Here is a 55,966-nt window from a genome sequence, read left to right as displayed (position 1 = left end):
CCGCTACGGCGTGTCGATCTTCACGGAGCGCGGCTCAGAAGGCATCACCATGGGGGCCACCGGCGCGCTTTATGCCTGGGGCTTCAAGTACGAAAACGAACCCGGCTCCTACGACATGGAAGGCGCGGTGAACTCGCCCGAGGCCGTCGAGGCGCTCGAGTTCTACAAGGAACTCTACGAGTGCTGCACGCCGCCGGGCTATACCGACAGCTACATGGGCGAAAGCCTGGATGCCTTCAAATCCGGCCAGGTGGCCATGGCGATGAACTGGTTCGCCTTCTTCCCGGGCCTTTATGCCGATCCCGATATCGGCGGCGACAAGATCGATTTCTTCGTCAACCCGCCGCAGAATGTGGCCGCCTCGACGCTGGGTGGGCAGGGGATTTCGGTGGTCGCCTATTCCGACAAGCAGGACGCCGCGCTTGAATATATCAAGTGGTTCGCCCAGCCCGATGTGCAGGCGAAATGGTGGGAGCTTGGCGGCTACTCGGCGCACAACTCCGTGCTGAACGACCCGGGCTTCCCCGACAGCCAGCCCTTCGCCGGCGACTTTCTCGTCGCGATGGACGGGGTGCAGGACTTCTGGCAGGAGCCGGCCTATGCCGAACTGCTTCTCGCCATGCAGAAGCGCCTGCACGATTACATCGTGGCCGATCAGGGCACGGCGCAGGAAGCGCTCGACAAGCTGATCGAGGACTGGACGGAAGTCTTCGAAGACGAAGGCAAGCTCTGAGCATCGTCGGGCGGGGTCACCCGCCCGCATGACTGACCTGCGGCAGGGGCGCGTCCGTTGCGCCCCTGCCGGCAGAGGGATCGTGCCATGACCGACAGCATCGCAAACCGCGCCGCCCGTGCGACGCCGACCCCCGTGGCGACCCGCATCCGCGGCCTGTCGGATCGGGCGATCGCCTGGATCTTCGTGGCACCCACGATCTTCCTTCTGCTCGCCATCAACATCTTTCCGCTGATCTGGACGATCCGGCTCAGCTTCACCAATTACCGCGCCAACCGGCCGAACCGCGAAGTCGAATGGATCGGGCTCAGAAACTACGAGCGAATCCTGACGGACAGCGATATCTGGCTGACGATGCAGGCCACGGCGCATTTCCTGTTCTGGACGATCTTCTTCCAGGTGCTGATCGGCTTCACGCTGGCCTGGCTCATCAACCGGAAGTTCAAGGGCAACGATCTCTGGACCACGATCATCGTCCTGCCGATGATGCTGTCGCCGGCGGTGGTCGGCAATTTCTGGACGTTCCTCTACCAGCCGCAGATCGGCCTCTTCAATTACATCGTCACCTGGTTCACCGGGGCAGAGGCGTCGTCGTTCGAAATGATCGGCTCTGTCACGCTAGCCCCCTGGGCCATCGTCATCGTCGACACCTGGATGTGGACGCCTTTTGTCATGCTGATCTGCCTCGCCGGGCTTCGAAGCATCCCCGATTACATCTACGAGGCGGCGGCGATCGACCGCGCCTCGCCCTGGCGGCAATTCTGGACGATCACCGTGCCGATGGTGCTGCCCTTCCTGATGCTCGCCGTCCTCTTCCGCGGGATCGAGAATTTCAAGATGTTCGATCTCGTCGTGCAACTCACCGGCGGGGGGCCGGGATCGATCACGGAACTCACGTCGATAAACCTCAAGCGCGAGGCGTTCGAGAAGTGGCGCACGGGCTATGCATCGGCCTATGCGATCATCCTGTTCGTCACCGTCTTCGGGCTGGCCTCGATCTACGTGAAGGCGCTCAACCGGGTGAAGGAGCGCTGAACATGGGCGGGACGACAGTGAGTATTTTTGCCAAAATGAAGACGGGCATGTTCGCCGAAGCTTCTGGGTGGGGCGCATGAGCAGCTATTCGATCACCGAACCCTCTGCCGCGCAGAAATGGATCGCGGGCACGCTTGTCATACTCTACGCGTTGATCACGATGATCCCGCTCGTCTGGATTGGGATCACAGGGTTCAAGTCTCCCTCCGATGCGATCAGCTATCCGCCCAAGGTGGTGTTCGAGCCAACGCTCGAAGGTTACGTCAATCTTTTCACCACCCGGACGCGTCAGACTCAGGAATTCCTCGAAGCGAACCCGCCGCAGAACTGGGCGGACGAGATCGTGCGAAAGTACGACATGGTGATCGTCGGCCCCTCGAAATTCGGCGAACGCTTCCTGAACTCCGTCATCATCGGCTTCGGCTCGACCTTTCTGTCGGTCTTTCTCGGCACGCTTGCGGCCTACGCTTTCTCGCGCTTCCGAATACCCTTGGCCGATGATCTTCTGTTCTTCATCCTGTCGACGCGGATGATGCCGCCTATCGCGGTGGCGATCCCGATCTTCCTCATGTATCGCGAACTGGGGCTGTCGGATACGCATCTGGGCATGATCCTCCTCTACACGGCGGTGAACATTTCGCTCGCGGTCTGGCTTATGAAATCCTTCATTGACGGGATCCCCCGGGAATACGAAGAGGCGGCACTCATCGACGGCTACACCCGCTTCCAGGCCTTCATGAAGGTTGTCCTGCCGCAGGCCGCCACCGGCATCGCCTCGACCGCGATCTTCTGCCTGATCTTCGCCTGGAACGAATATGCCTTCGCCGTGCTGCTGACTTCGGGCACCGCCCAGACGGCACCTCCCTTCATCCCCACGATCATCGGCATCGGCGGGCTCGACTGGCCGGCGGTGGCGGCGGGTGCGACGCTCTTCCTGATCCCGGTCGTCGTCTTCACCGTATTGCTTCGGAAACACCTCCTCAGGGGCATCACCTTCGGAGCGGTGCGCAAATGACCCGGTTCCTCAACGGCCTTGCCCGCTTCCGCCGCGGCCCCTGGGAGATGGTTGCCTCGATCCTGATCGCGATCGGCGTCTTCATGCTGATGCAGCCCTTCGTGATCTGGGCCTACACCTATTCCTTCATCACGACGCTCGTCGGCACGGTCATGTTCATCGTCGTCAGCCACTTCCCGGAGGATGACTGATGGCCGAGATCGTGATCCGCAACCTCCGCAAGGAATTCGGCGATTTCACCGCGGTGCAATCCTCCTCCTTCACCATCGAGGACGGGGAGTTCTTTATGCTTCTCGGCCCATCGGGCTGCGGCAAGACGACGACGCTCAGGATGATCGCGGGGCTCGAGCTTCCCACTTCGGGCGATATCCTGATCGACGGCGAGGAGGTCAGCCAGAAACCCGCGACCGAGCGCGACATCGCCTTCGTCTTCCAGATGTTCGCGCTCTACCCGCATATGAACGTGCGGCGGAACATCTCGTATCCGCTGGTCAGCCAGGGCCTGCCGCGTGCGCAGGTCAAGGCCAAGGTGGCCGAGGTCGCGCGCATCCTCGGGATCGAGGACATTCTCGAAAAACCCGTGGGTGGCCTCTCGGGCGGCGACCGTCAGCGCGTGGCCCTCGGCCGCGCCATCGTGCGCGAACCCAAGGCCTTCATGATGGACGAGCCTCTGGGCGCCCTCGACGCCGAGTTCCGCGAACACATGGCCGAAGAACTCCGCGCGCTCCACGACCGCATGGGCGCCACCACCGTCTACGTCACCCACGATCAGCTCGAGGCGATGCAGATGGGCGACAAGATCGTGGTGATGAACCACGGCGTGATCGAACAGTTCGGCACCCCGCAGGATATCTACGACAAACCCGCCACCATGTTCGTGGCCGATTTCATCGGCTCGCCGGCAATGAACTTCCTCGACGCGCGCGGTACAGTCGCCCCCGGTGCCGATCACGTGATGCTGGGCGATGTGCGCGCTGCCATCCCCGAGATGCGCGAAGGCGCATCGGGAGAGATCGTCTTCGGCGTCCGCCCCGAACATGTCCGCCTTTCCGATGCGGCCCCCTACAGGGGAGAGGTGCGCGCCGCCGAATACCTCGGTACTACACAGATCGTCACCGTCGACACGCCCGCGGGCGAGATCAAGGCCCGGATCGGCTCAGATCAGCCCGCCCGGCGCGGCGACAAGGTCGGGCTCGAATTCAACGGCAGGACCGTCACGCTGTTCAGCCGCGAAACGGGCAAGGCCCTGCGCTCGGCCATGAACGAGGATGTGTTCCATGGCTGAAGTTGTCCTCAAAGGCGTCACCAAGGCATTCCGCAAGGATATCGCGGTGAACGACATGACGATGGAGGTGCCCGACGGCGCGTTCGTCGTTCTCCTCGGCCCGACAGGCGCGGGCAAGACAACGACGCTCAGGCTGATTTCCGGGCTGGAGAAGCCAGATTCCGGCGATATCCTGATCGCCGGCCGCCCGGTCATCGGAGAAACCCCGGCCCAGCGCAACGTCGCAATGGTCTTCCAGCAATACTCGCTCTACCCGCATATGAGCGTGCGCGACAATCTCGCCTTCCCGCTGCGCTCCCCGATCCTCAAGACCCCGGAGGACGAGATCGCGCGGCGGGTTGCCGAGGTGGCGGAGGTGCTTCGCATCCCTCACAAGCTCGACAACAAGGCGACCGAGCTTTCCGGCGGCGAGATGCAGCGCGTCTCGATCGGCCGCGCCCTTGTTCGGAGCCCAAACATCTACCTGATGGACGAACCGCTCTCCTCCCTCGATGCGAAACTCCGCGCCGAGCTTCGGGTGGAACTGAAACGGATCCAGGCCGATCTCGGCGCCACGCTCCTTTATGTGACCCATGACCAGATCGAAGCCATGACCATGGCCACCCATGTCGGCGTGCTCGACAACGGGCGCCTCGTGCAGTTCGGCACCCCGCGCGAGATCTACGAAAACCCCGTCAGCCTATATGTCGCCTCGCGCCTGGGGATTCCGCGCATCAACGTCCTTCCCGCGGGTCTCTTCGGCGGCGCGCCTGCGGGCGCCAGCAGCATCGGCCTTCGCCCGGAACACATCGCCCAGGGCGGCGGCGGCAAACCTGCCAGCGTCACCCGCATAGAGCATCTCGGCGATCAGACCCGCCTGCACCTGACGCTCGAGGGCCACGACATCATCACGCTCACCGATGTACACACAACGCTCAAAACCGGCGACACCGTCGCCATAGAACCAAAGAACCCACTCTGGTTCGACGGAAGCGGCGCCCGCGTCGCCTGAGGAGGACGTCCCATGAAGCAGTTCATCAACACCAAGGACACGCTCGTCACCGAAGCCATCGACGGCACCCTGCGCACCGCCGGGGGCCGCCTGGCGCGCCTGGACGGATATCCCCATATCAAGGTCGTGGTCCGCACGGACTGGGACAAATCGAAGGTCGCGCTCGTCTCGGGCGGCGGCTCCGGGCACGAGCCCAGCCATGCGGGCTTCGTGGGGCAGGGGATGCTGACGGCGGCTGTCTGCGGCGATGTCTTCGCCTCGCCTTCGGTCGACGCGGTGCTGGCCGGAATCCTCGCGGTGACCGGCGAGGCAGGCTGCCTTCTGATCGTCAAGAACTACACCGGCGACCGGCTGAATTTCGGCCTCGCCGCCGAGCGTGCCCGCGCTTTCGGCCTCAAGGTCAACATGGTGGTGGTCGACGACGATGTCGCGCTCCCGGATCTGCCGCAGGCCCGGGGCGTGGCGGGCACACTGTTCGTCCACAAGATCGCCGGCGCGCTCGCCGATCAGGGCGCCGATCTTGACGCGGTGACCGAGGCCGCGAACCGCGTCATCAAGGGCGTCGTCTCGATCGGCATGTCGCTTGATACCTGCACCGTGCCGGGCTCGCCCAAGGAAGATCGGATCGAAGCTGGGAAGGCCGAGCTTGGTCTCGGTATCCATGGCGAAGCGGGCGTCGAACAGGTCGATTTCAAGGGCGCCCGCGAAGCGATGGAGATGGTGATCGACCGGCTTGCACCGAATATAGGCCCCGGCCCCCATGTTGCGCTTCTCAACAACCTCGGCAGCGCCACGCCCCTCGAAATGGCCGTCCTCGCGGAAGAACTCGCGCGCTCCCGCCTCGGTGACCAGATCCGCTGGCTCGTAGGCCCCGCGCCGATGATGACATCGCTCGACATGCAGGGGTTTTCCGTCTCGCTCCTTCCGGTTTCCAAGGCCGATGAAACGGCGCTCCTCGCCCCCGTGTCGCCCTGGGCCTGGCCCGGCTGCCTGACGGTCGGGGAAGTGAACGTCCTCTCGCTTCCCGACGGCCTTGCCCCGATCAAGCCCACGCCGTCGAAGAACCCCGAAATGGCGGCCTTCATCAAGCAGTGCTGTGCGATCCTGATCGCCGCCGAGGCCGATCTCAACGCGCTCGACGCCAAGTCGGGCGATGGCGATACCGGCTCAACGCTGGCCACCGCTGCCCGCGCCCTTCTGGACGCGCTCGATAACCTGCCGCTCGCCGATCTGACGCAGCTCTACCGCGCTATCGGGCAGGAACTGTCGCAGACCATGGGCGGCTCCTCCGGCGTCCTCCTCGCGATCTTCTTCGCCGCGGCGGGCGATGCTTCGGCCAGCGGTCAGGACGGGGTCGGCGCGCTGAAGGCCGGGCTCGACCGGATCCAGCAGGTAGGCGGCGCCCGCCCGGGCGACCGCACCATGATCGACGCGCTCTTCCCCGCGCTCGAGGCGCTGCCGCAAGGGCTCGACGCTGCCGCCGCCGCCGCCCGCAAGGGCGCCGAGGCCACCGCGGCCATCACCCAGGCCAAGGCCGGCCGCGCCACTTACATTTCGGCGGAAAAGCTTGCGGGCCATAACGATCCCGGCGCCGAAGCGGTCGCCCGCCTCTTCGAACAGATCGCCGCCGGGGCAGAGGCCGTGGGCTAGTGTATCTCGGGCTCGATCTCGGCACCTCGGGGCTGAAAGCGCTCCTCGTCGGCGAGGATCAGGAGGTCATCGCCTCCGAATCCGCACCGCTCGAGGTCAGCCGGCCCCATCCGGGCTGGTCCGAACAGGATCCGGGCGCCTGGATCCGCGCCTGTGACGCCGTTCTCGCGGCCCTGGGACGCGACCGGCTCGCCGCCGTGCGCGGCATCGGCCTGTCGGGCCAGATGCATGGTGCGACCCTTCTCGACACGGCCGACAGGCCGCTCCGCCCCTGCATCCTCTGGAATGACACGCGGGCCCATGCGGAAGCGGCGGCGATGGATGCCGATCCGGCCTTCCGAAAAATCACCGGAAACATCGTCTTCCCCGGCTTCACCGCCCCGAAGGTCGCCTGGGTCGCGGCGCAGGAGCCGGAGACGGCCCGGGCCCTCCGCCGCGTTCTCCTGCCGAAGGATTACCTCCGCCTCTACCTGACAGGCGAGGCGGTATCGGACATGTCCGATGCCGCCGGTACAAGCTGGCTCGACACCGGTGCGCGCGACTGGTCCGATCCGCTCCTCGAAGCCACCTGCCTCACCCGCGATCACATGCCCCGCCTTGTCGAAGGCTCTGATATCTCCGGCGGCATCCGGCCGGCACTTGAAGACAGTTTCGGCCTGCCTGCCGGCACCCCGGTGGCGGGCGGCGGCGGTGACAACGCGGCCTCCGCCATCGGCGTCGGCGTCGTGCGCGCCGGCGAGGCCTTCGTCTCCCTCGGCACCTCGGGTGTTCTCTTCGCGGCCACCGAAGGCTACAGCCCCGATCCCGCAACTGCGGTGCACACCTTCTGCCACGCGCTTCCAGGGCGCTGGCACCAGATGGGCGTGATCCTCGCGGCCACCGACGCGCTGAACTGGTGGGCGCGGATCGCGGGCGACAGCGCCGATACGCTGACCCGGGGCCTAGGGCCCCTCGAAGCGCCCGGAACGGCGACGTTCCTGCCCTATCTCGGCGGCGAACGCACGCCGCTCAACGACGCCGCCATCCGCGGCGCCTTCTCCGGCCTCGAACACGCGACCGACCGGCAGGCGGTCACCCGCGCCGTCCTCGAGGGCGTCACCTTCGCGCTGCGCGACTGCCGCGACGCCCTCGCAGCCACCGGAACCCGGATCGACCGGCTGACAGCGGTGGGGGGCGGCTCCCGTTCGCGCTACTGGTGCGCTGCCATCGCCACGGCCCTCGGCGTGCCAGTCGATCTGCCCGCGGCCGGCGATTTCGGCGCGGCTTTCGGCGCCGCGCGCCTCGGGCTCATGGCCGCGACCGGGGCAGGGGCTGATATCGCCGCACCGCCCGCCATCGCCGAAACGGTCGATCCCGATCCCGTCCTGGGCGATGCGTTCGATACGGCCCACGCCCGCTACGTGGATCTCCGCACGCGGCTCGCGCCCCCATAGGCTTCATGTGGCCGGAAATATCCCGGGGGGCCGACCGGAGGGAGGCGGGGGCAGAGCCCCCTCTCAGGCCCGCAAGGCCGTCTCGATCGCGCCGCCCAGGCGATCGGCAATCAATCCGGCATCGTCCGGTGTCATGATGAAGGGCGGCGCGAGAAGAACGTGGTCGCCGACCCGACCGTCTCGCGTGCCGGGCATCGGGTAACAGATCAGCCCCGCCTCGAGGGCTGCCGCCTTGATCTTCGCGGCAAGCTTCCGGCCCGGCTCGAACGGCGTCTTTTTGTCCCTGTCCTCGACGATCTCGACGCCACGGAACAGGCCCCGGCCTCTCAGGTCACCCACATGGGGATGCTGGCCCAGCCGGTCGTGCAGTGCGGCGGCAAGGGTCTCGCCGCGCTCCCGCACCTGGGGCACCAGCTCCCGTTCGAGGATCTCGCTGACCACCGCAAGCCCTGTCGCGGCCGCCACCGGATGCCCCAGATAGGTATGCCCGTGCTGAAAGAACCCCGATCCAGTCGCCAGCGCATCATAGATCTTGGCTGAGCACATCATCGCGCCCACCGGCTGATACCCCGCGCCAAGGCCCTTTGCGATACACAGGATATCGGGCCGCACCGCATCATGTTCGCAGGCGAAAAGATGCCCCGTCCGGCCCATGCCGCACATCACCTCATCGAGGATCAGAAGAACCCCGTATCGGTCGCAGATTTCGCGAATGCGCGGGAAATACCCCTCGACCGCCGGCACCGCGCCCAGCGTCGCGCCCACGACCGGCTCCGCCATGAAGGCCATAACGGTCTCGGGCCCAAGCCGCAGGATCTCCGCCTCCAGCTCGTCCGCCACACGCTGCCCGTAGGCTTCGAGGCTCTCCGCCTCGCCGCGTTCGGCATATTCATAGCAAGGCGCGATATGGCTCACATCGATCAGAAGCGGCGCGAATTGCTGCCGCCGCCAGGCGTTGCCGCCGGCGGCGAGCGCGCCCAGCGTGTTGCCGTGATAGCTCTGCCGCCGCGCGATCAGGTGCCGCCGTTCGGTTTCACCGATCTCAAGGAAATACTGCCGCGCCAGCTTGATCGCCGCTTCCGTCGCCTCCGAACCGCCGGAAACGAGGTATACGCGCTCGATCCCCTCGGGCGCCTTCGATATCAGAAGATCGGCCAGCGCCTCCGCCGGTTCGCTGGTGAAGAACCCTGTATGTGCGAAGGCCAGCGTGTCGATCTGTGCCTTGGCCGCCTCGCGCACACGGGTATTCGAATGGCCCAGGCAGGATACGGCAGCCCCTCCCGAGGCATCGAAATATCGCTTGCCGGTCTTGTCGATGAGGTAACACCCGTCCCCCGCAACCGCAGTGGGGATGGTGCTGTGACAACTTCTTGGAAAAACGTGGCTCATGCCGCCCATCCTACCTATGCCGGTGCGCTTGGCAAAGTGCCGTCAGCTCAGCGCGTCCGATACACGCTTCATGACGCCCTGCAAGATCTCTTCTGTAGCTTCCGGGCTCTCCGCCTCTGAATAGACCCTGAACTCGGGCGCGTTCCCCGACGGCCGCAGATGGGCGATCCGTCCGCTGCCGAACGTCACCCTCAACCCGTCGGTCCGGTCCACGTCCGCGACTGGCCCAAGCCCTTCGAACAGCCCGCTTGCCCCGGGGTCGAGCGCGGCGACGAATGGCCCGGACACAGCGCTCTCGATGCCCTGCAGGCGATCGGCGGCAGTGAAGCGCGCGGGCAGCCGCGCGACCAGATCGGCAAGGCTCAGGCCCTCCGCCCGCGCCATGGCCAGCGGGGCGACGATCGGCAGCACGCTGTCCCGCGTCATCAGGGCGGGTAGGCTCCGGTCTTCCCGCACCGCTTCGAACCCGGTCAGAAAGCCGCCATTCGGCTCGTAGCCCACGGGCTTGCCGCCTGTCGTCCCCTCGATCCCGGCAATGACGAAAGGTGACCCGATCGCGGTCCGTATCACCTTGAACCGGTCCATCAGATCGACGCAGGAATTCGCGGAAACCGGCGTCACCACCGTATCGGCGTCAAGCCAGAGCGCCGTCAGCGGACCCAGCCGGTCACCCGGCACGATCCGCCCCTCCGCATCGGTCACCATCGGACGGTCCCCGTCACCATCGGTCGAGACGATCGCGTCAAGCCCGTGCGCGCCCGCCCATTCGGCCAGCCGCGCCCGCATCCCGGGCTCGACGGCCTCGGTATCGACGGGGATGAACTGTTCCGACCGTCCAAGCCGCACCACTTCGGCCCCGAGATCGCTCAGGATATCGCCCAAGACCTCCCGTGCCGCCGAGGAATGCTCATAAAGCCCGAGCGTCATGCCCCGAAGCGCATCAGGCCCGAAGAAGGCCCCGTATCGCGCGCGGTAGGCGGGGAGGGCGGCGGCATGGGGCTCAAGCGCCCCGGGCCCGCAGTCGAGCGGGGCGAAACCCGCAGAGATCGCCGTCTCGTCCGCCTTCGTGATCTCGCCATCGGCGGTGTAGAACTTCAGCCCGTTCCGGTCGTCCGGAATATGGCTTCCCGTCACCATGACTGCCGCGGTTCCCTTCGCGGCGGCGGCCATCGCCAGGGCCGGTGTCGGCAACACCCCGCAATCAAGCGCCCTCAACCCCCGCGCCGCGACGGCCCCTGCCACGGCGGCGGCGATTCTCCCCGACGAGGCGCGCAGATCGCGGCCGATCAGGACGGTTCCATCCATTACGGTGGTCGCCAGAAACGCCTCCGTATATCCCGCGCAGAGGGGATCGGTGAGTTCGCTCACCAGCCCCCGAAGCCCGCTTGTGCCGAATTTCGGTGCCATCGCCGCCGCTCCTATGTCTCGACCCGGTGAAAGGTCCCTACGGTTTTCGAGGCGACAAGCGGCGCAACAGCCTGGTCGAACGCCGCGAAGTGGGGCGCGTTCAGATGCGCCTCGAACGCCGCCCGGTCCGCATAGATCTCGTAAAGCAGAACCTGCTCCGGATCCGTCTCGCCCACGCAGACGTCGAACTGCAAACACCCCGGCTCTTCGCGAAGCGAAGTTTCCGCCTGCCGCACCATCTGTTCCATGAATGCGTCCACGGCCCCTTCGACAATCTCGAACGCGACGAGCACGACGTACATCCTGGCCTCCTCCAGCCCCATACTCCTACACATCCCCCGCGCAGCGAAAGGTCAAGCCTCGCATCGCAGAACGGGTTCTGTGCAAAAAGCGCCAATGAAGAAATCGGCCCAAGGGTATATCTATTGAAGCATCACCCGAGCCGGAGATTTCGACACATGAGCTGGAACCCCGCCCTGGATCCCCATTGCCCCACCGGCGACGCGGTCAATGCCGTCGAAACCGTCATTATCCCCCGCGCCCGCGATATCGGCGGCTTCGAAGTGCGCCGAGCACTTCCTGCCCCGCGCCGCCAGATGGTGGGCCCCTTTATCTTCTTCGACCAGATGGGCCCGCCAGAGCTTCTGCCCTCCCGTGGCCTCGACGTGCGCCCGCATCCCCATATCGGGCTTGCGACGATCTCCTATCTCTACCGCGGCCGGATGCACCATCGCGACAGCCTCGGCACCGACAGCTGGATCGAACCTGGCGCGGTGAACTGGATGGTCGCGGGCAACGGCATCACCCATTCCGAACGCACCGACGACGCGACGCAGACCGATCCGATGCCCTTCTTCGGTATCCAAACCTGGGTCGCCCTGCCGAAGGATCACGAAGACCGCGCGCCCGCGTTCCAGCATGCCCCGGCCAGCGCACTTCCCCGGATGGACGGCGAGGGCAAGGAAGTGCGCCTGATCCTCGGCCGCGCCTATGGCGAGACCGCGCCGGTCGCGGTGGCCTCCGAAATGTTCTACGCCGACGCGATCCTCGCTCCGGGAGCGAAGCTCCCTCTGCCGGACGATCACGAGGATCGCGGCGCCTATGTTGTCGAAGGCAGCGTTAACATTGCGGGCCAGATGTACGAGGCCGGCCAGATGATGGTTTTCCGTCCCGGCGACCGGGTCTCCGTCACGGCGGGCGAAACCGGGGCCCGCCTCATGCTTCTCGGCGGTGAAACCCTCGAAGGCCCGCGTTACATCTGGTGGAACTTCGTGGCATCCTCGAAGGAACGCATCGAAGAGGCGAAAGAAGCCTGGCGCCGCGAAGACTGGGGGCAGGGCCGCTTTTCCCTTCCTGTCGGGGACGGTGCAGAGTTCATCCCGCTCCCCGGACGTTGACGCCCCGAAACGGCATCCGATGTCGCGGGCAGGCAAGACCTGGCCGCCCGTCCGCGCCACCCCTAAAGCATGACGCAACCGCGCAATATCCTCGTCCTGATTTCGGACGAACACCGGCGCGATGCGATGGGTGCGGCCGGGCACTCCCATGTAAAGACGCCCCATCTCGATGCGCTCTGCGGCGCTGGCACCCGCTTTCTGAACACCTACACACCCTCTCCGATGTGCGTGCCGGCCCGCGCTGCGCTCGCCACCGGCCGGCCCGTCCATGCCATCGGTCACTGGGACAGCGCAACGCCCTATGCGGGCCAGCCCCGAAGCTGGATGCACGATCTGCGCGACAGCGGTCTGGAGGTTACCTCCATAGGCAAGCTGCACTTTCGCAATGCCACCGACGATACGGGGTTTTCGGAACAGATCCTGCCGATGCATGTCATTGGCAACGGCTGGACGGTCGGCCTCCTCCGCGACGACCCGCCGCCCTATACAGGCGCCGCGGAACTTGCCGCGGATGTCGGCGTGGGACCGAGCGATTACACCGATTACGACCGACGGATCACCGAAGCCGCGACGGCCTGGCTTGCCGCCCCCGAACGTCACGACACGCCGTGGTGCGCTTTCGTCTCCCTCGTCAGCCCGCATTACCCCCTGATAGCGCCTGAGGAGTGCCTCGCCCTCTACGATCCCGACACGCTCGATCCCCCTGTCGGCACGCTGCCCGATCACCCCGAACTCCGCGCCATCGAAGGTTTCTTCAACTACGGCGCCCATTTCGACGACGCCACGGCCCGCGCCGCCCGCGCGGCCTACTACGCCCTCGTCACCTTCATGGATCGCGCGGTGGGCCGGATCCTCGCGGCCCTCGATGCGTCCGGGCAGAGAGACGATACGCTGATCCTCTACACATCGGACCACGGCGAAATGCTGGGGGATCACGGGTTCTGGACCAAGCAGGTGATGTACGAGGCCTCCGCCGGCGTTCCCCTCGTCATCGCCGGCCCGGGTGTCCTGCAAGGCGCGACCTGCGCCACCCCGGCTTCGCTTCTCGATATTGCGCCCACCTTGCGGGCCGCGGCGGGCCTCGAACCCGGCGAAGGGCAAGGGGCCGATCTCCGCACCCTCGCATCGGCACCCTGCGATCCCGACCGCACGGTCTTCTCAGAATACCACGACGGCGGCTCCACCACGGCGGCCTTCATGGTCCGCTGGTCGGAATGGAAATACGTTCACTATCCGGGACAATCCCCGCAGCTCTTCAACCTCGCCGACGATCCTGACGAACTGAGAGATCTCGGCGCCGATCCGTCTCATGCCGCCAACCGATCCGACGGGCTCGCCCGCCTCATGCAGATCTGTGATCCCGACGCCGTCAACACGCGCGCCTTCGCCGACCAGCGCCGCCGGATCGAAGACCTGGGAGGGGCAGAGTCGCTGCGCACCGCGCCCACCTTCAACCACACGCCCACCCCATGACGGCGCTCGACCAGACCGACACGGCGCAGAGCCGCGGGATCCTCCTGCTTATCCTCGCGATGGTCCTGATCTCGATCAACGACATGCTGATCAAGGGGCTGAGCGATCGCTTTCCCCTGCACCAGATCGTTCTCATCCGGTCCATGGTCGCGATCGTGCTGACCATGGTCTTCATCCGCTGGGAAGGCGGGTTCCGCATCCTCCGCACCGATCGCCCCTGGCTCCATGCCTTCCGGGCGCTTCTCCTCGTTGGTGCGAACCTCTTCTATTTCGCGGCCCTCGCCACGCTTCCCCTTGCCGAAGCCAACGCGCTCTTCTTCGTGGCGCCGATCCTGATCACGCTCCTCCAGATCCCGATCCTGCGGGTCCAGGTCGGCCCTCGCCGCATCCTGGCCGTGCTCGCGGGCTTTCTCGGTGTGCTCGTCATTCTCGGGCCGGGGATTGCGGGCGGGGCAGGAAACTTGCCGCTCTGGGCGCTCCTTCTGCCGCTCGCGGCGGCCTCCTGCTATGCGCTCATGCAGGTCCTCACCCGATTGCTTGGCGCGAAAAGCGCCGCCTCGGCCATGGCCTTCTACGTGCAGGGCACGTTCATCCTTGTCGGGCTCGGCTTTGGCTTCATCGCTGGCGATGGCCGCTATGCAGAGGGGCTCGACAACCCAAGCCTCCTCTTCCTCCTGCGGCCCTGGATCTGGCCCGGCCCCTCCGACTGGCTGCTCCTCGTATCGATCGGTCTCTTCATCGCGGTCGTGGGCTACGCCATCGCGCAGGCCTATCGCATCTCCGATCCGGCTACGATCGCGCCCTTCGAATACACCGCGCTTCCGCTCGCCGTGCTCTGGGGGGTGCTGTTCTTCGACGATATCCCGGGCCCCGAGACGCTTCTGGGCATCGTCCTGATCGCGGGCGCGGGCATCTTCGTCGTCCTGCGCGAACGCCGCCTCGGCAACCCGCCGCCAAAGGGCCCGCTGCGCTGAAGGATCACCCGACCGCGCGGCCTCGCCGCGGGAAACGCATGCCGCTCGGCGGACCGCACAAAAACCGCCCCCGGCAGGCGCGATCGCGCTTGACGTCCCAGCATGGCGGCCCTAGAACCCCCGACACACCCGATCACTGATCGGGGTCCAGGCAGTCGGCGGTTGTAGCTCAGTTGGTTAGAGTACCGGCCTGTCACGCCGGGGGTCGCGGGTTCGAGCCCCGTCAACCGCGCCACTGACCTCAGGAATCGAACGGGCCCCGCACTGCGCGGGGCCTTTTCGTGTCCGGCCCTCTCCGAACGGCCATTCCTATCTCTTCCGCCGCCCGCTAGCCTGCCCCTGACGCACCGCCCTGGATCCCGCCCCATGACCCAAGACGACATCGCCCTGATCGAACCGGCCTACGACACAGCCGGGGACGGTGCCCCCGTACTCCTCCTTCACGGCTTCCCCCAGACCCGCGCCATGTGGCGCCGCGTGCTGCCGCATCTCGTGCCGGGCTACACTTGCGTCACCGCCGATCTCCGTGGCTATGGCGCCTCGCCCAAGCCCGCCGCCGATCGGCCCGATACCTACAGCTTCCGCGCCATGGCGGCCGACATGGCGGCACTGATGAGCGGCCTCGGGCACGACCGCTTCCACCTCGTCGGGCACGATCGCGGTGCCCGCGTCGCCTATCGCCTCGCGCGCGATCATCCGGGCCGGCTCCTCAGCCTCACGCTCATGGATATCGTGCCCACCGATCACCTGCTCGACACATGGTCGGCCGAGGTCGGCCGCGCCTATTATCACTGGACGTTCCTTGCCCAGCCCGCGCCGCTCCCCGAATCCATGATCGCGGCCGATCCCGATGCCTTCTACGAAAGCTGCCTTCTCGGCTGGGGCAGCGCCGAGCTTTCCCAGTTCCCCGATCTCGAGGCCTATCGCGCCGCGTGGCGCACCCCCGACGCGATCCGCGCCATGACGGCGGATTACCGCGCCGTCTTCGATGTCGACTGGCCGATGGATCGCGCCGAAGGCCTCCGCACGCTCGATCTGCCAAGCTTCGTTCTCTACGGGGAAGACGGTGCCATGGCGCGCCTCTACGACGTGCCCGCCACCTGGGTCCCGCGCCTCACCTCGATGACGGCGCGCGCCATGCCGGGCGGCCATTTCTTCGTCGATCAGCACCCCGATGACACCGGCGCCGCCTTGCGCGAGTTCCTCGACAGCGTCACGTGAGGCGGCCCTTCATTCTGGCCGCAATACTCCAGTGGGGCCGACCGGAGGCAGGCGGGGGCAGCGCCCCCTCCATACCCTCAGCCTTGCGAAAGCGCCGCCAGCACCCGCGCCCAGCTCCGCGTGCCCTTCTGAAACGCCTCCAGGTCGTACTTCTCGTTCGGTGAGTGCAGCCCGTCATCCTCGCGGCTGAACCCGATCAGCATCGATGGCATCCCCAGGATCCGCTCGAAATGCCCGGCAATCGGGATCGATCCGCCCGACCCCGCGAAGGCGGCCTCGCGCGGCCATTCGTCCGACAGCGCCTTGCGCGCGGCCTCGAAAGCCGGGTCATCCGTCGGCATCACGCTCGCCGTTCCCGTGCTGTGCCCGATGAACTCGACCGTGCAATCGGGGGGCAGCATCCCCTCGACCATCGCGCGAAAACTCTTGCGGATCGCATGGGGATCCTGCGTGCCGACCAGCCGGAAACTCACTTTCGCGCGCGCTTCCGCCGGCAGCACGGTCTTGAAGCCTTCGCCGGTATAGCCGCCGCTGATCCCGTTGATCTCGCAGGTCGGGCGCGCCCAGATCTGTTCCAGCACCGACCGCCCGGCCTCGCCCGCCGGTTCCGACAGCCCGACGGCACCGAGATACCCCTCTCCGTCGAAGCCAAGCGCCTCCCACTGCGCGCGAATCTCTTCGGGAAGTTCGGTTACCCCGTCATAGAAGCCGGGGACGGTGATACGTCCCGTCTCGTCATGAAGCGCGGCAAGGATCTTTGCCAGAACCTGGATCGGGTTTCGCGCCGCCCCGCCATACATCCCCGAATGCAGGTCGCGGTCGGGCCCCCGGATGATCAGTTCCTCACCCATAAGCCCGCGCAGCATCGTCGTGATCGCCGGCGTCTCGGGATCGAACATGCCCGTGTCGCAGATCAGCGCGAGATCCGCGGTCAGCATCTCCCTGTGCCCTTCCATGAACGGCACCAGCGACGGCGATCCGATCTCTTCCTCGCCCTCGAACAGGAACGAGATCCTGCAGGGCAGGGCGCCATGTGCGGCGATCCACGCGCGGCAGGCCTCGACGAAGGTCATCAGCTGCCCCTTGTCGTCGCTCGTGCCGCGACCCCGAATCACGGGGCCGTTCGGGGTGTCTTCCACGGCCGGATCGAACGGGTCCCGCGTCCAGAGGTTCAGGGGATCGACCGGCTGCACGTCGTAATGCCCGTAGAACAGAAGGTGCGGCGCGCCCTCGCCGATCTGGCCGGTGACCATCGGGTGCCGGGGCGTGGCGTGTTTCTCCACCGATGCACCCAGCGATCTCAGATCGTCGACCAGCCAGTCCGCGGCCCGGTCGACATCGCCCGCAAAGGCCGGATCGGTCGAGATCGACGGGATGCGCAAGAGCGCCAGCAACCGCTCCAGCGCCGCATCGCGATCGCTGTCGATCCGCTGCAATACCTGTTCCAAAGCCATCTCGCTGCCTCCTGCCTGTCACCTCTCGCGGCGGACCCTATCAGCCGCCTCCGTCCTGTCCATACAGCACGCAAAACAGGGGCAGGGCGGGCAGATGGTCATAGTCGGACGAATGTGAATTGATCTATGTCAGGGCACCTTATCTCCGCGGTTGTTATCTCGACTCGAAACATATAGAAAAACGTGAATAGGAAGGGAGTCAGACGGTGGACTACACCGCAGAGTTGGATCGGGCGCTCAAGGCGCTGCACGACGAAGGGCGGTATCGCACCTTCATCGATATCGAGCGCCGCAAGGGCAACTTTCCGCATGCGGTCTGGCGCCGTCCCGACGGCACCGAACGGCCTGTCACGGTCTGGTGCGGGAACGATTACCTCGGCATGGGCCAGCACCCGGTTGTCCTCGCGGCAATGCACGAGGCCCTCGATGCCACCGGTGCGGGGTCGGGCGGCACGCGCAACATCTCGGGCACCACGGTCTATCACAAGCGTCTCGAGGCAGAGCTGGCGGATCTGCACTGCAAGGAAGCGGCCCTTCTCTTCACCTCGGCCTATATCGCGAACGACGCGACGCTCTCGACCCTGCCAAAGCTCTTTCCGGGCCTCATCATCTATTCCGACGCGCTCAACCACGCCTCGATGATCGAGGGCATCCGCCGCAACGGCGGGCAGAAGCGAATCTTCCGCCACAACGATCTGGGTCACCTGCGCGAGATGCTCGAAGCCGACGATCCGGCGGCTCCGAAACTCATCGCCTTCGAATCGATCTACTCGATGGATGGCGATTTCGGGCCGATCGAGGCGATCTGCGATCTCGCCGATGAATTCGGCGCGCTCACCTATATCGACGAAGTGCACGCCGTCGGCATGTATGGCCCCCGCGGCGCAGGCGTGGCCGAGCGTGACGGTCTCATGGGCCGGATCGACATCATCAACGGCACCCTAGCCAAGGCTTATGGCGTGATGGGCGGCTATATCGCGGCCAGCGCGAAAATGTGCGATGCCATCCGCTCTTACGCGCCGGGATTCATCTTCACCACCTCGCTGCCGCCCGCGGTCGCGGCGGGGGCGGCGGCCTCAGTCCGCCACCTCAAGTCGGATCAGACCTTGCGCGACCAGCATCAGACCCAGGCGAAGATCCTGAAGACCCGCCTCAAGGGCCTCGGCCTTCCGCTGATCGACCACGGCTCGCATATCGTGCCGGTGATCGTGGGCGATCCGGTTCATACGAAACTTCTGTCGGATATGCTGCTCGAAGATCACGGCATCTACGTCCAGCCGATCAATTTCCCCACAGTGCCCCGTGGGACGGAACGGCTTCGTTTCACCCCGTCGCCGGTTCACGGACCGCGTGAAATCGAGGCTCTCGTGCGTGCGATGGACCAACTTTGGTCCCATTGTGCGCTCAATCGTGCCGACCTTTCCGCCTAACCCCACCACAGGTGCGATTTTTTTGGCGTGTGTTAAGGTGAGGACGTTACGCCTCCGACGATTCTGCTGTATGTCGGAGACAAGCGAGTAAAGGGGCAGAATGCATGAAAAGGCGTGACGGGACGCCGGATGCATCCGCGTTCGAATCCATGAAGGGGTTCGACGACTTTGACGTGCGCCTTGGCGACGTCATGCGCGGGGAGCGTGCGACGCTCGGAAAATCCCTTCTCGATGTACAACGCGACCTTAAAATCAAGGCGACTTACATCGCCGCGATCGAAAACGCCGATCCCTCGGCCTTCGAATCGCCGGGCTTTGTCGCGGGCTACGTCCGTTCCTATGCGCGCTATCTCGGGCTCGATCCTGAATGGGCCTTCCAGACTTTCTGCGAAGAAGGCGCCTTCGAAAGCCAGGCGGGCCTCGTTCAGCCCTCGGGCAAGACCGGGAAAACCGGCAGGGGCGGCAAGGCGAAGGACGGCAAGGCCCCGCAGTCGAAATCGCCGGGGATTCGCGATCCTTTCAAGCAGCCCTCGGTTTCCTACATTCCCTCGGGAGAGGCGCGTTTCTCCAATATCGAGCCTGGCGCGGTCGGCTCGGTCGCGGTGCTTCTCGCCCTCGTCGCGGCCATCGGGTACGGCGGCTGGTCGGTTCTGCAGGAAGTGCAGAAGGTTCAGTTCACGCCGATCGACGAAACCCCGGGTGTCCTGTCACAGCTCGATCCCGTGGCGCCGCTGCCCGATCCGGCGGTGGAAACCGGGGAAGAGGAAAACCCGTCTACCGATATCGCGGCGCTGTCGCCGCCAACGCCCGAGGCTTTCGATCGTCTCTACCGGCCCCAGGCCCTCGACGTTCCGGTACTGGTCGCCCGCGACGGCCCGATCGCCACCATCGAACCGGGCTCGCTCGGCGTCTTTACCGATCCGCCCCGCCCGCCGTCCGAGCGGACTGAACTCGCTGGCGCGGCACCGTCCTTCCTACCCTCCAGCGTGACGGGCGCCAGCCCGCTACCCGAAGAAATCGACACCGCACTCGCGGCCGCAACGCCGGTCCAGGTCAGCGAATCGGGCCCGCCCGAGGTCGCGCTCTTCGCCGTGCGGCCCTCCTGGGTGCGCGTGCGCTCGTCTGACGGCACCGTGATCTTCGAAAAGATCCTCGACGCCGGCGAACGCTTCGTCCTTCCCCAGACGGAAGAGGCCCACAGCCTGCGCGCCGGCAACGCGGGTTCACTCTACTTCACCGTGGGGGATCAGACTTTCGGGCCCGCCGGCGATGGCGCCTCGGTCGTGCGCGACGTCGCCCTGTCCGCCACCGTGCTGCCGCAGACCTACGCGCTCGCCGATCCCGAGGCCGACGCCGATCTCGCCCGCTTCGTGGCGGTGGCCGAGGCCCAGTCCCCAGAACCCGTCCAGTAGCGGCAGAGGTGCGCATTGTCGCGGCGCGGGCCATCCCCTAGATTGGCCTCAACTGACCGAGTGAAGGCCCGACTGACGCGATGACCCACAACCCCGTCCGCCCCTGGCGCAATATCGACAGGCGCGTATCCCGCCGGATCATGGTGGGCAACGTCCCCGTCGGCGGCGATGCCCCGATCTCCGTCCAGACCATGACGAACACCGCCACAACGGATGTGGCCGCCACCATCGCCCAGGTCCAGGCGGCGGCGGAGGCGGGCGCAGATATCGTCCGCGTCTCCACGCCCGACGAGGCATCGACGAAAGCGCTCGCCGAAATCGTCCGCGAAAGCCCCGTGCCGATCGTCGCCGACATCCACTTCCACTACAAACGCGCCATCGAGGCGGCTGAGGCGGGCGCGGCCTGCCTCAGGATCAACCCGGGCAATATCGGTTCCGAAGATCGGGTTCGCGAGGTCATCCGTGCCGCGAAGGATCACGGCTGCGCCATCCGCATTGGCGTCAACGCGGGCAGCCTCGAAAAGCACCTTCTGGAAAAATACGGAGAACCGTGCCCCGAGGCGATGGTCGAAAGCGGCCTCGACCACATCAAAATCCTCGAAGACAACGATTTCTTCGAATTCAAGATCTCCTGCAAGGCGTCCGACGTCTTCCTCGCCGCCGCCGCCTACCAGGCGCTCAGCGAAGCCACCGATGCCCCGATCCATCTTGGCATCACCGAGGCGGGCGGCCTTGTCTCCGGCACGATCAAATCCGCCATCGGCCTCGGCAATCTCCTCTGGATGGGCATCGGCGATACGATCCGGGTCTCGCTCTCTGCCGATCCGGTGGAAGAGGTGAAGGTCGGCTTCGAGATCCTGAAATCCCTCGGCCTCCGCCACCGCGGCGTCAACATCATCTCATGTCCATCCTGCGCGCGGCAGGGCTTCGACGTCATCAAGACGGTCGAAACCCTCGAAAAGCGCCTGGAACACATCAAGACGCCCATGTCGCTCTCGATCATCGGCTGCGTGGTGAACGGGCCGGGCGAGGCCCTGATGACGGATGTCGGCTTCACCGGTGGCGGGGCGGGCTCCGGCATGGTCTATCTCGCCGGCAAGCAAAGCCACAAACTCTCGAATGACGAAATGGTCGAACACATCGTCGAGCAGGTGGAAAAGAAAGCGGCCGAGATCGAGGCCACCCGCGAAGCCGCCGAATAAAGGCCCGAAAATGCGCATCACAGACATCCGGGACGGCGTCGTTCCGATCTCAAGCCCTATCCGCAACGCCTATATCGATTTCTCCAAGATGACGGCCTCGGTGGTCGCGGTCGTCACCGATGTCATTCGCGACGGCAAGCCGGTGGTGGGCTACGGCTTCAACTCGAACGGCCGCTACGCCGCCTCGGGCCTCCTGAACGAACGCTTCATGCCCCGGCTGCGCGAGGCCGATCCCGCCTCCCTCCTCACCGACGCGGGCGATAACCTCGATCCCCGCAAGGTCTGGGCCACGCTGATGGCGAACGAAAAGCCCGGCGGGCATGGCGAACGCTCCGTCGCGGTCGGCGTGATCGACATGGCGATCTGGGATGCGGTCGCCAAGATCGCCGGCGTCCCCCTCTACCGCTACCTCGCCGACACCGAAGGCGACGGCAGCCATGACGACAGCGTCTTCGTCTATGCCGCGGGTGGCTACTACTACCCCAGCAAGGACGACCGGCAGTTGCAGGACGAAATGCGCCGCTACCGCGACATGGGCTACGAGGTCGTGAAAATGAAGATCGGCGGCGCGTCGATCGACGAAGATCGCCGCCGGATCGAGGCGGTGCTCGAAATCGTGGGCGAGGGCAGGTGCCTCGCCGTCGACGCCAACGGTCGCTTCGATCTCGATACCGCCATCGCCTATGCCAAGGCTTTGGCCCCCTACGATCTCTTCTGGTACGAAGAGGCGGGCGATCCGCTCGACTATGCCCTGCAGGCCGAACTCGCCAACCACTACGATGGCCCCATGGCCACGGGCGAAAACCTCTTCAGCCATCAGGATGCCCGCAACCTCCTGCGCCACGGTGGCATGCGCCCCGATCGCGACTGGCTGCAATTCGATTGCGCGCTGTCCTATGGCCTCGTCGAATATCTCCGCACACTGGCGCTTCTGCCCGATTACGGATTCACGACCCGCAACGTGATCCCCCATGGCGGCCACCAGCTTTCGCTTAACATCGCTGCCGGTCTCAAGCTCGGCGGCAACGAAAGCTATCCGGAGGTTTTCGCGCCCTTCGGCGGCTTCGCCGACGAGATTCGGGTCGAAAACGGCCGTGTGGGCCTTCCCGACGCCCCGGGCATCGGGTTCGAACACAAACAGGCGCTCATCGACTGCATGCGCGAGGCGACGGCGACCTGAGCGAGGGCGCTCAGGTCGGCTCGACCGGCCAGCGCGTCGCCAGATCGTCAAGCCCGGCACGGATCAGTTCCCGTAACGCACCCTCGTCGATCGCCTCCAGCCGCGCGATATAAAGGCATGACTTGCCCATCTTGTGCGGCCCGATCCGGCCCATGATCTCCGGAAAGCTCGTGTAACCGGGCATGATGTAAATTGTGATCTGTCGCGGCGCGGCGGCAAAGCCGGTGGCGAGCCACCGCCCGGTCCGCCCCGACTTGTAGGAATAGGCGTATTCCCCGTACCCGATCATCCGGCCCGACCATAACTTCGGCTGAAACCCGGTCACGTCCCGGAACAGCGCATCAAGCGTCACGGCCTCCTCCCGCCGCCGCTCCGGCTCGATCGCAGCGACATAGGCCTCGGCGTCCCTCACATGGGCTTTCATCTTGTCCTCCCCGCCGGGTTCAGCGAACTCTAAGTCCCGAATGACGGTGGAGGAAGCATGGACCTCAAGATGACACCCGACGATCTGCACGCCTTCCTTGCGGCGGAATTCCCGCAGGTCTGCGAGGATTTCTCGGTGGAAAGCCTGGCCCCCGGCCGCATCGTGATCCGCCACCGCGTGGCAGAGAGGCACCTGCGCCCGGGCGGCACCGTTTCGGGCCCCACGATCTTCGCGCTGGCGGATGTCTCGATCTATCTGGCGATCCTGTCCCGGATCGGGCCGGTGGCGCTTGCGGTGACGACGAACTGCGCCATTGATTTCATGCGGAAACCGGCCGCGGGTCGGGATCTTCTGGGAGAGGGGCGCCTTCTGAAGCTCGGGCGGCGCCTCGCGGTGGGGGATGTGCTGATCCGCTCCGAGGGCAGCGACGATATCGTCGCGCGAGCCAGCCTCACCTACGCGATACCCCCGAACGCGAGTTAGGCGGCGGCGTCGCGGATCTCGGCGACGACAAGCCCGACGAACAGCATCGCAAGCGCGCCGCCGGCGACGAGGAACGGCATGCCCGACACGTTCAGCACAAGTGCCGCGCTCACCATGCCAAGGGCCGTGAAAATCAGGAAGAGGGTGGTCGCCATCGGAAACTCCGCACAATCGTCAAAACACATGAAGGAAGTTACCGTGGCGGGGTGGATCGTTCTGCGAACCAGATCACAAAGCCGAAAAAATTCGGATATTCTTGGGGTAAAATAATACCTTATTTTTAAACCCCTGAAATAAAACTATTTATTAAGAAAAACACGCCTTGACCAATCCCGCGCAATGCTTAGAACACTGCAATCCCGTACTCGCCGCAGGATCCCTCCTGCGGCTTGCGCGTTCGAAGAGGACAACCAATGAAGACTTTTACCGCAACGCCTGCGGATATCGACAAGAAATGGATCCTGATCGATGCCGAAGGCGTCGTTCTGGGCCGCCTTGCCGCTATCGTGGCGACCCGCCTTCGCGGCAAGCATAAAGCGACGTTCACCCCGCACATGGATATGGGCGATAACGTGATCGTCATCAACGCCGACAAGGTTCAGCTCACCGGCAACAAGCGCGAGAAGCCGAACTACTGGCACACGGGCTACCCGGGCGGCATCAAAAGCCGCACCACGGGCGAAATCCTCGAGGGTGCGCATCCCGAGCGTGTCGTCACACAGGCCGTGAAGCGGATGCTGCCGGGCAACCGCCTGTCGCGCAAGCAGATGACGAACCTCAGGGTCTATGCCGGTGCGGATCATCCGCACGAGGCGCAGAGCCCCGAAGTGCTCGACGTCAAGTCGATGAATTCCAAAAACACGCGGAGCTGAAGCACGTGGCCGATCAAGTCAATTCCCTCGAAGACCTCAAAGAGGCTGTCGGCGGCGACGCCGCGGCAGAGGCGGTCGCAGAGCCGACCATCAACCGCGAGCCCCAGCGCGACGACCTGGGCCGCTCCTATGCAACCGGCAAGCGGAAGGACGCGGTGGCCCGCGTCTGGATCAAGCCGGGTTCGGGCGTCGTCACCGTGAACGGCAAGCCGATTGACACCTACTTCGCGCGGCCCGTGCTGCAGATGATCCTGCGTCAGCCGTTTGAAGTGGCCGGTGTCGATGGTGAATTCGATGTCATGGCGACCGTCAAGGGCGGCGGCCTTTCGGGCCAGGCCGGCGCGGTCAAGCACGGCATCTCGAAAGCGCTTCAGCTTTACGATCCCTCGCTGCGCGGGGCGCTCAAGGCCGCCGGCTTCCTGACCCGCGACAGCCGCGTCGTGGAACGGAAGAAATACGGCAAGGCCAAGGCGCGGAAGAGCTTCCAGTTCTCCAAGCGCTGATCCGGCATCCCGAGATTACGAAAGGGCCCGCCCGCGCGGCGGGCCTTTTTCTTTGCGGCATCCCCCCGGCACGTTCCGCACCTTGACCGTTATCAATCACTGCCCCGAAAAACCGGCCATCCTCCCGCCCACGAGATTCGTTAACATCTTGAGAGGAGGGTGATCGTGACCGACACCACCGAAACCACCGAAAAAATTGAAGTCGACGGAAACCGGTTGATCGACAAGGTCAAGGAACTGGCCAGCGAAAGCCGTGTGAAGCGCCTGCGCATCATCGAACCCGACGGGGATGTCGCCGTCGACATTCCGCTCACCGTGGGCGCCATCGCCGGCGGCGCCGTCGTCCTCGCAGCCCCGGCGCTTGCCGCCATCGGCGCGATCGCGGCACTGGTCAGCCGGGTCAGGATCGAGATCATCCGCGAGGTCGAGGAAACCCCGGCAGACAGCTGATGACACCGGGCGGAGCGGGAAACCTGTACCGGTCCGCCCAAACCCCCTAGGCTGCCCGGCGACAGCACTTCCTTTGACGAAAGACATCGCCATGCCCCATCCCGCCATCGCCCCTTCCAACGTGGCCGTCATCACAGGTGGCGCCTCCGGCATCGGCCGTGCGGCGGCTTCGCGCTTCGCGCGCGCGGGCATGCGCGTCGCCCTGATCGATCAGAACGACGCCGCACTCGAGGCCGCGCGCGCCGATCTCGCCGCCGAAGGGGCAGGGGATACGCTGGCCCGCCGCGTCGATGTCCGCGACCGCACCGCGCTCGCCGAGCTTGAGGTCGAGATCGCCGAACGCTGGGGCGGCACCGATATCCTTCTGGCAAACGCCGGCATCCAGCCGGGCAGCAGCCTCTTCGGCGATCCGGCGGCCTGGGATGCGACCATCGGCGTCAACCTCTGGGGCATCATCAACACCGTACAGGCCTTCGGCCCGCGCATGGCCTCCCGCGGCCGCCCCGGCGCGATCATCTGTTCGGGGTCGAAACAGGGCATCACCACGCCGCCGGGCGATCCTGCCTACAATGTCTCGAAATCCGGCGTCAAAACCTTCACCGAAGCGGTGGCCTACGAACTTCGCAATACCGACGGCAATCAGGTGACGGCCCATCTCCTGATCCCGGGCTTCGTCTTTACCGGGCTCACGAGCCGCGGCCGCACCGAAAAGCCCGACAGCGCCTGGACGCCGGGCCAGACCGCCGATTTCATGCTCGACAGCCTCGCGGCGGGCGATTTCTACATTCTCTGCCCCGACAACGACGTGCCGCGCGACCTGGATGAAAAGCGCATGGCCTGGGCCATCGGCGACATTATCGAAAACCGGCCCGCCCTGTCGCGCTGGCACCCGGACTGGGCCGATGCCTTCGACCGCTTCGTGGCCGGCGATGGCTAGCGCGCCTTGTCTCCGAAGCCCCGAAAGGATTGGCAGATGCCCCCCGATCGGCTATGACGCCCCCATGACCGGGCACATCGTCCAGATTATCTGCTGCATTATCCGCTGACAGTCGTCGCGCGGGCCGGTCCTCTTTTCCTCAAAGATCGAACTTGCTAAGGCCCGCGGGACGCCTGTCTTCGGCGCAGGCTTCGAAAGGGCAAGGCATGGCTGAGATCCAGCTCTACAACACCGCCGCGCGCGCCAAGGTGCCGCTCGAGCCGCTCGTCACCCCGGGCCACCCGAAGATGTATGTCTGCGGGCCGACGGTCTACGACCGCGCCCATCTCGGCAACGCGCGGCCCGCAATCGTGTTCGATGTGCTCTACCGGCTTCTCCGCCACACCTACGGGGCGGAAAACGTCACCTATGTCCGGAATTTCACGGATGTGGACGACAAGATCAACGCCGAGGCCCGCCGCCGCATGGAAGCGGGCACGCCCGGCACGATGGAAGAGCTGATCCGCGCCCGCTCAGATGAAACCATCGCCTGGTATCTCGAGGATATGGCCGCAGTCGGCGTCTCGGAACCCGACGAAATGCCCCGCGCCACGGAATACATCGGCCAGATGGTCGCCATGATTGCGGCCCTGATCGAGCGCGGCCATGCCTACGAGGCGGAAGGCCACGTGCTCTTCGCCGTCCGCTCCTACGACGCCTACGGCAAACTCTCGGGCCGCTCGGTCGATGACATGATCGCCGGCGCCCGCGTCGAGGTCGCGCCCTACAAAGCCGACCCCATGGATTTCGTCCTCTGGAAACCCTCAAGCGCCGAGGAACCGGGCTGGGACAGCCCCTGGGGCCGGGGCCGCCCGGGCTGGCACATCGAATGCTCCGCCATGGCCGCCGATCTTCTGGGCGAAAGCTTCGATATCCATGGCGGCGGGAACGATCTGATCTTCCCCCACCACGAAAACGAAATCGCCCAGTCGAAATGCATGAACCACGCCTTCGCCCGGATCTGGATGCATAACGAGATGCTCCAGGTCGAAGGGAAGAAGATGTCGAAATCGCTCGGCAATTTCTTCACTGTGCGCGACCTCCTCGATCAGGGCGTCCCGGGCGAGGTGATCCGCTTCGTCATGCTGTCCACGCATTACCGCAAGCCGATGGACTGGACTACCGAAAAGGCGCGCGAGGCGGAAGCGACCCTTCGCAAGTGGCACGGCATCGTAGGCGATACCGCGCCGGGTAACCTGCCCGAGGCGGTCATTGACGCGCTCTCCGACGATCTGAACACCGCAGGCGCGATCGCCGAGCTTCATCGCCTCGCCCGCGACGGCGATGCGGCGGGCCTCGCCGCCGGGCTCGACATCCTCGGCATCGGTCTCCTGCCGCCCGAGTCGGCGGGCGAGATCCCCAATGATGTTCGCACCCTTATCGAAACACTGATCGACGCCCGCCGCACCGCGCGGGCCGAGAAGGATTTCGCCCGCGCCGATGCCTTGCGCGATGGCTTCGCGGCGGCGGGGCTCATCGTGAAGGATACCAGCGAGGGCGCGGAATGGGAGATTGGCCCCGATTTCGACCCCGCCAGGCTCGAGGCGCTCACATGACCCGCGAACGCCTTTACCTCTACGACACCACGCTCCGCGACGGCCAGCAAACCCAGGGCGTCCAGTTCTCCGTTCCGGAAAAGCACCAGATCGCCGCCATGCTCGATGAACTCGGGCTCGACTACATCGAAGGCGGTTGGCCCGGGGCCAATCCCACCGACGACGCCTTCTTTGCCGAGAACCCGAAGACGAAGGCCCGCTTCACCGCCTTCGGCATGACGAAGCGCGCGGGCCGCTCGGCGGATAATGACGATGTGCTGGCGGGCGTGCTGAACGCAGGCACCGGCACCGTCTGCCTCGTCGGCAAGACACATGACTTCCACGTCTCCACCGCCCTCGGTGTCAGCCTTGACGACAATCTCGACAGCATCCGCTCCAGCATCGAGCACACCGTCGCGCAGGGTCGCGAAGCGCTGTTCGACGCCGAACATTTCTTCGACGGCTACAAGGCCAACGCACCCTACGCCCTCGACTGCCTGAAAGCCGCGCTCGGGGCGGGTGCCCGCTGGATCGTCCTCTGCGACACGAACGGCGGCACGCTCCCGGCGGAAATCGGCGACATCACCGCTGCGGTCATCGCCGCGGGCATCCCGGGCGACAGGCTCGGGATCCACACCCATGACGACACCGGCAACGCGGTGGCGGGCAGCCTCGCGGGGGTAGAGGCCGGTGCGCGCCAGATCCAGGGCACGCTCAACGGCCTCGGCGAACGCTGCGGCAATGCCAATCTCACCACCCTGATCCCGACGCTGCTGCTGAAAGAGCCCTATGCAAGCCGCTTCGACACCGGCGTCACGGCCAAGGGCCTGAAATCCCTCACCCGCATCTCGCGGCAGCTCGACGATATCCTGAACCGAGTGCCGCTTCGCAGCGCGCCCTATGTCGGCGCCTCGGCCTTCGCGCACAAGGCGGGGCTTCACGCCAGTGCGATCCAGAAGGATCCGACAACCTACGAACACATCGCGCCGGAAGCAGTGGGCAATGCCCGCATCGTGCCGATGTCGAACCAGGCGGGACAGTCGAACCTGATCCGCCGCCTTTCCGCCATGGGGATCGAGGCGAGGAAGGGCGATCCGGCCCTTGCCCGTATCCTGGAGACGGTGAAGGCGCGCGAGGCGGAAGGCTATTCCTACGACACCGCCCAGGCGTCGTTCGAACTCCTGGCCCGCGAAGAACTCGGTCAGCTTCCTGATTTCTTCGAGGTCAAGCGCTACAAGGTCACCGTCGAACGCCGCAAGAACAAGTACAACAGGATGGTCAGCCTGTCGGAGGCCGTCGTCGTGGTGAAGATCGGCGACCGCAAGATGCTGTCCGTTTCCGAATCTCTCGATGAAACCGGCGCCGACCGGGGCCCGGTCAACGCGCTCGCCAAGGCTTTGGCGAAGGATCTTGGGCCCTACCAGCCCCATATCGACGACATGCGCCTTGTCGACTTCAAGGTGCGCATCACGCAAGGCGGCACCGAGGCCGTCACCCGAGTCGTCATCGACAGCGAAGACGGGCAGGGCCGCCGCTGGGCCACCGTGGGCGTCAGTCCAAACATAGTGGATGCCTCGTTCGAGGCGCTTCTCGACGCAATCACCTGGAAACTCGTGCGCGACGGGGCAGGGGCCGCGTGACCGATTGGGAAGGGTTCTTCCGCCTCCATGACGGGCTCCCCCGCGAAGGGCCGGGGGATCGGGCCACGCTCGACTGGGCGCTCGGCCATGCAAACCTTCCCGCCACGGCACGGATCCTGGATGCGGGTTGCGGCCCTGGCGGCGACATCGCCGGGCTCCTCGCCCACGCCCCCGACGGCCATGTCACCGCCGTCGATAGCCACGCCCCCTTCATCGAAACCGTGAAAGTGCGCTTCTCGGGCGAGCCGCGCGTCACGTCGGTGACCTGCGACATGTCAAAGCCCCCCGGCGCCCCGTTCGATCTGATCTGGTGCGCCGGGGCGCTCTATTTTCTAGGTCTCGCCGAGGGCCTCGCCCGGATGCACGATCTCCTCGCCCCGGGCGGCAGCCTCGCCATCAGCTATCCCTGCCACTTCCGCACGCCGCCCAGCCAAGCGGCAAAGGCGTTCTGGAAGGGCGAAGACCTACCCATCCCGACAGAGGATGACATCCGCGCCGCATTCCAGGCGGCTGGGTTCCTCCCTGTCGCGGCCCGGCCGCTCCCCGATGCCGCCTGGAAGGCTTACTACACCCCGCTTCTGGAACGCGCCGCCCGGCTGGAAACCGAACCATCGCTCGCACCGGCCATCGCCGAAACCCGCGCCGAAGCCGCCGCATGGGCAAAGGCGAAGGAGGAGACGGGCTACCTCCTCGTCATCGGACGCCGCCGATGAGCATCGAGGCCTGCACCGCCCTCGTCGGCACCGGCGACCCCGATCGCTTCGCCGCCGCCATGGCCGCCCCGGTCCCGGCCCGGCGGGTGCTTTTCCCCATCTACGCCTTCAATCTCGAGGTCGCCCGCGCCCCCTGGGTCACGGCAGAACCGATGATTGCCGAAATGCGACTGCAATGGTGGCGCGATGTCCTGACCGAGATCGGCGAAGACGGGCCGGTTCGCCGCCACGAGGTCGCCACCCCGCTGGCAGAGGCGATCGGGCCCGATACGGCCCTGATCCTTGCCGGGGTCGTCGACGGCCGCCTCTGGGACATTCATGACAAGGGCTTCGACGATACGGCCGCCCTCTGGTCCCATCTCGATCGGACGGGCGGCACGCTCATGTGGGCTTCGGCCCACGCCCTCGGCGCCCCCGCCGAAACCGAACAGTTGATCCGCAATCTCGGCACCGCCACGGCACTGGCCAGCTGGTTCCAAGCCATCCCAGCGCTCGAAGCGCGCGGCAAGCATCCCTTGCCCGATGGCCGCCCCGGCGCCGTACAGATGCTCGCCCGCGAAGGCCGCCAGCGGCTCGCCGCCGCCCGCCGCTCCCGTCACGGCATCCCGCGCGCCGCCCGTCCCGCGCTCTACGCGGCCTGGCAGGCCGGTCCGCTCCTCGCCCGCGCCGCCGCCCGTCCCGAAACCGTGGCCGACGGCACACTCGCACTGTCGGAGTTCCGCCGCCGCGCCGGTCTCCTCGCCTGCGGTCTCCTTGGCCGCTGGTAGGGCCCGGGTCGTTTTCACCTTCCAAGCCGCCCGCGAATTGAGTATGCGATCAGACGTGTGCCCGAGTGGCGGAATGGTAGACGCAGGGGATTCAAAATCCCCCGCCGCAAGGCGTGTCGGTTCGAGTCCGACCTCGGGCACCACATCAAACCTGGCCGGGCCGTGCCGACTGGCCCGACACCACTGGCGCCCTCTCTCCAGCATGCTATGCCTGACCCACCCGGCGTCCCCCGGGCAAGGAGTGGCACCATGGATTACACCACCGTCTCCGCCCCCGCCTTCGGCAAATCCCTCTCTGGGATCGGCCTGAACCTCCTCACGCGCGATGTGCCCCGTCTCGTCAGCTTCCTCGAAGAGGTTTTCGCCATGACGGCCCACCAGGCCAGCGCCGATTTCGCCATCGTCACATATGGGCGCGAGGTGTTTCAGCTTCACTCCGACGCCACCTTCGCCGCCCACCCACTGCCGACATTGCTGCCCGAGGCCGGGGCCCGCGGCGCTGGGATCGAGATCCGGCTTTACGAGACCGATCCCGATGCCGCCGCCGCCCGGGCAAGGGCTTTCGGCGCCCACATCCTCCAGGCCCCCGCAAACAAGCCCCACGGGCTGCGCGAATGCGTGATCCTCAGCGACGAGGGCTATGCCTTCGTCCCGAGCCGCCGATTGACCGACGCCGAAGATGCGGCGGTCTGATCCCGGCGCCCCGACAGAAAAGGCAGTAATTCCATGAACCTCGCCCGCCTCGCCGCCGAAGCTGCCGCCAACGGCACCCCCGTCCGCGCCGCCCTGATCGGGGCGGGCAAGTTCGGCTCCATGTTCCTCTCCCAGGTCCCCACCATCGCCGGGCTCGAAGTCACGGCCATCGCCGATCTCGATCCCGACAGGGCGCGAACCGCCTGCACCACGGTCGGCTGGGACGATACCCGCATCGCCGCCACAGCCTTCACCGATGACGGGGCTGCGGCGCTCGCCCGCGACGATGTGGATGTGGTGATCGAGGCCACGGGCAACCCACGCGCCGGTATCCGCCACGCCCGCGCGGCGATGGCGGCGGGCAAGCACATCGTCATGGTGAATGTGGAAGCCGATGTGCTGCTCGGCCCCGTCCTCGCGGCCGAGGCCCGCGCCGCCGGGTTCAGCGTCGCAGCGGCGGGGAAAGGCACCAAGTATCTGCCAAGCTACCATTCGGTTACCCCCGACGAAGTCTGGTCCCATTACGGCCTCACCCCCGAAGAGGCCGCCCGCGCGGGGATGAACCCGCAGATGTTCAACTCCTTCCTCGACGGCACCAAAAGCGCGATCGAGATGGTCGCCATCGCCAATGCCTGCGGCCTCGACGTGCCGCGGAAAGGGCTTCTCTTCCCGCCCTGCGGCGTCGATGATCTGGCTCACATCCTGCGCCCCCGCGATCTGGGCGGTGTGCTCGACGGCAACGGCATGGTCGAAGCCGTCTCTTCCCTGGAACGCGACGGGCGCCCTGTCTTCCGCGATCTCCGCTGGGGCGTCTATGTCGTGCTCGAGGCGCCGAATGATTACGCCGCGGCCTGCTTCCGGCAATACGGGCTTCCCACCGACGCCACGGGACGGTTTGCCTCGATGTACAAACCCTTCCACCTCATCGGGCTCGAACTTTCGATTTCCGTCCTCTCCGCCGCGCTCCGGGGCGAACCCACGGGATCGACGCGCGAGGCGCGCGGCACCGTTGCCGCCGTCGCCAAGCGCGATCTCAAGGCGGGCGAGATCCTCGACGGGGAAGGGGGCTACACCGTCTGGGGCCGGGCCTGCCCGGTCGCGCAGGGGCGCGAGGCGCTTCCCATCGGCCTCGCCCATGGCATCCCGCTCACCACCGACGTCCCTGCCGGCACCGCGCTCACCTTCGCCGATGTCGAGCTAGGCGACGATCCGATCGCGGCGGAGTACCGTGCGAGCCTCGCCTGACAAGGCGCCGCAGCCAAAGCCTATGGCGAGCACCGGGCGGAGGTGCTAGGGATGGCCCGTCTGGGTGAAGGCGCTGAAAACGGGACAGAAAGCCGGGGTCACCCGGGCTCACATGCTACGCGATGCCGACGAGACGAACGCCATCCCGAGGAAGACAGCCGGGCCGCGCCGCGCGCGGGCTGATGTGTCTGGGTCTCCTCGCAATCGCGCTTCCGGCCCGGGCAGAGGAGGCAACCATCGCGGTTGCCGCAAACTTCCTTACAACCGCCCGGACTCTGGCAGAGGCCTATGAGGCGGAAAGCGGCCACGATCTCATTCTCGCACATGGCTCCACCGGACGCCTCTACGCCCAGATCCTTGCGGGCGCCCCCTTCGATCTGTTCCTCGCCGCCGATCAGGCCCGCCCGGCGGATCTCGAAACCAGGGGCGTCGCGGTGGCCCGCATGACCTACGCGGTGGGCGAAGTCGTCCTCGTATCCCGCACCCCCATCGCCGATCCCCTCGCCGAACTTGACAGCACGCGCGTCGCCCTCGCCAATCCCGAGATCGCGCCCTACGGCGCCACCGCCTGCGCCGCGCTTGCGGCCATCGGCGGCGACTGTGCGGGGCTTGAGGCGCGGATGGGCGACAGCGTCGGCCAGGCCGCCAGCCTCTTCGTCACCGGCAATGCCGATCTGGCCCTTCTCGCCCGCTCTCAATTGCCGTCCCTCGACGGCACCATCCACGTGCACCGCTTCGACGTTCCCGAAGGCCGGCTCGCTCAGGACGCAGTGCTCCTTGCCCGCGGCGCCGACAACCCGGCGGCCCGCGGCTTCTACGATTTCCTCGCCACCGAGGCCGCCCGCGCCACGATGGACGCGGCCGGATACGAGAGGGCGGAGTGATGCCCTGGGACGCGATTTTCCTCACTCTGAAGCTCGCAGCGGTCACCACGGTGATCCTGATCGTGCTCGGCCTCCCGCTTGCCTGGTGGCTCGCGACCACACGCTCCCGCGTCCGGCCGGTGATCGAGGCGATCACGACATTGCCGCTCGTCCTGCCGCCCACGGTCCTCGGTTTCTATCTCCTGATCCTCTTCAGCCCTGACGCTCCCCTCGGAGACTTCTGGCTCTCGCTGACCGGCAATACGCTCACCTTCTCCTTCACGGGGCTCGTCATCGCCTCCTGCCTCTATTCGCTCCCCTTCGCGGTCCAGCCGATGCAGGCGGCCTTCTCCGTCCTGGGCCGCGGCGCGATGGAAGCCGCGCGCACGCTCGGTGCGGGCCGCTGGGATGCCTTCCGCACCATCGCCCTGCCGCTCGCCCGCCGGGGCGTGCTTACGGCCAGCGTCCTCAGCTTCGCCCATACGCTCGGGGAATTCGGCGTCGTTCTCATGGTCGGCGGCAACATCCCCGGCCAGACCCGCGTCATCGCGATCGAGATCTTCACGGCGGTCGAAACCCTCGATTACAAGACGGCCCATATCCTGTCCGCCGCGCTTCTGGGGTTCTCTTTCCTCGTCCTGCTCTTTGTCTATGTCGTGAACGGGCGCGGGGTGCGCACCTATGGTTGAACTTGCCTTCGACCTTACCCTGAAGCGGCCCGGCCTCTCGATATACATGGCGGGCGCAATCCCGCTCGAAGGCGTCACCGCTGTGATGGGGCCTTCGGGCAGCGGCAAGACCAGCCTTCTGATGATGCTGTCTGGCCTCGAACCCCAGGCCCAGGGCGATGTCCGCTTCGGCGAAGTCGTCTGGTCCCGACAGCGTTATCACATGCCCCCCAACGCCCGCCGCATCGGCATGGTCTTTCAGGACGCGCGGCTCTTTCCCCATCTCTCGGTGGCCGAAAACATCGCCTATGGCGCGCGCCGCCGGGGCGTCTCGCCCGCGGCCGTTCACGGCATCGCCGAAGGGCTCGGGCTCAGCGAGCTGATCAACCGTCAGCCCGCCACGCTCTCGGGCGGCGAGACGCGGCGCGTGGCCCTCGCCCGCGCCCTCGCATCCGGCCCCGAAATCCTGTTTCTCGACGAACCGCTCTCCGGCCTCGACAGCCTCGCGAAGGAGGCAGTGCTGCCCTATCTCGCCCAGGCCATCGGCGGGGCAGGGATCCCGGTCGTCTACGTCACCCATGCGCGTGACGAGGTCACACGCCTCGCCGATCGCCTTCTGCTGGTCGAGAAGGGCCGCGTTGCCGGCTGGGGCGTCCCCCCCGCCCATCTCGCCGTTTCGATTGCCGAAAAGCGGGGCGATCGCGTGCGGGTCGAACTCGGCCCCGCAAGCTTCTTCCTCCCCGGTCAGGGCAGACCGGGTGACGCGCGCCGCATCGGCCTGCCCGAAAACGGCCTTCTGCTCTCCCGCGACACGCCAGGGCCCTCCGGTGCGCTCGCGGTGCTCGAAGTTACCGTCCGCGAGGTGTTCCAGCGGCCCGCCGGCCCCGTTCTGCGGCTCGATCTCTCGGGTCAGACCTTTGACTGGCGCGTCGAACAGTCGAGCCCGCTTGGCCAGAACGTGCCCCGCCCCGGCACCCGCCTCTCGATGTCGCTCCTGAACGCTTACCTGCGCTGACGCGATTCGGGCGTCCCGTTTGTTTCCGGATCTGAAACGAAAACCGGATTTCGCCGAATTCGACGAAGAAACGTGAACCGTTCCGGCGCCCGAGGCGGCTCTGGCGGACACCGCCAAGCCGGGCCCTGATCCGCCCTGCATCCCGGCGGTATTGGCAGATTCGACGGGCCATTGTTTCCGCCAGCGAAACGTACTCGCCCGAACAACCCGAATTGTTCCTTCAAAAAAAACAATACTTTCCCGCGTCCCGACCCCGAAACAGGCCGGCTCGACCTGTCCCGTCTGAGTTCCGCCACCGTCTTGCCACGTTTCCGCCACTTTTGACTTTCGCACCCGTCAGGGCCGCTTCTAACATGCCTGCTGTGGGGGCTGACCCGGACGCTGCTTCGGGTCACCACGGTGCAGGATCGGCTTGTGGGGAAGCCTGGTCTTGCATCGCTAAAGCCGGTCCGGATGGTGCTGACACTCGCTATCCGGGCCGGCGCATTCTCCCCACGGGTAACGAGTTGGGCCAATCCGGCCAGTCGCCGGAATGCGCCCGTGGAAGAACACTGGTGCCGCGGTCGCGCACCGCGCTTCAGTTGGGGGGCGTCATGGCGAAAGTCGCAGTCTGGGAATTCGGGGAAGAGGCCGAATTCGACGGCTCCACACTCTTTGCGGAGGTCTGCCTCGACCCCGGGGTCTCGCCCCGCGCGGGCACCCTCGAACTGGTCTTCGCCACCGAACGCCTGCACCGCTCCGCCATCTTCGCCCACGGCGTGCCGGGCCGCGATGCGGGGGCCTTCACCTTCGTTCTTACCCATGCGGGCGCGGTCAGCCTCAGCTGCACCGACGGATCTGGCACACCGTTCCGCCTGCGCTCGCCAGAAGGGTTCGTTGCGATCGGCGAACGGGTCCAGCTCACCCTGTCGGCCGGCAACGGTGGCACCTTCACCGCGGTCAATCTCGACCGGCGCGATCGCGATCCGTTCGATCCCGCGGCGGGCTTCGTCGCGGCCCTGCCGCTCCGCGCCCGCGTCGACCTCCGCGGCACGCACAAGTTCACCTTCGGCGCCGCCGCGGGCGGGGTCGCCCCGTTCTTCCATGGCCGCATCGAAACCACCACGCTGTCGGACAGCATCGACGCGCCGACCATCGCGCCCCCAAGCGCACAGGTTCACCACATCGATTTCGCGCAGGCGAACCGGGTCGCCCCGCGCCGTGTCCCGCCCCGGCCCGCCAGCATGCCGCGCGGCCCCGAGGAGGCCGTGCGCCACGGCAGCCTTCGCTCGCTCCGCGTTACCACCTCCGAAGGGGTGAAGCCGCTCTGGCGGCTTGAGACGGGCGACGAGGTTCTGACCCGCGATCACGGGCTTCAGACCGTCGAGTGGGTCCAGCGCGTCGATCTCGACTGGCAGGCGCTCCGCAAGGCCCCCGCGCTTCGTCCGGTGGTGATCCGCCGCGGTTGCCTTGGCCCGGGCCTGCCCGAGGACGATATCACACTCTCGCCCTGCCACCGCCTCCTGCCGCCCCTGGGCCGCAGCGGCGACGATCCGGCCCTGATTTCGGCAGAACAGTTCTGCGCCCGCGAAAAACAGCCGCTGGTCGAAGCGATGGGCGTCAGCTACGTCCACTTCTTCTGCGCCGAACAGGTGCTCGTTCAGATCAACGGGCTCTGGATCGAGGCCTTCCACCCGGGCCGCACGGCCCGCGGGCCCGGCGCGGCCGACCGGCGCCGCGAGATCCTGACGCTGTTCCCGGATCTCGCGAAGCTTGAGCGTCTGACGCTGTCCTGAAACGGCGGCCTCAGCGCTCGGGGATCAGGCCACGCGGGCTGAACCGCAACACCAGCAGCAGGACAAGCCCCATGGTCAGAAGCCGCATATGCGCGGCGCTGTCCAGAAGATGCGCTTTCAGCGCCGATCCGTCCGGCATCCCTGCGGTGATCGTCTCGACCAGCAATAGGCCCATCGGCTCCACCTGCACCCAGAGGAACCAGATCAGGAACCCGCCCAGAACGGCGCCGAAATTGTTCCCCGATCCGCCCACGATCACCATCACCCAGATCAGGAAGGTGAAGCGCAGGGGCTGGTAGGTTCCGGGGGTCAGCTGCCCGTCCAGCGTCGTCATCATCGCACCCGCAAGCCCGCAGACGAAGCTGCCCAGGATGAAGATCTGCAGATGGCGGCGCGTCACGTCCTTGCCCATCGCCTCTGCGGCCACCTCGTTGTCGCGGATCGCCCGCATCATCCGGCCCCAGGGCGAGGCGAGCGCGGTCTGCGCAAGCCAGAGGATGATCACCAGCACCGCAAGAAACAGCCCCGCATAGGCCAGCTTCACGGTGATGGTCGATGCCGTCACCGGGTCAAAGCCCCAGCCCGTCACCCGTTCCACAAAGCCCGGATCGTTCTGCAGGTCGATCTCGTAGGGAACGGGCCGCGGAATGCCGATCACGTTCTTCACGCCCCGCGCCAGCCAGTCCTCGTTCTTCAGAACCGCGATGATGATCTCCGCGATCCCCAGCGTCGCGATCGCCAGGTAATCCGATCTGAGGCCCAGCGCGGTCTTGCCCACGATCCAGGCCGCACCGGCCGCCAGCGCCCCGCCCACGGGCCAGGCCAGCAGCACCGGCAGGCCCAGCCCGCCAAGATACCCGGTCGAGGCGGGGCTCACCGCCTCGACAGCGGCCACGCCGCCATCGAACACCTGGCGGAACAGGAAGAACCCGGCGATCAGGATCGCGATCATGCCAAGCACGCGCAGCCGCCCGGGGGGCATCCGGCTCCAGAACAGGATCGCGCCAACGATCGTCGCTGCGCCCATGATCAGGCCCAGGATCACCCGCAGGCCACCGGCCGCCCAGGCCTCGCCCACCGGCGGCATCGAAACGATCACGGCGCCAAGGCCGCCCAGCGCCACGAAGCCCATGACACCCACGTTGAACAGGCCCGCGTAACCCCATTGCATGTTCACGCCCAACGCCATGATCGCGCTGATCAGACCCATGTTGAAGATCGTCAGCGCCACGTTCCAGCTTTGCGTGAACCCGGTCAGCACGAGAAGCCCGAGGACGAGGGCGAAAAGTCCGAAGTCGCGTGTCGTCATACCGCTTTCCCCTGGAAGAGGCCCGTGGGCTTGAACAGAAGGACGATGATCAGGATCGCGAAGGACACCGCGAACTTGTAGTCCGTGGACAGAAGCTGGACGAGGCCGTCAGGCTCCAGCGACTCGGGCAGCACATAGGTCGCCACCTTCTTGAACGCATAGGTAATCGTGACTTCTGAAAAGGCGATCACGAAACCGCCCGCAATCGCCCCGATGGGAGAGCCAAGCCCCCCGACGATCGCCGAGGCGAAGATCGGCAGAAGAAGCTGGAAATAGGTGAACGGCTTGAACGACTTGTCGAGGCCGTAAAGCACGCCCGCGATGGTCGCGAGCCCGGCCACCAGAAGCCATGTGATCATCACCACCCGCTCCGGATTGATCCCCGACAGAAGCGCCAGATCCTCGTTGTCCGAAAACGCCCGCATCGACTTGCCCGTGCGGGTGTTGTTCAGGAACCAGAACAGCGCGATCACGACCAGCACGGCGGTCACAACCGTAATGACCGTCGAAGTCCGAAGCGCCAGCCCCTCACTCAGGCCGGTCATCTCCCGGAAATCCCGCGCCGTGATCACGAACCGGGCGCCATCCGCAAAGATCTGGTCATCCACCCCGATGATGAACCGCACGATCCCGTTCATCACGAACATCACGCCCATCGACACGATGACAAGGATCACGGGCGACGATTTCTGTCTTCGGTAGAACTGGTAAACCGTCTTGTCGGTCGCCAGCACCAGAAGGCCCGTCGCCGCGATCCCGAAGGGGAGGGCGAGAAGGGCGGTCGGCAGGGGGCCCAGAGAGATCCCCACCGATTGCATCCACCATGTCACGAGGATGGTCGCCATGGCGCCGAACGCCATCGTGTCGCCATGGGCGAAGTTGGAAAACCTGAGGATCCCGTAGATCAGCGTTACCCCAAGCGCGCCCAGCGCAAGCTGGCTGCCATAGGATACCGCGGGAATGATGACGAAGTTCGAGAGCGCGACAATCGCGTTCAGCAAGTCCATGGGGCAGTCTTCTTTATTTTCTGTTGTCCCGGCTGTCGTACCGGGGCGCCCTGCCGCCCCGTGGTATTCCGCTCTAGCCTGTTCGGCCCGTTCAGTCGAGTGTCGCCGGCCCTATTGGGCCGACCACACCTGAATGTATTTCTCATGGTTGCGGCATTTCCCGGTCAGTGTCGCCCGCTTCTCGGGCTCTTCCCCGGCCATGCCCCAGACGATGTTCAGCGCCGCTGTCCCGCTTTCGTCGAAGCCGATGGCATAGAACACATCTTCCCCCCGCCGGGCCCTGACCAGGACGTCGCGGCCCTCGGTGGCGATGATCGGCTGTGCCGCACCCTTCAGGCCGCGCCCGTTGATATCCATCTCCACCCGGTAAAGCCCCGGCAGGTCCTTGAGCGACGGTCGCCCGATCATCATGATTTCGACGGGAGGTTCACCCGGCTCCGGGCTCACGAATGAGCAGGCCATCGATGGCGGGCCGATCGAGAACCCGTCGATCAGCGCGGTTACTATCAAAGTCGTCAGCATGGCTTAAGCCCCCTCCATGCTTTCCCTGTCTACCCTCCGAGGAACGTTCTCCTCACTTCCGGGTCGGCCAGAAGGTCCTGACCGGTCCCGGTATACGCATTGCGTCCCTGCACCAGCACATAGCCGGTATCTGCAATCTCCAGCGCCTGCCGCGCATTCTGTTCCACCATCAGGATCGAGATGCCGGTGCGCGCCACCTCGATGATCCTGTCGAACAGCTCGTCCATCACGATGGGCGAAACGCCCGCGGTCGGCTCGTCCAGCATCAGAACCTTGGGCTGGGTCATCAGCGCCCGGCCCACGGCCACCTGCTGGCGCTGCCCGCCCGAAAGCTCACCCGCCGCTTGGCGGCGCTTGTCCTTCAGGATCGGGAACAGCTCGTAAACCTGCTCCATCGTCCCCTTGATGTCGTCGCGTCTCAGAAACGCGCCCATCTCGAGGTTTTCTTCCACCGACATCGAGGTGAAGATGTTCGAGGTCTGCGGCACGAAGGCCATGCCCTCGGCGACCCGGTCCTGCGGCGACAGGGCGGTGATATCCTTGCCACCGATCCTTACCGATCCCTCGCGCAGGTCGAGCATCCCGAACACGGCCTTCATCGCGGTCGATTTGCCGGCCCCGTTCGGGCCCACGATCACGGCGATCTCACCCGCATCCGCGGCGATCGTACAGCCATGCAGGATATCCGCGCCCCGGCCATAGCCGCCGGTCATCGCCTCGCCGATCAGGTAGGGCTCGCCCGCTGTGCCCTCGCGCGGCGTGCCGTGCTGCGTGGCGGCCCGAAGAGAGCCCTGTTTCGCGGGGTTCGCGATCGACAGGTCCTTGTTGCCCCTGTCGTTCTGATAGGGATTGCCGCTCATCCGCGCCTCCGGCGCGGGCCCGGCAGGCCCTCGTCTTCTGGTGGTCCGAAACGCACCGTTGCCCCCTTTGTCACAGGCCACGGCCCGAAGGCCGGTTCCCTGGTCTGTTCCCCCGTATCCTGCGCGAAGATTCGCCGTAGGTCACGCCCGAATTTGCGGTTGACGCACTGTTTCCCGCTATATGTGGGGGGAAGGGGCGTGTTACGCCCCAGCTTTTGCCTTGTTCTTAAGCCCGGTGCCCAGATAGGCCTCGATCACCTTCTCGTTCGACATGATCTCTTCCGCCGATCCCTCGGCCAGAACCTTCCCTTCGGCCATCACGATCACCGGATCGCACAGCCGTTTGATGAAATCCATGTCGTGCTCGATCATGCAGAAGGTATAGCCGCGCTCCTGGTTTAGCCGCACGATCGCGTCCCCGATCGTGTTCAGAAGCGTTCGGTTCACGCCCGCGCCCACCTCGTCGAGGAACACGATCTTGGCGTCCACCATCATCGTGCGCCCGAGTTCGAGAAGCTTCTTCTGCCCACCCGAAAGGTTCCCCGCCTTTTCCTCCTTCAGGTGGTCGATCGTCAGGAATTCAAGCACTTCGTCCGCTTTCTTCAGAAGTGCGGCTTCCTCTTCGGCGATCCGCCCCCGCCCGAACCAGGCGTTCCAGATCGTCTCCCCCGACTGGCCCGAAGGCACCATCATCAGGTTCTCGCGCACCGTCATCGATGAAAACTCGTGCGCGATCTGGAAGGTTCTCAGAAGGCCCTTGTGAAACAGGTCATGCGGCGGAAGGCCGGTGATGTCCTCGCCCTCCATCGTAACCCGCCCGTCCGTCGGCGGCAGGCGCCCGGCGATCACGTTGAACAGCGTCGTCTTGCCGGCGCCGTTTGGCCCGATCAGGCCGGTAATCGTGCCCTTGCCGATCTCCAGGCTGGCCCCGTCCACGGCCCGGAAGCCGCCGAAATGCTTGTGAAGGTTCTCAACCCTGATCATGGCATAGCGTCCCGTCGGATATGAAAACACCCCGGGGGTTCAGGCCGGGGTGTTTCCGTGTCAGTTCATCGGGTTATCAGCGATACTTGACGGTCTTGTAGTCGCCGTTCTCGATCACGTACTGGCGATAGTTGCCGGCGCTTTCGCCCGGTCCGATCAGTTCCACCGCCGAGGCGCCGACATAGTCGACTTCGCCGCCATTCGCGAGGATCTCGAGGGCCTTGGCCAGCTCACCGGGATAGATCTTCTCGCCCGGCGCGTTGGCCACGTCCATCACGTGATCCTTGAAGTCGCCGGATTCGGCCGAACCCGCCGCCTGCATCGCCAGCATGATCAGCGCAGCCGCGTCATAGCTTTCCGGCGAGAACGGGCCGGTCGGGTCGAAGGCATCGCCCGCAAGCTCCTTGTACCGCGCCGCGCCGGGGCTGTCGGTGCCCGGGTTCTGGCCGGTCGAGCCGTCGATCTCGGTGCCGAAGTTGTCGACAAGCGCCTGGCCCAGCATCCCGTCCGGGAAGTGGAACGTGTCGAACGCACCAGAATCGAGCGCCGAACGCACGATGCCCGAGCCGCCGCCGTCGACATAGCCGGCAACCACAAGGCGCTGGCCGCCCGCCGCCGCCAGTGCGCCGACTTCAGCCGAATAGTCGGCCTTCTGGTCCTCATGCGCGGCAGAGATCGTCACTTTGCCGCCTGCAGCTTCGAACGCCGCCTGGAACGCATCCGCAAGGCCCTTGCCGTAGTCGTTGTTCACATAGGACACGGCAACTTCGTTGATGCCTTCTTCCATCAGCACTTCGGTCATTACGACGCCCTGGCGCGCATCCGACGGGGCGGTGCGGAAGAACAGACCGTTGTCTTCGGCGGTCGACAGGCCCGGCGAGGTCGCCGACGGCGAAATCATCACGATGCCGTTCGGCAGCGCGACGTTGGACAGGATCGCACCGGTCACGCCAGAGCAGTCCGCGCCCATGATCGCATTCACGCCTTCGCTGGTGACAAGGCGCTCGGCAGCGGTCGTGGCCGCCGCGGCATCGATGCAGGTGGAATCGCCGCGCACCGGCGTCACCGTGGCACCACCCAGAAGCGCACCGGACTCGCTGACTTCCGCCATCGCAAGCTCAGCGCCCGCACCCATGTCGGGGGTGATCGATTCAAGTGGGCCCGTAAAGCCCAGGATCACACCGATCTTGATCTCGGAATGACCGCCCGCAAACGCCGCACCTGCCATGATGGCCGTCGCGGCTGTCGCCGTCAGGAAAGTTTTCATTCGTATCTCCCATGTCGTTTTTTGTTGTTCGACTGGACGCGACGTTAATTCCAACAGGCGCAATTGAAAAGGGCATGAAATCTCCGTGACCTAAGGTCAGTTTCCGGTGGCACGGGGCGTCAATACCCCTATCTCAAAGGAAAATCCCCCAATCCCGGAGTACGACATGCTGAGATCCCTCCTCGCCGCCGCCCTCCTGGCGCTCCTCGCAGGGCCCGCCCTCGCGCTCGACACATCCGCCGGCAGGGCCGCGGTCACCGCCGAAATCACCGGCCTGGAAGAGCCATGGGGCATCGCTTTCCTGCCTGACGGGGGCATCCTTGTCACTGAGCGTGACGGGCGCCTCCTGCACATCCGGCCCGACGGCACGCGCCTTGACGTCTCGGGCGTGCCCGAGGTGGAGGCTGAGGGGCAGGGTGGTCTTCTTGACGTAATGGTCCCGCGCGATTTCGCCGAAACCCGCGAGGTCTTTCTCAGCTTCTCGATCCGCCAAGACGACGGGGCAGGCACCGCGCTCGCCGCCGGGAGCCTGTCTGCCGACGGTACCGCGCTGGAAGGCACGCGCGTGATCTTCGAGATGTCCGAAGGCTCCTCCGGCGGGCGCCATTTCGGCAGCCGCATTGTCGAGGCCGCCGACGGCCACCTCTTCCTCACCACGGGCGACCGGGGCAATCGGCCCTCGGCACAGGATCTCTCGCGCCACAACGGCTCGGTCATCCGCATCGCCCGCGACGGCTCCGTGCCTGCCGACAATCCCTTCACCGGCACCCCGGGCGCTGAGCCCGAAATCTGGTCCTACGGCCACCGCAACCCGCAAGGCGCGGCCCTCGACGCTGACGGGACGCTCTGGGTCAACGAACACGGCGCCCGCGGCGGGGACGAGGTGAACCGGATCGCGAAGGGCGCCAACTATGGCTGGCCCATCATTTCCTACGGCACCCATTACAGCGGCGCGAAGATCGGCATCGGCACGGCGCAGGACGGCATGGAACAGCCGGTCCACTACTGGGATCCTTCGATCGCACCCTCGGGCATGATGATCTATTCCGGCGCGCTCTGGCCCGAATGGGCGGGCGATATCTTCGTCGGCTCGCTCAAGTTCGGGCTGATCTCCCGGCTCGACCGTGACGGCGACAGGCTCACCGAAGCCGAACGCATCGAAGACGACGAAACCGCCCGCGTCCGCGATATCGTGGAAGCGCCCGATGGCGCGATCTGGTTTCTGTCCGTGGGGCAGGGCGCGGCCTACCGGATGGTGCCGGGGGGCTAGGGGCTCAGGCGCAGGCCGCTTGCTCGGCCTGCTTCATCGCCTCCGCCGTGGCCTCCAGCGCGAGCAGGATGGATTTGTGCCGGTTCCTGAACTCCCGCGCCGGGATCAACACCTCGAACCCCTCGAACGGGGCCTCGGGGGCTGGCCCGTCCGCCGTCAGCATCGCCTCAAGCGCATCGCGCGCCCGCTCGATCTCGTCCCGCGTCCGCCCGATCGCTACCGCACCAAGCACCGAGGCCGAGGCCTGGCCCAGCGCGCAGGCCCGCACATCCTGGGCGAAATCAGCGATCCGGCCATCCGCCACACGCACGTCGACCGTCACATTCGATCCGCACAGCGGCGACCGCTTGGTCGCGGTTCCGTCCGGCGCATCCAGCCGCCCGGTATGCGGAATCTCCGCCGCCAGCGCCAGGATCTTCCCGGAATAAAGCTTTATGAGGTCGGTCTCTGCCATGGCCCTTTCCGTCGTCTGCCCCTAGATAGGGCATTCGACCGCAACGGGAAAGACGCGCCATGCCCTTCGATCCTTCAAGCCTGAGTTACAACGCCCAGGGCCTGATCCCGGCCATCGCGCAGGACGAGGCCTCGGGCGAAGTCCTGATGATGGCCTGGATGAACGCTGAAGCCGTGGCCCGCACCCTCGAAACCGGCCGCGTCACCTACTGGTCCCGCTCCCGTCAGGCCTTCTGGGTCAAGGGTGAAACCTCCGGCCACGTGCAGGAACTGGCCGATCTCCGCGTCGATTGCGATCGCGACACACTCCTCCTTATCGTCCGTCAGACCGGCCCGGCCTGCCACACCAACCGCCGCACCTGCTTCTACACGAGTGTCCGCGACGGGGCGGAGGTGGAACTCATGGAGCCCGAGGCCTAGGACCCGCGCGCGGCCTCCTCGCCGTGGGCAGGCCCGGCCTGTCGCAGGTGCGCCTCCCAGATCACGAAGCCGACCTGCCGGTCGAGCGCGAAGGCCCAGGCGATGAACCAGCCGGGGAAGGTTCTGAACCGGCCCAGTCCGAAGCTTCGCAGAAACCCGTCCACCCCCTCCTCGCACAGGGGCGAGGCATAGGCATCGTCGACGGTGATCGGGTACCGCACCCGCCCGAACCGCAGATCCCGCACGACCCGCTGCAACTCGTCGCGATGCACCCGCATCGCGGCTCTCCGGCTCCAGGCGGTTTCGGCATCCCGGAATGCAGCCTCTGCGGTGCCCGCCCGCGAATGATAGGCCCGCTTGAACGCCCGCGCGCGCACCAGCCAGATCATCCGCCCCTGCAGCGTGATCGCCCGGGTCGCCGTCAGCCGCCCCTGATCCCGCCGCACCGTGTTTGCCGCATCGGCATAGACGCTCACCCAGTCCGACCTGTCGAAGAAGACATCCCGCCGGGGATCGGCGCACATCCGCTCCAGCATCGGGGCCGCGGTGCGCGCCGCGACAAGGCGGTCGATCAACGTTCCGTGGTGGTATGAAAAGGGGCGCATGGGAGTCTCCGTCTGGCCGTCGCGTCGACGGGACGGTGGCCGTCCGCACCCCATGCCGATATCCGGCAACGGCAGGACTATCCGCTTTCGGCAGGTTTCTGCGGGGAAGTGACCCAACGTCTTCCTTTGCCGGTCGGGCGGCCTGCGCTGAAATCCGCGCCATGATCCCTCACACCCATACGGTCCTCGACACCGCCGATCCCGATGAGCTTTCGGCCTTCCTCGCCGCCAAGCACCTCCGCCTCACATCCGTGGGCCAACGCGATGCGCGCCGCTTGAGCCGCGTCGCGGTCTGGCGCGCCACCGACAGCTATGTGTCAGAGCTGTCCTATGGCGCCGATGTCGATATCTCCATGCCGGGCGGGGCAGGGGATTACACCGTCTCGCTGCCGGTTGCGGGCGCCATGCGGCTCGACAGCAAGGGCGACGGCGTCACCTGTGCTGGCGCGCGAGGCGGCATCACCTCGCCCGCCGCCGACACCCGGCTCTCGATCCCGGCAGGGTCCTCGCGCGTCTCGCTCATGCTCTCCCGCCGCCTGATCGAGGGCGAGCTTGAGCGTCTCTCCTGCCACCACGTCCAGGGCGCGGTGACCTTCGACTGCGCGCTCGACCTCACCGGGCGCCCGGACCGCATCCTGTCCGAAACCCTTAGGATGCTCACCGCAGGCATCCCCGACGGGGAAAACCCGCTCGACGATCCCTGCCGCCGGCGGCATTTCGAGGCGACGGTGGCCGGGGCGCTCCTCCTCTATCACCCCCATTCCCACGCGGCGCTCCTCGGCGCGCCCGCCTGCGGTGCGATCAGCCGCGATGTCCGCCGGGTCATCGATTACATCCATGCCGCGCTCGATCAGCCGATCACGCTCGGCGATCTGGTGGCCGTGGCAGGCGTGCCCGCCCGCACCCTCAACGCCCATTTCCGCGCCGCCACCGGCTTCCCGCCGATGACTTATCTGCGCCGCGAGCGCCTGCGCGCCGTCCGTGCCGCGCTTCTCGGCGATCCCGGGGCGCGGGTCACGACCCTCGCCTTCGCCTATGGCTTCACCCATCTCGGGCGTTTCGCCTCCGAATACCGCCGCATGTTCGGCGAGGCCCCGTCCGAAACGCGGGCCTCCCGCCGCCCTTAAAGCCCCACCATGCAGCGGATGTCGGCCGGGCTTGCGCCGTCGGCGCGATAGGTCCGGATCGCCCGCGCATCGTCCCGCTTCGCCAGCCGTTTGCCCGCGTCGTCCCGGATCAGCCGGTGATGGTGATAGACGGGCGTCGGAAGCCCCAGCAGGCGCTGCAACACCACGTGTATCTGCGTCGCCTCGAACAGATCCTGCCCCCGCACCACGTGGCTGATCCCCTGCGCGGCATCGTCGATCACCACCGACAGGTGGTAAGACGTCCCCATATCCCGCCGCGCCAGAACCACGTCCCCGACGCCCCGGATCATCTCTGCGCCGCCCACCTCGATCCGGCCCGTCTCGCCCGCGGGGCCGGTGCCGGTTTCCTCGAAGGCCACGGCCCCGATCCCGGCCCGCTCAAGCGCCGCGGCCATGTCGAGCCGCAATGCATAGCCCTCTGGCGGAGGCCCGTGCCCCTCGCTCTTCCGCGCCCGGCACGTCCCGGGATAGACGATCCCGTCAGGGCCGAAGACAGGCTCCCCCTCGTTCGGTGCGGCCGCCGCGGCGCGCACGTCCCGCCGGTTGCAGGAACAGGCGAACAAAAGCCCCTCCGCCCAAAGCCCGTCCACCCCCTCCCGATACACCGCGCTCCGCTCCGACTGCCGCAAAGCGGGCGTTTCCCATGTCAGGCCAAGCCACGCCAGATCCTCATAGATCGCCTGCTCCCACTCGTCCCGCGCCCGCGCCTGATCGATATCCTCGATCCGCAGCAGGAACGCACCGCCCGCCGCCCGCGCCATGTCATGGGCCAGCATCGCCGAATAGGCATGCCCCAGGTGCAGGGGCCCCGTGGGTGAAGGCGCAAACCGCGTGCGAAACTCAGGATTTTTCAAGGATATAGACGGCCGATTTCATGTCGAGCCCGGTCAGGTGCGCATCATAATCCCGGTGCCGCAACCCCATCCGTCCCGCATCCACTTCGCCCCGCACCCAGGCTTCATAGGCCGGGTCTTCCAACGTGTGGTCGTTGAACGAAAAGGTCAGATATCCCCCGCTTGCAAGGCACGCCGCCAGGTCATCCAGAACCGATAGGGGCGCTGCCCCCGATCCGATTACGCCCACGGCGGCAATCGCACCATAGGTACCGGGCGCCACCGAAAACGGCTCTCCCACGGGAATGACCCTCAGGTCGCGATAGACCCCGCGCGCCCCGGCCGACGCCATCATGCCTTCCGAGATATCGACGCCATCGATCACTGTGAACCCGACCCCGGCCAGCGCCGCGCCCGACAACCCCGTGCCACAGCCGAAATCGAGGATCGGCGCATCGTAGCGCTCCATCACGCCGGCCAGCGCCGCGGCCATCCGCGCCGGGGTCGCGTAACCTTGCGCCTTCACATCGGCGTCGTAGGTCTCCGACCACGTGTCATAGATCTCCCGCTGCGCTTCGGCAGAGCGCGCCTGATAGATCTTCTCGAAAATCTCCTCGCCCATGGGGGGCGACGTTAAGCGGCGCCTGCCTGAGCGTCCAGCCCCGCGCCACGAAGCCACGCCGCCCAATCCGCCTTCGCCCGGTCGGTATAGGCCTTGTAACGGTCGCGCCGCCCCTTGCGCCCGCCCTTCGCATCCACCGGCGGGAACAGCCCGAAATTCACGTTCATCGGCTGAAACGTCTTCGCATCGGCGCCCCCGGTGATATGTGTCACCAGGGCCCCCGTGGCCGTCGTCGGCGGCACGGGCGCCAGGGTCTCACCCCGCAGTTCCGCCACCGCCAGCCGCCCGGCCAGAAGGCCCATCGCCGCCGATTCCACGTATCCCTCGACCCCCGTGATCTGCCCGGCGAACCGGATACGGGGCCGCGACCGCAGCCGCATCTGATCGTCGAGAAGCCGGGGCGAATTCAGGAAAGTGTTCCGGTGAATCCCGCCCAGTCGCGCGAATTTCGCCTCGGAAAGCCCCGGGATCATGCGCAAAACCTCTGTCTGCGCCCCGTATTTCATCTTCGTCTGAAAGCCCACGATGTTGTAGAGTGTGCCCAGCTTGTTGTCGCGCCTCAGCTGCACCACCGCATAGGGCTTCTGCTCCGGCTGGTGAGGGTTCGTCAGGCCCACGGGCTTCATCGGCCCGAAGCGCAACGTTTCGCGGCCGCGCTCGGCCATCACCTCGATCGGCAGGCAGCCGTCGAAATAGCCCGCCGTCTCGCCTTCCTTGAATTCGGTCTTTTCGGCGGCCAGAAGCGCGTCGATGAACGCCTCGTATTCGGCCTTCGTCATCGGGCAGTTGAGGTAAGCGGTGCGCTCCTCCTCCGTCTCGCCCTTGTCATAGCGCGATTGCCGCCACGCTACGTCCATATCCACCGTCTCGGCATAGACGATCGGCGCGATCGCGTCGAAGAACGCCAGCGCTTCCGTATCGGTCTCGGCCAGGATGGCCTCCGCCAGCGCCGAAGAGGTCAGGGGCCCCGTTGCGATGATCCACTGCCCGTCCTCGGGCAGGGCGGTGATCTCGCCATGCTCGACCGTCACGTTGGGATGCGCTTTCAGCGTCGCGGTGATCTCGTCGGCAAAGGCGTCCCGATCCACCGCCAGCGCTCCGCCGGCGGGCAACCGATGCCGGTCCGCCATGCGGATCAGAAGGCCGCCGGCCTCCCGCATCTCCCAGTGCAGAAGCCCCACTGCGTTCTGTTCGTCATCGTCCGACCGGAACGAATTGGAACAGACCATTTCGGCAAGCTGGCCCGTCTTGTGCGCAAAGGTGCCGACTTCGGGCCGCATCTCGTGCAGGACGACGCGCACCCCGGCCTCCGCCGCCTGCCAGGCGGCCTCCGACCCGGCCATGCCGCCGCCAATGATGTGAAGTTCGCTCATGGGCGGGGGAGATACGCCAAGCGCGGGCCCCTGAAAAGGCCCGCGCCACGCATTTCATGCCTCAGAACATATCCCGACGCAGCAGTGACCCCACCGGATCGGGCGCCCGGAAGGGCCGCGAGGCGGGGCCGCCGCGCCGCGTGTTCCCGAATTCGAAGCTCACGCCCACCCGAACCGAGGTTACCGGCGCGTCCCCGGTCAACCCGTGAAGCCCGTCACGCGCCACCTCGGCAAAGACACCCCAGGGCTGCCCCTCGGGCTTGTAGGTCACGCCCAAACGCGCCTCATACCCCGTGGCCGACAACCCGATCTCGTCGAACTCCGCAAGCGTCAGTCCGCCATGAACGCTCAGGTCATCGGTCAGGTCGTGGTAAAGATCCCCCTCCACGAACAGGAAGTCGAGGCTCGATTGCGAGGCTACGCCCACGCCGCCCCGCACCTCCAGCGCCGTTCTGGGGGCCACGGCGAAGATCCCTTCGGCCCCCAGAAGGCCGTAGGTCGCCGACCGTCCGTCCATATCCCCGACCGCCGCGAAGATCCCGTATTTCTGGCCCGCCTGCGGGGTCATGTAGAGATGCGCGCCCGCCGTGCCGATCGTGCCCGCCCGCGTCTCTTCGAGACCAAGATCGAACTGGATCCCGTGATGCTCGGTGATCGCGAAATCCCCGGCCACCGTTCCGAACGCGCCCGCGCCCGTGCCGTCATCCTGGCCAAAGCTCAGAACCGCCCCGGTCAGCCCGAGGCTCGACTGTGCAAGCGCCGGGGTGCCCAGCGTGGCGGCAAGAACGGTAAGAAGAACAGCAGGTTTCATGGGACACTCCGGGTACTCAGGTTACTCGTTACGCGGCCCGGCCGCCCCCAGATGGCCCGGTCCCCGTCCTTGTGCCAGATCGACACCCGTTAACGAAAGAGTAATCTTATCATTTGGTTAACAGTTAAACGTAACGCAATCCGGCAAAGAAAAGGGCCGCCCCGAACGGAGCGGCCCGCAGTCTTGCGAGGGAGGGGATACTTCAGGCGGCCGCTGTCTTCCCGCCCGTCCAGGCGTCGACCGAAAACCGGCCCGCCCCGGCCACGGCCATCGCCACATACCCCCCGGTCAGCGCGAGGTTCTTCAGAAACATCGTCATCTGCATCTGGTCGGCGGGCACGAAGTGATACATCGCCCCCGACACAAGCGAAAACGCCCCAAGCGCGAGCGCCGCGACGCGGGTCTGCAGCCCGACGATCAGCGCAAGCCCGCCGATGATCTCGAAGGCGATCACCGGCCAGGCCAGGAAGGCCGGCACGCCGCCCGAGGCCATGTAACCGGCAAACCCGGCCACATCGCCAAGCTTGCCGATACCGGCCATCACGAACAGCGCGCCGAGAAGAATACGCGCCACGAGAAGCGCGGTGTCGTTGAGAGAGTTGGTCATAGGTCGTCTCCGAAATCCGTTGCCGGAACCGACCTAGCGCTGTGCCCTGGGGCCTTAAATACGGCGGATCCACACAGAATCTGTGCGAATTTGCAAGGTCAGGCTTCGGCCTCTTCCTCGCCCTGGTCCGCGATCCACGCGACCGACACAACCACCTCGCCCGCCCCGGTGTCGAACACCTTGACGCCGCCCGCGGCCCGCGAGCGGAAGGAAATCCCGTCCACCGGCACCCGGATCGACTGGCCCTTGGAGGTGGCGAGCATGATCTGGTCATCCGCCGCCACCGGGAAGGACGCCACGAGAGGCCCGCCCCGCATCGCCTTGTCCATCGCCATCACGCCCTGACCGCCCCGGCCACGAACCGGGTAGTCATGGGATGACGACAGCTTGCCCATCCCGCCCGCGGTGATCGTGAGGATCAGGTCTTCCGCCGCCGACATGATCGGGTAATCGATCTCGACCGCGTCCGAGACGGCTTCCTCGTCCTCGTCCGCCTCGATCTCGGCCTCGTCTGTCAGGCCCGCCATCGCGCGCCGCATCTTCAGGTACGCGGCCCGCTCCGCCGGCGTCGCCTCGAAATGCCGGATGATCGACATCGAAACCACCCGGTCGCCACCGGCCAGCCGGATGCCCCGCACGCCGGTCGAATCGCGGCCCTTGAACACCCGCACCTCGGTCGTCGGGAAGCGGATCGCCCGGCCACCGGCCGTCACCAGCATCACGTCGTCGTCTTCGGTGCAGATCCGCGCATTCACGAGGCTCGTGCCCTCGGGAAGCTTCATCGCGATCTTCCCGTTCGACTTCACGTTGGTGAAATCGCTCAGCGCGTTCCGACGCACATCGCCGTCCGAGGTCGCGAAGAAGATCTGCAGGTTCTCCCAATCCTCCTCCGGCACGTCGACCGGCATGATGGCGGCCACCGACACGCCCGTGGGAATGGGCAGGATATTGACGATCGCCTTGCCTTTCGACGTGCGCCCGCCCTGCGGCAGGCGCCAGGTCTTCAGCTTGTAAACCATGCCTTCCGTCGTGAAGAACAGAAGCTGCGTGTGGGTGTTTGCGACGAAGAGGGTGGTCACCACATCCTCTTCCTTCGTCGCCATCCCCGACAGGCCCTTGCCGCCGCGCCGCTGCGACCGGAACTCGTTCAGGGGCGTCCGCTTGATATAGCCCGACTGCGTGACCGTCACGACCATGTCTTCGCGCTCGATCAGGTCTTCGTCTTCCATATCGCCGGACCATTCGGCGATTTCCGTCCGCCGCGGCACGGCGAATTCTTCCCTCACCGAACGCAGCTCGTCCGAGATGATCGCCAGAATCCGCTCCCGCGACCGCAGGATATCGAGGTATTCCTTGATATTCGCGGCCAGCTCTTCCAACTCGTCGGTCACTTCCTTGACGCCGATCTGCGTCAGCCGCTGCAACCGAAGCTCGAGGATCGCACGCGCCTGCGTCTCCGACAGGTTATACGTCCCGTCCTCGTTCATCGTGTGCGTCGGGTCGTCGATCAGCTTGATGTAATCGGCGATGTCCTGCGCGGGCCAGCGCCGCTCCATCAGCTTCGCGCGGGCTTCCGCGGCATCGGCCGAGGCGCGGATCGTCGCCACCACCTCGTCCACGTTCGAAACGGCCACGGCCAGACCGCACAGGATGTGGCTCCGCTCGCGCGCTTTGCGCAGCAGGTAGGCCGTCCGCCGCGCCACCACCTCTTCGCGGAACGCGATGAAATGGGTCAGGAAATCGCGCAAGGTAAGCTGCTCGGGCCGCCCGCCGTTCAGCGCCAGCATGTTGCAGCCGAACGAAACCTGCATCGGCGTGAACCGCCACAGCTGGTTCAGCACCACGTCCGGCGTCGCATCCCGCTTCAGCTCGATCACCACGCGCACGCCCACCCGGTCGCTCTCGTCCTGGACGTTGGCGATGCCTTCAAGCTTCTTCTCGCGCACAAGGTCCGCGATCTTCTCGATCATCGAGGCCTTGTTCACCTGATAGGGGATCTCGTCGATGACGATCGCGAACCGGTCCTTGCGGATCTCCTCGACCCGGGTCTTCGCCCGGATGATCACGCTGCCCCGGCCTTCCAGATAGGCCTTCCGAGCCCCCGACCGGCCAAGGATCTGCCCGCCCGTCGGGAAATCCGGGGCAGGGATGTGCTCCATCAGCGCTTCCGACGACAGATCCGGGTTCTCGATCAGCGCCAGCGTCCCGTCGATCACCTCGCCAAGGTTGTGCGGCGGAATCCGCGTTGCCATCCCCACCGCGATCCCTTCGGCGCCGTTGACCAGCATGTTCGGGAAACGTGCGGGCAGCACCGTGGGTTCGGTGTCCTTGCCGTCGTAATTGTCCTGAAAGTCGACCGTGTCCTTGTCAATATCCGACAGAAGCGACTGCGCCACCTTCTCCAGTCGCGATTCCGTATATCGCTGTGCCGCCGGCGGGTCGCCGTCCATCGATCCGAAATTGCCCTGACCGTCGATCAGCGGCACCGACATCGAGAAATCCTGCGCCATCCGCACCAGCGCGTCATAGATCGCGGCATCCCCGTGCGGGTGGTAGTTCGCCATCACGAATCCCACCGGCCGCGCCGATTTCTGATAGGATTTGTCGTGGCTGTTGCCCTGCACGTTCATCCCGTAAAGGATGCGCCGGTGCACAGGTTTTAGGCCATCGCGCAAGTCGGGGATCGCCCGGCTGACGATGACCGACATGGCGTAATCGAGATACGCGGTGCGCATCTCGTCTTCGATCGAAATCGAGGGGCCGCCCCAGACCGGGCGCTCGGGAGTTTCTTCCCCTGTTTCAGGGGGTTCTGGCGTGTCGCTCACGTGAAAGTGCGTCCTTGCGCGGGCCTGCTATATCTTGTTGTTCGTAGTCTATCAGACAGTGGATATGGGGTGCAACACGCGCGGGCGAAAGGCCTCAGCAGCCGGGGTATGAGACTGCTAACAGCTTGTTTTCGTTGAAAAGCCACAATTCTGTTGGCTCAATTCCAGAAAGAATCAACGAAGAGGCCTAGCATGGAAAGATCCGAGACCGAGTTGATGCTGTCGGGCTACGGGCTGACGACCGCAGAGTTCTTTTACCGCATGCCCGACTTCCAGAACGTGCTCAACACCTTCATCTGGCAGGAATACGATCTCGCCCCCGATCATCCGAAGCTCTTCCGCTTCATCGAATACTGGCAGGACGAGATCGAAGGCCCGCTGCATTCCGTCCGCTTCACCCACCGGAAGATGATCTCCCCTGGCGAGTGGCGTCATGTCAGCGGAGAGTTCACGCTGCACTGATCCCGGGCGAACCCTCGTCGCGCCACGCGTCAAGGTCGGCGTCGTAATTCGACCGCCAGCGCATGTCGCGGGCATCCGGCATTTGCGGCAAAAGCCACGCTTCGAAAACCCGGTTGAACCGGTCAAGAAGCTCTTCACGATCCGCCCGTGCCCGCATCCAGGTAAAGATCCGGCCGATCTCGTCGCCATACCTGTCGGGATAGACATAGGCGCAGCCAAGATACCGGCCGCTCTCGTTGCGGATCACCCATGAAAACGCGGTCCCCTCCCGGAACTCCCGGTCATGGCGCTCAAGGTCTCCGCGATTCTTCCGAAGCGTCAGGCCAAGCGGCCAGTCATCCTCGAAGACGCCGACAAGCACGGCCTCCGAAGCAACCACCACATAGAAATCTTCCTGGACACAATCGGGGCCGAGGGGGGCGAGCCTGAATTCGTCGAGTGTTGCGATGCGCGGCAGGGCGCTGCCAGCGTAATCTGGTTGATGTTCCAAACCCTTCTACTCCTAAACCGTCCCCGAAAAATACCGTCATCCGCACCCCCCAGGGCTACGGCTTGACGAAGCGGGACCCGCCACCACCCATTGAAATCCTGGTGCCTTTCTTCTCTTCGCAGGCCACGCCGTCGCCATCCTCGTCGAGGCTCGCGTGATAGCCGGGCATGCCTTCCTCGGCGTTTTCCATGTCGAAGAGCGCGGCGAACTGGCATCCCATGACCGAAACATGGTGCCCGACCGTGTCGCGCGGTCCGAACGGGCTCAGCGCGAAAAGCGCTGCCGGTGCGGCGATCAGCCCGCCATAGATCGCCACCTGCCAGACGCGGCGGCTTTTGCGGCTCATTTCGTGATCGGCAGGCATGTCCCAGTTTCGCGGCTGGGCGGGCGTTTCCTTCTTTGCGAACTCCCGACGCGGCAGAACCGCCGCCGCCGGGGCCGCATCGGCCGGAACGGCGTCCTCGGGGGCATGGCCCTCCGACACTTCCGGCGCCTCGAGATCAAGCGCATCCATCAGCGCGGCCCCACAGCTTTCGCGATCGGGCATGTCCTCTTCGGCTTCGGCCGCCAGCGCGGCCTCCCGCGCCTCCGCCTCAAGCCGCGCCTCTTCCTCAAGCCGCGCTTCTTCTTCCAGGCGCGCCGCCCTCTCGCTCCGGGCCGCCTCGGCCTGGCGCGCCTCCTCCTCGGCGATCCGCGCCTCCTCGGCCAGCCGGGCCTCTTCGGCGATCCGTGCCGCTTCGGCCTCTTCCGCTTCGGTTTCGGCGCGCTCCGCCTCCGCGGCCATCAATTGCTGGA

General features: G+C 65.9%; 57 protein-coding genes and 2 tRNA genes (2 of these 59 running past the window's edge). 37 read left to right on the top strand and 22 right to left on the bottom strand.

The genetic code is table 11. The features are described from left to right. The 8 genes from RXV90_RS01395 to xylB form a co-directional block, all read left to right on the top strand. Positions 1-733, top strand: partial view of an ABC transporter substrate-binding protein gene (locus RXV90_RS01395; protein ID WP_316646437.1) — the 3' portion only. 587 nt of this gene lie to the left of the window's left edge; 733 of the gene's 1,320 nt are visible here — the last part of the coding sequence; its start codon lies off the left edge, out of view; it ends in the stop codon at positions 731-733. An 87-nt stretch (positions 734-820) separates the two neighbouring features. Then, on the top strand, positions 821-1,768 hold the full coding sequence (locus RXV90_RS01390; protein WP_316646436.1) for a carbohydrate ABC transporter permease: 948 nt from the start codon (positions 821-823) through the stop codon (positions 1,766-1,768). 76 nt (positions 1,769-1,844) lie between these two features. Further along, positions 1,845-2,783 (top strand): carbohydrate ABC transporter permease, encoded by a 939-nt coding sequence (locus RXV90_RS01385; protein WP_316646435.1) that lies wholly within the window; start codon positions 1,845-1,847, stop codon positions 2,781-2,783. Beyond that, a complete protein-coding gene (locus RXV90_RS01380) occupies positions 2,780-2,974 on the top strand; it encodes a hypothetical protein (protein WP_316646434.1) in 195 nt (64 codons plus the stop codon). The genes RXV90_RS01385 and RXV90_RS01380 overlap by 4 nt, the downstream gene beginning before the upstream one ends. After that, positions 2,974-4,068, top strand: coding sequence for an ABC transporter ATP-binding protein (locus tag RXV90_RS01375; protein WP_316646433.1), 1,095 nt, complete (start codon positions 2,974-2,976; stop codon positions 4,066-4,068). The genes RXV90_RS01380 and RXV90_RS01375 overlap by 1 nt, the downstream gene beginning before the upstream one ends. After that, positions 4,061-5,059, top strand: a complete 999-nt coding sequence (locus RXV90_RS01370; protein ID WP_316646432.1) for an ABC transporter ATP-binding protein — start codon at positions 4,061-4,063, stop codon at positions 5,057-5,059. The genes RXV90_RS01375 and RXV90_RS01370 overlap by 8 nt, the downstream gene beginning before the upstream one ends. 12 nt (positions 5,060-5,071) lie before the next feature. Then, the gene (locus RXV90_RS01365; RefSeq protein ID WP_316646431.1) at positions 5,072-6,709 is read left to right on the top strand and encodes a dihydroxyacetone kinase subunit DhaK; all 1,638 of its coding nucleotides are present in this window, start codon (positions 5,072-5,074) and stop codon (positions 6,707-6,709) included. Then, positions 6,709-8,142, top strand: coding sequence for a xylulokinase (gene xylB, locus RXV90_RS01360; protein WP_316646430.1), 1,434 nt, complete (start codon positions 6,709-6,711; stop codon positions 8,140-8,142). The genes RXV90_RS01365 and xylB overlap by 1 nt, the downstream gene beginning before the upstream one ends. A 63-nt stretch (positions 8,143-8,205) precedes the next feature. Here xylB and RXV90_RS01355 read toward each other — a convergent pair whose 3' ends face one another. From RXV90_RS01355 to RXV90_RS01345, 3 genes are read right to left on the bottom strand one after another with little or no spacing between them, the layout of a single operon-like run. Next, on the bottom strand, positions 8,206-9,531 hold the full coding sequence (locus tag RXV90_RS01355) for an aspartate aminotransferase family protein (protein WP_316646429.1): 1,326 nt from the start codon (positions 9,529-9,531) through the stop codon (positions 8,206-8,208). A 42-nt stretch (positions 9,532-9,573) separates the two neighbouring features. Further along, complete coding sequence (locus RXV90_RS01350; RefSeq protein ID WP_316646428.1) at positions 9,574-10,938, bottom strand: phosphohexomutase domain-containing protein; 1,365 nt, start codon at positions 10,936-10,938, stop codon at positions 9,574-9,576. A gap of 11 nt (positions 10,939-10,949) precedes the next feature. Then, complete coding sequence (locus RXV90_RS01345; protein ID WP_316646427.1) at positions 10,950-11,240, bottom strand: putative quinol monooxygenase; 291 nt, start codon at positions 11,238-11,240, stop codon at positions 10,950-10,952. A 156-nt stretch (positions 11,241-11,396) separates the two neighbouring features. Here RXV90_RS01345 and RXV90_RS01340 point away from each other — a divergent pair, with 156 nt between their 5' ends. The 5 genes from RXV90_RS01340 to RXV90_RS01320 all read left to right on the top strand — a co-directional run bounded on the left by RXV90_RS01340 (position 11,397) and on the right by RXV90_RS01320 (position 16,003). After that, the gene (locus RXV90_RS01340) at positions 11,397-12,335 is read left to right on the top strand and encodes a pirin family protein (protein ID WP_316646426.1); all 939 of its coding nucleotides are present in this window, start codon (positions 11,397-11,399) and stop codon (positions 12,333-12,335) included. Between the two features lie 69 nt (positions 12,336-12,404). Continuing rightward, entirely contained in the window at positions 12,405-13,808 is a 1,404-nt protein-coding gene (locus RXV90_RS01335; RefSeq protein WP_316646425.1) for a sulfatase-like hydrolase/transferase, read from the top strand. Then, positions 13,805-14,782: a DMT family transporter gene (locus RXV90_RS01330; RefSeq protein ID WP_316646424.1), complete on the top strand. Its 978-nt coding sequence runs from the start codon at positions 13,805-13,807 to the stop codon at positions 14,780-14,782. Before RXV90_RS01335 ends, RXV90_RS01330 begins: the two co-directional genes overlap by 4 nt. A gap of 158 nt (positions 14,783-14,940) precedes the next feature. Then, positions 14,941-15,017, top strand: a tRNA-Asp gene (locus RXV90_RS01325). 131 nt (positions 15,018-15,148) lie between these two features. Next, positions 15,149-16,003 (top strand): alpha/beta fold hydrolase, encoded by an 855-nt coding sequence (locus RXV90_RS01320; RefSeq protein WP_316646423.1) that lies wholly within the window; start codon positions 15,149-15,151, stop codon positions 16,001-16,003. Positions 16,004-16,080: 77 nt separating this feature from the next. Here the strand turns inward: RXV90_RS01320 and RXV90_RS01315 are convergent, their stop codons facing one another. Next, positions 16,081-17,457 (bottom strand): dipeptidase, encoded by a 1,377-nt coding sequence (locus RXV90_RS01315; RefSeq protein WP_316646422.1) that lies wholly within the window; start codon positions 17,455-17,457, stop codon positions 16,081-16,083. A gap of 206 nt (positions 17,458-17,663) precedes the next feature. Between RXV90_RS01315 and hemA the strand changes: the two genes are divergently transcribed. The 4 genes from hemA to RXV90_RS01295 all read left to right on the top strand — a co-directional run bounded on the left by hemA (position 17,664) and on the right by RXV90_RS01295 (position 22,681). Further along, entirely contained in the window at positions 17,664-18,887 is a 1,224-nt protein-coding gene (hemA, locus tag RXV90_RS01310) for a 5-aminolevulinate synthase (RefSeq protein WP_316646421.1), read from the top strand. A gap of 104 nt (positions 18,888-18,991) precedes the next feature. Continuing rightward, positions 18,992-20,299 carry a helix-turn-helix domain-containing protein gene (locus RXV90_RS01305; protein WP_316646420.1) on the top strand — a complete coding sequence of 436 codons (1,308 nt, stop codon included), beginning with the start codon at positions 18,992-18,994 and terminating at the stop codon, positions 20,297-20,299. A gap of 80 nt (positions 20,300-20,379) precedes the next feature. Next, positions 20,380-21,501 carry a flavodoxin-dependent (E)-4-hydroxy-3-methylbut-2-enyl-diphosphate synthase gene (gene ispG / locus RXV90_RS01300; protein ID WP_316646419.1) on the top strand — a complete coding sequence of 374 codons (1,122 nt, stop codon included), beginning with the start codon at positions 20,380-20,382 and terminating at the stop codon, positions 21,499-21,501. Positions 21,502-21,511: 10 nt separating this feature from the next. Continuing rightward, the gene (locus RXV90_RS01295; RefSeq protein ID WP_316646418.1) at positions 21,512-22,681 is read left to right on the top strand and encodes a mandelate racemase/muconate lactonizing enzyme family protein; all 1,170 of its coding nucleotides are present in this window, start codon (positions 21,512-21,514) and stop codon (positions 22,679-22,681) included. Between the two features lie 10 nt (positions 22,682-22,691). Here the strand turns inward: RXV90_RS01295 and RXV90_RS01290 are convergent, their stop codons facing one another. Further along, positions 22,692-23,105: a DUF1801 domain-containing protein gene (locus RXV90_RS01290; protein WP_316646417.1), complete on the bottom strand. Its 414-nt coding sequence runs from the start codon at positions 23,103-23,105 to the stop codon at positions 22,692-22,694. Between the two features lie 57 nt (positions 23,106-23,162). On the opposite strand from RXV90_RS01290, the gene RXV90_RS01285 reads away from it, so the two are divergent. After that, a complete protein-coding gene (locus RXV90_RS01285) occupies positions 23,163-23,588 on the top strand; it encodes a PaaI family thioesterase (RefSeq protein WP_316646416.1) in 426 nt (141 codons plus the stop codon). Here RXV90_RS01285 and RXV90_RS01280 read toward each other — a convergent pair. Next, positions 23,585-23,743, bottom strand: a complete 159-nt coding sequence (locus RXV90_RS01280; RefSeq protein WP_316646415.1) for a hypothetical protein — start codon at positions 23,741-23,743, stop codon at positions 23,585-23,587. The genes RXV90_RS01285 and RXV90_RS01280 overlap by 4 nt on opposite strands. Before the next feature lie 258 nt (positions 23,744-24,001). Between RXV90_RS01280 and rplM the strand changes: the two genes are divergently transcribed. The 15 genes from rplM (at position 24,002) to RXV90_RS01205 (ending at position 37,303) form a co-directional block, all read left to right on the top strand. Continuing rightward, positions 24,002-24,460 (top strand): 50S ribosomal protein L13, encoded by a 459-nt coding sequence (gene rplM, locus RXV90_RS01275; RefSeq protein WP_316646414.1) that lies wholly within the window; start codon positions 24,002-24,004, stop codon positions 24,458-24,460. Between the two features lie 5 nt (positions 24,461-24,465). Next, positions 24,466-24,963: a 30S ribosomal protein S9 gene (gene rpsI, locus RXV90_RS01270; RefSeq protein WP_316646413.1), complete on the top strand. Its 498-nt coding sequence runs from the start codon at positions 24,466-24,468 to the stop codon at positions 24,961-24,963. Positions 24,964-25,128: 165 nt separating this feature from the next. Then, positions 25,129-25,413: a DUF4342 domain-containing protein gene (locus tag RXV90_RS01265; RefSeq protein ID WP_316646412.1), complete on the top strand. Its 285-nt coding sequence runs from the start codon at positions 25,129-25,131 to the stop codon at positions 25,411-25,413. Positions 25,414-25,504: 91 nt separating this feature from the next. After that, positions 25,505-26,350 carry an SDR family NAD(P)-dependent oxidoreductase gene (locus RXV90_RS01260; protein ID WP_316646411.1) on the top strand — a complete coding sequence of 282 codons (846 nt, stop codon included), beginning with the start codon at positions 25,505-25,507 and terminating at the stop codon, positions 26,348-26,350. Positions 26,351-26,556: 206 nt separating this feature from the next. After that, positions 26,557-27,945, top strand: a complete 1,389-nt coding sequence (gene cysS, locus RXV90_RS01255) for a cysteine--tRNA ligase (protein WP_316646410.1) — start codon at positions 26,557-26,559, stop codon at positions 27,943-27,945. After that, positions 27,942-29,564 carry a citramalate synthase gene (cimA, locus tag RXV90_RS01250; RefSeq protein WP_316646409.1) on the top strand — a complete coding sequence of 541 codons (1,623 nt, stop codon included), beginning with the start codon at positions 27,942-27,944 and terminating at the stop codon, positions 29,562-29,564. The genes cysS and cimA overlap by 4 nt, the downstream gene beginning before the upstream one ends. Next, positions 29,561-30,277, top strand: a complete 717-nt coding sequence (locus RXV90_RS01245; protein ID WP_316646408.1) for a class I SAM-dependent methyltransferase — start codon at positions 29,561-29,563, stop codon at positions 30,275-30,277. Before cimA ends, RXV90_RS01245 begins: the two co-directional genes overlap by 4 nt. After that, positions 30,274-31,044, top strand: coding sequence for a squalene/phytoene synthase family protein (locus RXV90_RS01240; protein WP_316646407.1), 771 nt, complete (start codon positions 30,274-30,276; stop codon positions 31,042-31,044). Before RXV90_RS01245 ends, RXV90_RS01240 begins: the two co-directional genes overlap by 4 nt. Positions 31,045-31,103: 59 nt before the next feature. Then, a tRNA-Leu gene (locus tag RXV90_RS01235) sits at positions 31,104-31,187 on the top strand. A 106-nt stretch (positions 31,188-31,293) separates the two neighbouring features. After that, complete coding sequence (locus RXV90_RS01230) at positions 31,294-31,737, top strand: VOC family protein (RefSeq protein WP_316646406.1); 444 nt, start codon at positions 31,294-31,296, stop codon at positions 31,735-31,737. A 33-nt stretch (positions 31,738-31,770) separates the two neighbouring features. Next, positions 31,771-32,982: an NAD(P)H-dependent oxidoreductase gene (locus RXV90_RS01225; protein ID WP_316646405.1), complete on the top strand. Its 1,212-nt coding sequence runs from the start codon at positions 31,771-31,773 to the stop codon at positions 32,980-32,982. 182 nt (positions 32,983-33,164) lie between these two features. Beyond that, the gene (gene modA, locus RXV90_RS01220; RefSeq protein ID WP_316646404.1) at positions 33,165-33,866 is read left to right on the top strand and encodes a molybdate ABC transporter substrate-binding protein; all 702 of its coding nucleotides are present in this window, start codon (positions 33,165-33,167) and stop codon (positions 33,864-33,866) included. Further along, complete coding sequence (modB, locus tag RXV90_RS01215) at positions 33,866-34,534, top strand: molybdate ABC transporter permease subunit (RefSeq protein ID WP_316646403.1); 669 nt, start codon at positions 33,866-33,868, stop codon at positions 34,532-34,534. The genes modA and modB overlap by 1 nt, the downstream gene beginning before the upstream one ends. After that, on the top strand, positions 34,527-35,528 hold the full coding sequence (locus RXV90_RS01210) for an ATP-binding cassette domain-containing protein (RefSeq protein WP_316646402.1): 1,002 nt from the start codon (positions 34,527-34,529) through the stop codon (positions 35,526-35,528). Before modB ends, RXV90_RS01210 begins: the two co-directional genes overlap by 8 nt. Positions 35,529-36,121: 593 nt before the next feature. Beyond that, the gene (locus RXV90_RS01205; RefSeq protein ID WP_316646401.1) at positions 36,122-37,303 is read left to right on the top strand and encodes a Hint domain-containing protein; all 1,182 of its coding nucleotides are present in this window, start codon (positions 36,122-36,124) and stop codon (positions 37,301-37,303) included. A gap of 10 nt (positions 37,304-37,313) precedes the next feature. Here the strand turns inward: RXV90_RS01205 and RXV90_RS01200 are convergent, their stop codons facing one another. The 6 genes from RXV90_RS01200 to RXV90_RS01175 form a co-directional block, all read right to left on the bottom strand. Beyond that, the gene (locus tag RXV90_RS01200) at positions 37,314-38,612 is read right to left on the bottom strand and encodes a branched-chain amino acid ABC transporter permease (RefSeq protein WP_316646400.1); all 1,299 of its coding nucleotides are present in this window, start codon (positions 38,610-38,612) and stop codon (positions 37,314-37,316) included. Continuing rightward, positions 38,609-39,619: a branched-chain amino acid ABC transporter permease gene (locus tag RXV90_RS01195; RefSeq protein WP_316646399.1), complete on the bottom strand. Its 1,011-nt coding sequence runs from the start codon at positions 39,617-39,619 to the stop codon at positions 38,609-38,611. The genes RXV90_RS01200 and RXV90_RS01195 overlap by 4 nt, the downstream gene beginning before the upstream one ends. Positions 39,620-39,730: 111 nt before the next feature. Further along, on the bottom strand, positions 39,731-40,141 hold the full coding sequence (locus RXV90_RS01190) for a hypothetical protein (protein WP_316646398.1): 411 nt from the start codon (positions 40,139-40,141) through the stop codon (positions 39,731-39,733). Between the two features lie 29 nt (positions 40,142-40,170). Beyond that, on the bottom strand, positions 40,171-41,001 hold the full coding sequence (locus RXV90_RS01185) for an ABC transporter ATP-binding protein (protein ID WP_316646397.1): 831 nt from the start codon (positions 40,999-41,001) through the stop codon (positions 40,171-40,173). A 201-nt stretch (positions 41,002-41,202) separates the two neighbouring features. After that, entirely contained in the window at positions 41,203-41,985 is a 783-nt protein-coding gene (locus RXV90_RS01180; protein WP_316646396.1) for an ABC transporter ATP-binding protein, read from the bottom strand. A 76-nt stretch (positions 41,986-42,061) separates the two neighbouring features. Continuing rightward, positions 42,062-43,252 (bottom strand): ABC transporter substrate-binding protein, encoded by a 1,191-nt coding sequence (locus RXV90_RS01175; protein ID WP_316646395.1) that lies wholly within the window; start codon positions 43,250-43,252, stop codon positions 42,062-42,064. Positions 43,253-43,418: 166 nt separating this feature from the next. Here RXV90_RS01175 and RXV90_RS01170 point away from each other — a divergent pair, with 166 nt between their 5' ends. Further along, positions 43,419-44,522 carry a PQQ-dependent sugar dehydrogenase gene (locus tag RXV90_RS01170; RefSeq protein ID WP_316646394.1) on the top strand — a complete coding sequence of 368 codons (1,104 nt, stop codon included), beginning with the start codon at positions 43,419-43,421 and terminating at the stop codon, positions 44,520-44,522. 4 nt (positions 44,523-44,526) lie between these two features. Here RXV90_RS01170 and RXV90_RS01165 read toward each other — a convergent pair whose 3' ends face one another. Beyond that, the gene (locus tag RXV90_RS01165) at positions 44,527-44,976 is read right to left on the bottom strand and encodes an iron-sulfur cluster assembly scaffold protein (RefSeq protein ID WP_316646393.1); all 450 of its coding nucleotides are present in this window, start codon (positions 44,974-44,976) and stop codon (positions 44,527-44,529) included. A 59-nt stretch (positions 44,977-45,035) separates the two neighbouring features. On the opposite strand from RXV90_RS01165, the gene hisI reads away from it, so the two are divergent. Continuing rightward, entirely contained in the window at positions 45,036-45,395 is a 360-nt protein-coding gene (gene hisI / locus RXV90_RS01160) for a phosphoribosyl-AMP cyclohydrolase (RefSeq protein ID WP_316646392.1), read from the top strand. On the opposite strand, the gene RXV90_RS01155 is transcribed toward hisI, so the two are convergent. Next, positions 45,392-46,000: a hypothetical protein gene (locus RXV90_RS01155; protein ID WP_316646391.1), complete on the bottom strand. Its 609-nt coding sequence runs from the start codon at positions 45,998-46,000 to the stop codon at positions 45,392-45,394. The genes hisI and RXV90_RS01155 overlap by 4 nt on opposite strands. A 161-nt stretch (positions 46,001-46,161) precedes the next feature. On the opposite strand from RXV90_RS01155, the gene RXV90_RS01150 reads away from it, so the two are divergent. Next, complete coding sequence (locus RXV90_RS01150; RefSeq protein WP_316646390.1) at positions 46,162-47,127, top strand: AraC family transcriptional regulator; 966 nt, start codon at positions 46,162-46,164, stop codon at positions 47,125-47,127. Here the strand turns inward: RXV90_RS01150 and gluQRS are convergent. The 6 genes from gluQRS to gyrA form a co-directional block, all read right to left on the bottom strand. After that, positions 47,124-48,002, bottom strand: coding sequence for a tRNA glutamyl-Q(34) synthetase GluQRS (gene gluQRS, locus RXV90_RS01145; protein WP_316646389.1), 879 nt, complete (start codon positions 48,000-48,002; stop codon positions 47,124-47,126). The two genes, RXV90_RS01150 and gluQRS, sit on opposite strands and share 4 nt — an antisense overlap. Further along, the gene (locus RXV90_RS01140) at positions 47,989-48,603 is read right to left on the bottom strand and encodes a class I SAM-dependent DNA methyltransferase (protein ID WP_316646388.1); all 615 of its coding nucleotides are present in this window, start codon (positions 48,601-48,603) and stop codon (positions 47,989-47,991) included. The genes gluQRS and RXV90_RS01140 overlap by 14 nt, the downstream gene beginning before the upstream one ends. An 11-nt stretch (positions 48,604-48,614) precedes the next feature. Further along, on the bottom strand, positions 48,615-49,976 hold the full coding sequence (trmFO, locus tag RXV90_RS01135) for a methylenetetrahydrofolate--tRNA-(uracil(54)-C(5))-methyltransferase (FADH(2)-oxidizing) TrmFO (protein ID WP_316646387.1): 1,362 nt from the start codon (positions 49,974-49,976) through the stop codon (positions 48,615-48,617). A 61-nt stretch (positions 49,977-50,037) separates the two neighbouring features. Continuing rightward, positions 50,038-50,787 carry a hypothetical protein gene (locus RXV90_RS01130; protein ID WP_316646386.1) on the bottom strand — a complete coding sequence of 250 codons (750 nt, stop codon included), beginning with the start codon at positions 50,785-50,787 and terminating at the stop codon, positions 50,038-50,040. 202 nt (positions 50,788-50,989) lie between these two features. Further along, positions 50,990-51,394 carry a DoxX family protein gene (locus RXV90_RS01125; RefSeq protein WP_316646385.1) on the bottom strand — a complete coding sequence of 135 codons (405 nt, stop codon included), beginning with the start codon at positions 51,392-51,394 and terminating at the stop codon, positions 50,990-50,992. Positions 51,395-51,492: 98 nt separating this feature from the next. Beyond that, positions 51,493-54,219 carry a DNA gyrase subunit A gene (gene gyrA, locus RXV90_RS01120; protein ID WP_316646384.1) on the bottom strand — a complete coding sequence of 909 codons (2,727 nt, stop codon included), beginning with the start codon at positions 54,217-54,219 and terminating at the stop codon, positions 51,493-51,495. Positions 54,220-54,411: 192 nt separating this feature from the next. On the opposite strand from gyrA, the gene RXV90_RS01115 reads away from it, so the two are divergent. Continuing rightward, the gene (locus RXV90_RS01115; protein WP_316646383.1) at positions 54,412-54,681 is read left to right on the top strand and encodes an usg protein; all 270 of its coding nucleotides are present in this window, start codon (positions 54,412-54,414) and stop codon (positions 54,679-54,681) included. On the opposite strand, the gene RXV90_RS01110 is transcribed toward RXV90_RS01115, so the two are convergent. Then, positions 54,668-55,171 carry a hypothetical protein gene (locus tag RXV90_RS01110; protein WP_316646382.1) on the bottom strand — a complete coding sequence of 168 codons (504 nt, stop codon included), beginning with the start codon at positions 55,169-55,171 and terminating at the stop codon, positions 54,668-54,670. The genes RXV90_RS01115 and RXV90_RS01110 overlap by 14 nt on opposite strands. Before the next feature lie 55 nt (positions 55,172-55,226). Beyond that, positions 55,227-55,966 carry the 3' portion of an excalibur calcium-binding domain-containing protein gene (locus tag RXV90_RS01105; protein ID WP_316646381.1) on the bottom strand. The gene runs 112 nt beyond the window's last position, so only the last 740 of its 852 coding nucleotides appear in the window; the start codon falls outside the window, past its right edge — the gene reads right to left on this strand; it ends in the stop codon at positions 55,227-55,229.

Origin of the sequence: Ovoidimarina sediminis (assembly GCF_032586175.1) — a bacterium.
In the GTDB taxonomy this organism is placed as follows: domain Bacteria; phylum Pseudomonadota; class Alphaproteobacteria; order Rhodobacterales; family Rhodobacteraceae; genus Ovoidimarina; species Ovoidimarina sediminis.
The sequence above is the reverse complement of the archived record's forward strand: the minus strand, read 5'-3'. Positions and strand labels throughout refer to the sequence as shown.

Coding starts and splice junctions, on each gene's coding strand:
- RXV90_RS01390 (WP_316646436.1), top strand. CDS start 821: ATGACCGACAGCATCGCAAACCGCGCCGCCCGTGCGACGCCGACCCCC.
- RXV90_RS01385 (WP_316646435.1), top strand. CDS start 1,845: ATGAGCAGCTATTCGATCACCGAACCCTCTGCCGCGCAGAAATGGATC.
- RXV90_RS01380 (WP_316646434.1), top strand. CDS start 2,780: ATGACCCGGTTCCTCAACGGCCTTGCCCGCTTCCGCCGCGGCCCCTGG.
- RXV90_RS01375 (WP_316646433.1), top strand. CDS start 2,974: ATGGCCGAGATCGTGATCCGCAACCTCCGCAAGGAATTCGGCGATTTC.
- RXV90_RS01370 (WP_316646432.1), top strand. CDS start 4,061: ATGGCTGAAGTTGTCCTCAAAGGCGTCACCAAGGCATTCCGCAAGGAT.
- RXV90_RS01365 (WP_316646431.1), top strand. CDS start 5,072: ATGAAGCAGTTCATCAACACCAAGGACACGCTCGTCACCGAAGCCATC.
- RXV90_RS01355 (WP_316646429.1), bottom strand. CDS start 9,531: ATGAGCCACGTTTTTCCAAGAAGTTGTCACAGCACCATCCCCACTGCG.
- RXV90_RS01350 (WP_316646428.1), bottom strand. CDS start 10,938: ATGGCACCGAAATTCGGCACAAGCGGGCTTCGGGGGCTGGTGAGCGAA.
- RXV90_RS01345 (WP_316646427.1), bottom strand. CDS start 11,240: ATGTACGTCGTGCTCGTCGCGTTCGAGATTGTCGAAGGGGCCGTGGAC.
- RXV90_RS01340 (WP_316646426.1), top strand. CDS start 11,397: ATGAGCTGGAACCCCGCCCTGGATCCCCATTGCCCCACCGGCGACGCG.
- RXV90_RS01335 (WP_316646425.1), top strand. CDS start 12,405: ATGACGCAACCGCGCAATATCCTCGTCCTGATTTCGGACGAACACCGG.
- RXV90_RS01330 (WP_316646424.1), top strand. CDS start 13,805: ATGACGGCGCTCGACCAGACCGACACGGCGCAGAGCCGCGGGATCCTC.
- RXV90_RS01320 (WP_316646423.1), top strand. CDS start 15,149: ATGACCCAAGACGACATCGCCCTGATCGAACCGGCCTACGACACAGCC.
- RXV90_RS01315 (WP_316646422.1), bottom strand. CDS start 17,457: ATGGCTTTGGAACAGGTATTGCAGCGGATCGACAGCGATCGCGATGCG.
- RXV90_RS01305 (WP_316646420.1), top strand. CDS start 18,992: ATGAAAAGGCGTGACGGGACGCCGGATGCATCCGCGTTCGAATCCATG.
- ispG (WP_316646419.1), top strand. CDS start 20,380: ATGACCCACAACCCCGTCCGCCCCTGGCGCAATATCGACAGGCGCGTA.
- RXV90_RS01295 (WP_316646418.1), top strand. CDS start 21,512: ATGCGCATCACAGACATCCGGGACGGCGTCGTTCCGATCTCAAGCCCT.
- RXV90_RS01290 (WP_316646417.1), bottom strand. CDS start 23,105: ATGAAAGCCCATGTGAGGGACGCCGAGGCCTATGTCGCTGCGATCGAG.
- RXV90_RS01285 (WP_316646416.1), top strand. CDS start 23,163: ATGGACCTCAAGATGACACCCGACGATCTGCACGCCTTCCTTGCGGCG.
- RXV90_RS01280 (WP_316646415.1), bottom strand. CDS start 23,743: ATGGCGACCACCCTCTTCCTGATTTTCACGGCCCTTGGCATGGTGAGC.
- rplM (WP_316646414.1), top strand. CDS start 24,002: ATGAAGACTTTTACCGCAACGCCTGCGGATATCGACAAGAAATGGATC.
- RXV90_RS01260 (WP_316646411.1), top strand. CDS start 25,505: ATGCCCCATCCCGCCATCGCCCCTTCCAACGTGGCCGTCATCACAGGT.
- cysS (WP_316646410.1), top strand. CDS start 26,557: ATGGCTGAGATCCAGCTCTACAACACCGCCGCGCGCGCCAAGGTGCCG.
- cimA (WP_316646409.1), top strand. CDS start 27,942: ATGACCCGCGAACGCCTTTACCTCTACGACACCACGCTCCGCGACGGC.
- RXV90_RS01240 (WP_316646407.1), top strand. CDS start 30,274: ATGAGCATCGAGGCCTGCACCGCCCTCGTCGGCACCGGCGACCCCGAT.
- RXV90_RS01230 (WP_316646406.1), top strand. CDS start 31,294: ATGGATTACACCACCGTCTCCGCCCCCGCCTTCGGCAAATCCCTCTCT.
- RXV90_RS01225 (WP_316646405.1), top strand. CDS start 31,771: ATGAACCTCGCCCGCCTCGCCGCCGAAGCTGCCGCCAACGGCACCCCC.
- modA (WP_316646404.1), top strand. CDS start 33,165: ATGTGTCTGGGTCTCCTCGCAATCGCGCTTCCGGCCCGGGCAGAGGAG.
- modB (WP_316646403.1), top strand. CDS start 33,866: ATGCCCTGGGACGCGATTTTCCTCACTCTGAAGCTCGCAGCGGTCACC.
- RXV90_RS01210 (WP_316646402.1), top strand. CDS start 34,527: ATGGTTGAACTTGCCTTCGACCTTACCCTGAAGCGGCCCGGCCTCTCG.
- RXV90_RS01205 (WP_316646401.1), top strand. CDS start 36,122: ATGGCGAAAGTCGCAGTCTGGGAATTCGGGGAAGAGGCCGAATTCGAC.
- RXV90_RS01200 (WP_316646400.1), bottom strand. CDS start 38,612: ATGACGACACGCGACTTCGGACTTTTCGCCCTCGTCCTCGGGCTTCTC.
- RXV90_RS01195 (WP_316646399.1), bottom strand. CDS start 39,619: ATGGACTTGCTGAACGCGATTGTCGCGCTCTCGAACTTCGTCATCATT.
- RXV90_RS01190 (WP_316646398.1), bottom strand. CDS start 40,141: ATGCTGACGACTTTGATAGTAACCGCGCTGATCGACGGGTTCTCGATC.
- RXV90_RS01185 (WP_316646397.1), bottom strand. CDS start 41,001: ATGAGCGGCAATCCCTATCAGAACGACAGGGGCAACAAGGACCTGTCG.
- RXV90_RS01180 (WP_316646396.1), bottom strand. CDS start 41,985: ATGATCAGGGTTGAGAACCTTCACAAGCATTTCGGCGGCTTCCGGGCC.
- RXV90_RS01175 (WP_316646395.1), bottom strand. CDS start 43,252: ATGAAAACTTTCCTGACGGCGACAGCCGCGACGGCCATCATGGCAGGT.
- RXV90_RS01170 (WP_316646394.1), top strand. CDS start 43,419: ATGCTGAGATCCCTCCTCGCCGCCGCCCTCCTGGCGCTCCTCGCAGGG.
- RXV90_RS01165 (WP_316646393.1), bottom strand. CDS start 44,976: ATGGCAGAGACCGACCTCATAAAGCTTTATTCCGGGAAGATCCTGGCG.
- hisI (WP_316646392.1), top strand. CDS start 45,036: ATGCCCTTCGATCCTTCAAGCCTGAGTTACAACGCCCAGGGCCTGATC.
- RXV90_RS01155 (WP_316646391.1), bottom strand. CDS start 46,000: ATGCGCCCCTTTTCATACCACCACGGAACGTTGATCGACCGCCTTGTC.
- RXV90_RS01150 (WP_316646390.1), top strand. CDS start 46,162: ATGATCCCTCACACCCATACGGTCCTCGACACCGCCGATCCCGATGAG.
- RXV90_RS01140 (WP_316646388.1), bottom strand. CDS start 48,603: ATGGGCGAGGAGATTTTCGAGAAGATCTATCAGGCGCGCTCTGCCGAA.
- trmFO (WP_316646387.1), bottom strand. CDS start 49,976: ATGAGCGAACTTCACATCATTGGCGGCGGCATGGCCGGGTCGGAGGCC.
- RXV90_RS01130 (WP_316646386.1), bottom strand. CDS start 50,787: ATGAAACCTGCTGTTCTTCTTACCGTTCTTGCCGCCACGCTGGGCACC.
- RXV90_RS01125 (WP_316646385.1), bottom strand. CDS start 51,394: ATGACCAACTCTCTCAACGACACCGCGCTTCTCGTGGCGCGTATTCTT.
- RXV90_RS01115 (WP_316646383.1), top strand. CDS start 54,412: ATGGAAAGATCCGAGACCGAGTTGATGCTGTCGGGCTACGGGCTGACG.